Source organism: Pseudomonas sp. Root562, assembly GCF_001427125.1.
In the GTDB taxonomy this organism is placed as follows: Bacteria; Pseudomonadota; Gammaproteobacteria; order Pseudomonadales; family Pseudomonadaceae; genus Aquipseudomonas.
The window spans coordinates 1-56,744 of record NZ_LMGK01000023.1 but is presented as its reverse complement, the minus strand read 5'-3'; the positions used below and the strand labels follow the sequence as shown (position 1 = coordinate 56,744).

Below are 56,744 nucleotides of genomic sequence, written 5' to 3'. Positions count from 1 at the left end.
GGTGCATCCGGCTGCCGGTCACGCCGACGGCACCTTGCTCAACGCCCTGCTGCACCATGTACCGGACATCATCAATGTGCCCCGCGCCGGTATCGTGCATCGCCTGGACAAGGACACCACCGGTCTGATGGTGGTGGCCAAGACCATTCAGGCGCAGACGCAGCTGGTTACACAGTTGCAGAGCCGCAGCGTCAGCCGCATCTATGAATGCATCGTGATCGGTGTGGTAACGGCTGGCGGCAAGATCAACGCGCCAATCGGTCGCCACGGCCAGCAGCGCCAGCGCATGGCGGTAATGGAGGGGGGCAAGCAGGCCGTCAGCCACTACCGCGTGCTTGAGCGTTTCCGCTCCCACACTCACGTGCGGGTGAAGCTGGAGACCGGTCGTACGCACCAGATTCGCGTACACATGGCCCACATCAACTTCCCGTTGGTCGGAGATCCTGCCTACGGCGGTCGTTTCCGGATTCCGCCGGCAGCCAACCCGACCATGGTCGAGTCGCTGAAAAACTTCCCGCGTCAGGCACTGCATGCACGGTTCCTGGAGCTGGATCACCCGACGACCGGTGAGCGCATGAGTTGGGAGTCGCCGCTGCCGGAAGATTTCGTCTGGTTGCTGACCCTGCTCAAGCAAGACCGCGAGGCGTTCATCGGATGAGTGACTGGCTGATTCCTGACTGGCCCGCGCCGGCCGGGGTCAAAGCCTGTGTGACCACCCGTGCGGGCGGCGTCAGTCTGGCGCCGTTCGACAGCCTCAACCTCGGCGATCACGTCGGCGACAGCCCTGAGGCCGTCGCCGAAAATCGCCGTCGTCTTACCGATCATTTCTCTATTCAACCGGCCTGGCTGCAGCAGGTCCACGGCATTGTCGTGGCCCATGCCGATCCGGGCCGGGTGGACACGGCTGACGCCAGCTGGACCTCAACGCCGGGCGTCGCCTGCGCGGCGATGACCGCCGATTGCCTGCCTGCGCTGTTTTGCGATCGTGCCGGTACCCGCGTTGCTGCAGCCCATGCCGGTTGGCGCGGGTTGGCGGCTGGCGTGCTGGAAGCCACCCTCGACAGTCTGGCGGTGCCACCTGCCGAAGTATTGGTCTGGCTCGGTCCAGCCATTGGCCCGCAAGCCTTTGAAGTCGGCCCGGAAGTGCGCGAAACCTTCGTGCAGCAATTGCCGCAGGCGGCTGAAGCCTTCGTGCCGAGTCAAAACCCCGGCAAGTTCATGGCCGACATCTATAGGCTTGCGCGTCTGCGCCTGGCTGCTCGCGGCGTCACCGCTGTCTACGGTGGCGGTTTCTGTACCGTGACCGACCCGCGTTTCTATTCTTACCGCCGGGCCCCTCGCACCGGTCGGTTCGCCTCCTTGATCTGGCTCGCCCGCTAAGCTTCTCTGATCTGCATCAATGTATTGATGCTTGAAACTCCCAGAATCGACCGCATCTATAACGGTATCTGGCAGGTTTCTTCATTCAGGATGTTTTATAGGTCCGGCCTGCTCAAAAGGAAGGTGACCCATGCGTATAGACCGTTTAACCAGCAAATTGCAGTTGGCGTTGTCCGATGCCCAATCCCTGGCCGTCGGCCTCGATCATCCGGCCATCGAGCCGGCGCACTTGATGCAGGCCTTGCTCGAACAGCAGGGCGGCTCGATCAAGCCCCTGCTGATGCAGGTGGGCTTCGACGTCAACAGCCTGCGTAAAGAGCTGACCAAAGAGCTCGACCAACTGCCGAAAATCCAGAACCCGACCGGCGACGTCAATATGTCGCAGGATCTGGCGCGTCTGCTCAACCAGGCTGACCGTCTGGCTCAGCAGAAGGGCGACCAGTTCATCTCCAGCGAGCTGGTCCTGCTCGCCGCCATGGACGAAAACAGCAAGCTCGGCAAGCTGTTGCTCGGTCAGGGCGTGAGCAAAAAGGCTTTGGAAAACGCGATCAACAACCTGCGCGGTGGCGAGGCCGTCAACGACCCGAACCACGAGGAGGCGCGTCAGGCGCTGGACAAATACACCGTCGACCTGACCAAGCGTGCTGAAGAGGGCAAGCTTGATCCGGTGATCGGCCGCGACGACGAAATCCGCCGTACGATTCAGGTGCTGCAACGCCGCACCAAAAACAACCCGGTGCTGATTGGTGAACCTGGCGTGGGTAAAACCGCGATCGCCGAAGGCCTGGCCCAGCGCATCATCAATGGTGAAGTGCCGGATGGCCTCAAGGGCAAACGCCTGTTGTCCCTGGACATGGGGGCGTTGATTGCCGGTGCCAAATATCGCGGTGAGTTCGAAGAGCGGCTCAAGGCATTGCTCAACGAACTGTCGAAGCAGGAAGGACAGATCATTCTGTTCATCGACGAGCTGCATACCATGGTTGGCGCCGGTAAGGGCGAAGGCTCGATGGATGCAGGCAACATGCTCAAGCCGGCCCTGGCGCGCGGTGAATTGCATTGCGTCGGCGCTACCACGCTCAATGAGTACCGCCAATATATAGAGAAGGATGCCGCTCTCGAACGGCGCTTCCAGAAAGTGTTGGTGGACGAACCGAGCGAAGAGGACACCATTGCCATCCTGCGTGGCCTGAAAGAGCGCTACGAGGTTCACCACAAGGTGGCGATCACCGACGGTGCGATCATCGCGGCGGCCAAGCTCAGTCATCGCTACATCACTGACCGGCAATTGCCGGACAAGGCCATCGACCTGATCGACGAGGCTGCCAGCCGCATCCGCATGGAGATCGATTCCAAGCCCGAAGTGCTGGACCGACTCGAGCGTCGCCTGATTCAACTGAAGGTGGAATCCCAGGCGCTGAAGAAAGAAAGCGACGACGCAGCGAAGAAACGTCTGGAAAAACTCCAGGAAGAAATCGCTCGGCATGAGCGCGAGTACTCGGACCTCGAAGAAATCTGGAATTCGGAAAAAGCCGAGGTGCAGGGTTCTGCGCAGATCCAGCAAAAGATCGAACAGTCCCGCCAGGAACTGGAAACCGCTCGCCGCAAGGGCGACCTGAACCGCATGGCGGAATTGCAGTACGGGGTGATCCCGGACCTGGAACGCAGCCTGCAAATGGTCGACCAGCATGGCAAAGCGGAAAACCAGTTGCTGCGCAGCAAGGTGACTGAAGAAGAGATCGCCGAAGTTGTTTCGAAGTGGACCGGTATTCCCGTGTCGAAGATGCTCGAAGGCGAGCGCGAAAAACTGATGAAGATGGAAAGCCTGTTGCACCAGCGTGTGATTGGCCAGGACGAAGCGGTGGTCGCGGTTTCCAACGCGGTACGGCGTTCCCGCGCCGGGTTGTCCGACCCGAACCGGCCGAGCGGCTCGTTCATGTTCCTCGGCCCTACCGGTGTCGGTAAAACCGAGCTGTGCAAGGCGCTGGCCGAGTTCCTCTTTGACACTGAAGAGGCGATGGTGCGGATCGACATGTCCGAATTCATGGAGAAACATTCCGTGGCTCGCTTGATCGGGGCGCCACCAGGCTATGTCGGCTACGAAGAAGGCGGGTATCTGACCGAGGCGGTGCGTCGCAAGCCTTACTCGGTGATCCTCATGGACGAAGTCGAGAAGGCGCACCCGGATGTGTTCAACGTCTTGCTGCAAGTGCTTGAAGACGGTCGCCTGACGGATAGCCATGGCCGCACGGTGGACTTCAAGAACACTGTGATCGTCATGACTTCCAACCTGGGGTCGGTGCAGATCCAGGAACTGGTCGGTGATCGTGAAGCACAGCGTGCGGCGGTAATGGATGCGATTTCCACGCACTTCCGGCCTGAGTTCATCAACCGGGTCGACGAAGTGGTGATCTTCGAACCGTTGGCGCGGGATCAGATCGCCGGCATTACCGAGATCCAGTTGGGTCGTCTGCGTAGTCGTCTGACTGAACGTGAGCTCAAACTCGAGCTCAGCCCTGAGGCGATGGATAAGCTCATCGCGGTGGGTTACGACCCGGTGTATGGCGCTCGGCCGCTCAAGCGAGCGATTCAGCGCTGGATCGAGAACCCGCTGGCACAGCTGATTCTGTCGGGCCGATTCATGCCAGGCGACACAGCCCACGGTGTGGTGGAAAACGACGAAATCGTCTTCGTCTGATCCTCGGCGGCAGCAAAAATGAAAAGGCCTCGCATTGCGAGGCCTTTTTTTCGTTAGGCTGTTGAACTCAAAGGAAAAGGCTTGTAAAGTGCGCCCCGCAGTCAGTCACCCGCCAGGGTTTTTGCTCCCCAAGCAGGAATCCAAAATAAGTTGCAAATCATTAACTTGAAAGCAATTTAGGGGGTTGACAGAGGTGCTGAAGATTGTAGAATAGCGCGCCTCAGACACACGAACGCAGCGATGCGAACGAGTCGAAGAGAACGCAGTAAAGCTTCAATGTTGTAAATTGAAATATGTAGTTCCGTGATAGCTCAGTCGGTAGAGCAAATGACTGTTAATCATTGGGTCCCAGGTTCGAGTCCTGGTCACGGAGCCAATTTCAAACCGGGGTATAGCGCAGTCCGGTAGCGCGCCTGCTTTGGGAGCAGGATGTCAGGAGTTCGAATCCCCTTACCCCGACCATTTTTGGGTCGTTAGCTCAGTTGGTAGAGCAGTTGGCTTTTAACCAATTGGTCGTAGGTTCGAATCCCACACGACCCACCATTTTTGAAACCAGTTAGCGCTGGGATCGAATCTTAAGATCAGACGCCAAAAGCTCTGTTCGCAGAAGGCGCCTTTCGAAGGTGCCTTTTTTTTACCGGGGTATAGCGCAGTCCGGTAGCGCGCCTGCTTTGGGAGCAGGATGTCAGGAGTTCGAATCCCCTTACCCCGACCATATTAAAAATCCTCGTATCGAAAGATACGGGGATTTTTTTTGTCTTCGAAAAACGCTCTCGAACACCATAAAAACTTGTGGGAGCTGGCTTGCCAGCGATTGCGGTGGGTCATTCAGCGAAGATGTCGACTGAGACACCGCAATCGCGGGCAAGCCCGCTCCCTCAGGGATTGGCGTGTTTTAGTGCAGCTTGAGCCGTGGCTCAGTCCCACGTCCGATCTTGCTGCCCAGCATCAGCATTGCCGTACGGAACGGCCCGTACAGCGCCATCTGGTGCATACGATACAGCGAAACGTAAAACATCCGCGCCAACCAGCCTTCAAGCATTACGCTGCCGGTGAGGTTGCCCATCAAATTACCGACTGCCGAAAAACGCGACAGCGAGATCAGCGAGCCGTAGTCGGTGTACTTGTATTCCGGCAGCGCCTTGCCTTCGATCCGTAGCTTCAGCGATTTGGCCAGCAGTGACGCTTGTTGGTGCGCAGCCTGGGCTCGCGGCGGTACGTTGCGGTCGCTGCCCGGCTGCGGGCAGGCGGCGCAGTCGCCGAAGGCGAAGATGTTCTCGTCGCGGGTGGTTTGCAGGGTCGGCAGTACTTGCAGCTGATTGATGCGGTTGGTTTCCAGGCCGTCGATGTCCTTGAGGAAACCCGGTGCGCGAATCCCCGCCGCCCAGACCTTCAGGCTGGCCTTGATCACGTTGCCGTCGGCGGTGATCAGGCTGTCGGCCGTCACTTCGCTGACCGCTGCGTTGGTCATCACGTTGACCCCGAGTTTCTCCAGGGTTTTATGCACAGGCCCGCCGATGCGTTCCGGCAGCGCTGGCAGTACCCGTGGCCCGGCTTCGATCAGGGTGATGTGCATGTTTTCCGGTTTGATCCGGTCCAGGCCATAGGCTGCCAGCTCATGTGCCGCGTTGTGCAGTTCGGCGGCCAGTTCGACCCCGGTGGCACCGGCGCCGACGATGGCCACGCTGATCTGCTCGACTTTGTCGGTCTGCCCGGCATGGGCGCGCAGGTAGTGGTTGAGCAATTGCTGGTGGAAGCGTTCGGCTTGTTTGCGGGTATCGAGGAACAGGCAGTGCTGGGCCGCGCCCAAGGTGCCGAAGTCGTTGGTGGTGCTGCCGACGGAGATCACCAGCGAGTCGTAAGGTACTTCGCGGGCGGGCACCAGTTCCAGCCCGGCTTCGTCATAGGTGGCAGCCAGCTGGATTTTCTTGTTCGCACGATCGAGCCCGCTCATGCGCCCCAACTGAAACTCGAAGTGGTTCCATTTGGCCTGGGCAACATAGTTGAGTTCATCTTCGGAGGAGTTCAGCGACCCGGCCGCCACTTCGTGCAACAACGGTTTCCAGATGTGGGTCAGGTTCGCGTCGACCAGCATCACGCTGGCCGTACCGCGCTTGCCCAGAGTCTTACCCAGACGGGTAGCCAACTCCAGACCGCCGGCGCCGCCGCCGACAATGACAATACGATGGGACATGGGGATAACTCGCAAGGCTAAAGGAAATCGGTGCAATTACCCGTGCGAGCGCGAGGCAGCTCATAGCGTCAGGTAACTGATAAGTCGGCTCAACAGGCCCAAACCAATGGTCACTGCCAGCACCAGCACAAGGAGCATCCACGGCCGGAAAGGTCGGCGCTCGACTTGGTGCTGGGACAGTTGCAGGTACTCTTCGACATGCTTTTGGTCGTCGGGGTTCAGGCGGCTGGTCATAAAGGCCTCGTCAGGTAGACGTTGCTGAGTGTGTAGAAGCTACAGGCTGATTCAACGAACGTTGAACGGAGCATAGCCGGTGTCCGGAACAGGCTCGACGCTCAGCGTATCGTCCAGACGGATGATGCCACTTTGTAACACTCGGGCAGTGATCCCGCCATGTCCGCGTACGGCCTGAAATGTCCCTGGGCCGAGGTTGTTTTGCAGGCGAGCGCACGGTTGGCACCAGCCGGTGGTTTCGAAAATCGCCTGGCCGATGCGAAAGCGCCGGCCCTTGAGACTGAACAGGTTGATCCCGCTGATAACGAGATTGCGCCGCAGATCCTCAGGCTTGACCGGTCGATCATCCGGGCGGCCCATCAATGAGCTGATCACAGCCAGATGCTCCCACTGAATCAGCGTCACCTGCCGCGCATTGCGCACACCGGGACGTGCGCGATCACCGGTCAACCCGGCCTCGAGCCGGGCTTCCACGGCATCCAGCTCGATCATTGGCACGTGCGGTGCCGGGCGCACGCCGATCCAGCGAACGCGGCCGGTTTGCGGGACTTGGGCAATCAGTTCCTGCAATGGACTCACAGGCTGATCCCTACATCGAACACGATGCTGCGTCCCAGGTTGCTGCGCAGAAAGTCCGGTGCATCGGGATGGGCGAACAGCACACGGGCGAATGTAGGCCCCACCAGCGACAGCGAGCGCCAACCCTGGCGCAGGTACTCGGTGGGCGGCGGGAAATGGCTGTTGAGGTCCAGCACCTCGCGCTTGAGGCTGGCGAAGGCAATGATGTCCAGTTCGCCCAGGTCCATGCCGCGTTCTTTGTAGTTATGCGCCTTTTTGCGCAAGGTCGGCGCCAGCCGCAGCAGGAACTCGTTGGCCGGGATGCGTCGTGGCTTGGCCTCGCGACGCACCAGTTGGCTCAGGGAAAACGCACTGCGTCGACGTTGCAGTTCATCGCGCCACTCATCATTGAGGCGCCGGCCCTCATCGAGCACGAAGAACACTTCGAAACTGGCATCGCGAAACAACACATCCGGCGGTTCCCCGGCCGGGGCGAATTCGTCGGCGCGATAGGGAATGTTCAGCCCTTGCAGCAGGCGTTGGCAGACCCAACGCTCACGCTCCCATTTGCGGGCATTGGACAGGAACGCGTTGGCTTGCTCGGCCGCGATGGTCAGCAGGCGTAAGTAATCTGAGTCATCCATAGGCCCAAGCTTAGCGTCCAAATGTGTTCGCAAAGAAGACAATTTGTCGCGGAGGGCCGATTCCTCACGTTCCCATGCCCGTTTCAGGGCGCTGCACAAAACGGATAGTGATCTGCGCGCACTGGATATTGCCGCGTATCCGCTGGCTCTACCCTCGGCTGTACGGACGTAAGCCGTGTTACCGACGCTCTAAAAAAACAACAACAAGAGATATATGCCATGCGCAAGATCGACGTACATGAGGTTATCGACAACGCTCGTTTCAACCGCTTTCACTGGATGGTGCTGTTCTGGTGTGCGCTGATCATCATCTTCGACGGCTACGATTTGGTGATCTACGGCGTGGTCTTGCCAATGCTGATGAAAGAGTGGGGGCTCAGTCCCCTGCAGGCCGGTGCTCTGGGCAGCTATGCCCTGTTCGGCATGATGTTCGGCGCACTGTTCTTCGGCCCGTTGTCTGACCGGATCGGCCGCAAGAAAGCCATCACTCTCTGCGTAATACTCTTCAGTGGCTTCACCGTGATCAACGGTTTTGCACGAAACCCCACCGAGTTCGGCATTTGCCGCTTCATTGCCGGCCTCGGCATTGGTGGCGTGATGCCCAATGTCGTGGCCCTGATGAACGAGTACGCACCGAAAAAAATCCGCAGCACACTGGTAGCGATCATGTTCAGTGGTTACTCGGTGGGCGGCATGTTGTCCGCTGGGCTGGGCATTGTGCTGATCCCGAGTTTCGGCTGGCAGTCGGTGTTTTACGTAGCGATCCTGCCGTTGCTGTTGTTGCCGCTGATCATGTATTTCCTGCCGGAGTCGGTGGGCTTCATGTTGCGTCAGGGGCGAAATGAAGAGGCGCGCAACGTTCTGCAACGCATTGATCCCGCTTACGTCGCGCAAACGTCTGATCAATTGCACATGGCTGAAGTGAAGGGCACGGGCACTCCGGTGTTGCAGCTGTTCCGCGAGGGCCGTGCGTTGCGTACGCTGATGCTGTGGCTGGCGTTCTTCTGCTGCCTGTTGATGGTCTACGCGTTGAGTTCCTGGTTGCCGAAGCTGATGGCGAATGCCGGTTACAGTCTGGGTTCGAGTTTGTCGTTCCTGCTGGTATTGAATTTCGGGGCGATTTTCGGCGCTGTGGGCGGCGGGGTATTGGGCGACAAACTCAATCTGCCGAAAGTGCTGGCGGGGTTTTTTGCCATGGCGGCGGTGTCGATCACCCTGTTGGGCTTTAACAGCCCGATGCCGGTGTTGTACCTGCTGATCGCCATTGCCGGCGCCACTACCATCGGTTCGCAAATTCTGTTGTACGCCTGCGCCGCGCAGTTTTACTCCATGACCATTCGATCCACCGGCCTGGGCTGGGCTTCGGGCATCGGACGCAACGGCGCCATTGTCGGTCCGCTGCTGGGCGGTGCCTTGCTCGGGATCAGCCTGCCCCTGCAACTGAACTTCATGGCGTTTGCCGTGCCCGGTGCGGTGGCGGCCCTGGCCATGACCGTGTTCGCCATCAGCAGCCGTCGCAGCGCCTTGAGCGTCAGCCCGGCGCTGCCAGCGACCGGTGCCTGAGTCATGAAACGGTTTTTCCAGGACTTCTCGCTATCAGCGGCCGTGGCTGGATTCATCGCCACGGTGATTTCCTACGCCGGGCCGCTGGTGATCATCTTTCAGGCGGCTGAAGCGGCAGATCTTTCTCGGCAAGTGTTGTCGTCCTGGATCTGGGCGATCTCCATCGGCAGCGCTGTGCTCGGAATCGGTTTGAGCCTGCGCTACCGCGTCCCGGTGATCATCGCCTGGTCGGCGCCGGGCTCGGCGTTGCTGGTGGCGCTGTTGCCGGAAATTTCCATGGCGCAGGCGGTCGGCGCTTATCTGGTGAGCAGCCTGATCATTTTCCTGGTCGGCATTTCCGGAGCTTTTGACCGGATCATCAGCAAGCTTCCCGCCGCCATTGCCGCGGCGATGCTGGCGGGGATCCTGTTCAGTTTCGGTACCGGGTTGTTTGTGTCGATGCAGCACAAGCCGTTGCTGGTGCTGACCATGTTTGCCAGCTACCTGGTGTGCAAGCGGGTGATGCCGCGTTATGCGGTGATGATGGTGTTGCTGGTGGGCTGTTCGATTGCCGCATTCACTGGCGATTTGCATCGTGAAGCGTTGGTGATCGGCCTGGCCACGCCGGTGTGGATCACGCCCGAGTTCAGCCTGGGTGCAATCCTGAACATCGCCTTGCCGCTGGTGATGGTGGCGCTGACCGGTCAGTTCGTGCCCGGTATGGCGGTGCTGCGCGCCAGCGGTTATCCGACGCCGGCCAGCCCGATCATCGCCAGCAGTGCGCTGGGCACGGCGCTGCTGGCGCCGTTCGGTTGCCATGGGCTGAATCTGGCGGCGATCACCGCCGCGATCTGCACCGGTCGCGAAGCCCACGAAGACCCACGCAAACGCTATGTAGCCGGGGTTGTGGGCGGCCTCTGCTACCTGCTGCTCGGGATCTTCGGTGCCACGCTGGTTTCGCTGTTTTCGGCGTTCCCCAAAGAGTTGATCGCGGCGCTGGCCGGGTTGGCGTTGTTCGCCGCCATTGCCTCGGCGTTAACGGGCGCGATGGCTGTGCCGAGCGATCGTGAAGCCGCGCTGGTGACCTTTCTGATCACGGCCTCGGGCATGTCTTTGTATGGCTTGTCCGCGGCGTTTTGGGGATTGATTTTCGGCATGGTCACCCATGCGCTGTTGAACGTCCGTCGCGAATCCGATGCAACTGAAGCTCTTCAACCTGTCGATCAAAAACAATAAGAGAAAGGCAATGAAACAGAGTCTCCCAACAACCGGTTCAGCGTTGTCCCTGGCTTTCGTCTCGGGTTTTTCCACGGACGCAATGGCCGCAGAAAAAGGCTTTATCGAAGACACCACAGCGACGTTGCAGGCGCGCAACTATTACTTCAGCCGTGACTATTCCGACATCGTCGGCGCCAACCGGCAATCGAAGGCCGAGGAGTGGGCGCAAGGCTTCATTCTCAATGTGAAATCCGGTTACACCCAGGGTACCGTCGGCTTCGGTGTGGACGTCATTGGCCTGCTCGGCCTCAAGCTCGACAGTGCCCCTGACCGGACCAATACCGGTTTGTTGCCGGTGCAGGACGACGGCCGTGCGGCGGACAACTACAGCCGTCTGGAGGGCGCATTGAAAATGCGCTACTCCAGAACCGAGCTGAAAGTCGGTGAGCTGCAACCCAATCTGCCGGTATTGGTGTTCAGCGATATTCGCCTTCTGCCTCCGAGTTACCAGGGCGCAAGCATTACTTCCAACGAGATCAATGGCCTGACCCTGCAAGGTGGTCATTTGCGTTCAACCAGCCTGCGCAACGAGGCTGGCGATGAGAAGATGCAAGCCATGCTTGGCCACGTTCCGCAGCGTCAGGCCAGCAGTGACGGGTTCAATTTTGCCGGTGCTGATTACGCCTTCAACGAAAAGCGCACCTCGGTCAGCGCCTGGTACGGTCAGCTGGAAGACATCTACAACCAGCGCTTCCTCGGTCTGAAGCACAGTGAGCCTTTGGGCGACTGGATTCTCGGCGCCAATCTCGGTTACTTCGATTCGCGCGAGGACGGCAAAAAGTTACTGGGCAACATCGACAACCAGGCGCTCTTCTCGTTGCTGTCGGCCAAGCGTGGTGGCCATACGTTTTACGTCGGCTATCAGGGCATGTTTGGCGACAGCGCGTTCCCACGGGTGTTTGCCAACATCTCACCGCTGGGCAACGAAGTGCCGACCTACGAGTTCGCCTACACCGATGAACGTTCCTGGCAGGCGCGCTATGACTATGATTTCGCGGCGCTCGGAGTTCCGGGGCTGACCAGTACCGTGCGCTACATCAGTGGCAACAATGTCGATACCGGGCAAGGCTTCGAAGGCAAGGACCGCGAGCGAGACCTGGACATCGGCTATGTGCTGCAGAGCGGCAGTCTCAAGGGTTTGGGCATACGCGTGCGCAATGCCATGGCGCGATCCAACTACCGCAGCGATATCGATGAGAACCGCTTGATCTTCAGTTACACCTGGACCTTGTTATGAAGCGCTGATCACAGGTTGCTGGTGCAATCACCCATGACGTCGTAGGTCACGCGATGGGTCTGGCCCTGATGATCGATGTACACCATAGTCGCCGGTACAACCCCGCAGGCGGTCGCTGTGTCGGACACCGAAACCACCTTGGCGATGTCCAGTGGCTGCGCCGGGTTGTACATCACCGCGGCAGGTTGGTTGTCGGCAGCCATGGCCGAGGTGGCGATGACGGTCAGCAACAGGCTGATCAACGTTTTCATGCTGGCGTGCTCCGGTTCGGTTTCATGGGTAAATTTTAGTCTTCGCCAGCGTCCGATAAAGGGGCGAATGCCGGATGCAGTCTTGCGTAAAACGTAACAATCACGGCCTGCTCTGTGCAGCGTTGGCGAAATTGTTCGCCAGGTATGAGGCGGTCATCGACGATCTGCAGCATTGGGCATGAGATCGAAAGGGGCGGTGTAGACTGGAGGCCTGTCCGCCTACGGCAAGAAAAGGGAGTGCGCCCCGTCATGATCGGTGCCGAGTTACTGTCTTGCGCAACCCTCACCGTGGGTTGGTTGATCTACGTACCGGTTTTGATTTGGGCCGCTGCGCGTGCGCCTTGGGTCGAACTGTTCACCGACAGTCGTCGCCAGCATTTGCTGTTCGGCACGGTGTTCGCGTTGTTTCTGTTGTGGTTGGTACGGCGCGATTTCGATACCGGCGTGTCTTACCACTTCATCGGCATGACGGCGGTGACCCTGCTGCTGGACTGGCCGCTGGCACTCGTCGGCGGGTTGGTGGCGCAGATGGGGCTGGTGCTGCTGGGGCGTCAGGACCTGGCCGCTGTCGGGGTCAACGGCGCCTTGTTGATCGCCTTGCCGGTGCTGGTGACCGAATGCTGCGCAATCCTTGTGGAGCGCGCGCAGCCGCGTAACCCCTTCGTGTACATCTTCGTTTCCGGATTTTTTGCGGCGGCTCTGTCGGCGTTACTGTGCCTGCTGCTTGCGCTTTGGTTGCTGTGGTTCGACGAACGTTTTGCCATGCCGTACTGGCTGGAAGATTTCGTCGGTTACCTGTGGCTGATCATTTTTCCGGAGGCGTTCATCAACGGCATGGTGGTCAGCGCGTTGGTGGTGTTCTGTCCCGAGTGGCTGGAGACCTTCAACCGCACGCGCTATCTGTCGGCGCCGTGGAAGGACGACGATCCCAAGTCTTGATGAGCCCGGGATCGTCGTTGCGACGGCTCAGTGGCGCGGATCGAAATCGCCGCTGAACAGTTCGTCCTCGGCATCGGGGGCGACCGGAATTTTATGCTCTTCCGACGCCCAGGCGCCGAGGTCGATGAGTTTGCAACGGTCCGAGCAGAACGGCCGGAATTTACTCTCTGCACTCCATTCCACAGGGGCGCCGCAGGTCGGGCATTCGACGGTTGGGGTTTGGCTCATGACTGGCCTCCACGCAAAGTTAGGTAAAAGTGATGCAGGCGTTCGACCTCGCTGTGCAGCCAGGCGAGGTCGCGGTCATTGACCACCACATCGTCGGCATGGCTGATGCGATCCTGACGGCTGGACTGCGCCTTGAGAATCGCCTGGACCTGCTGTTCGCTGGTCTTGTCGCGCTGCAAGGTGCGTTCGATCTGTAGCTGTTCAGGGGCATCGATGACCAGCACCCTTTGGGTCATCGCGTATTGGCCGGACTCGATCAGCAGTGGTGATACCAGGATCGCGTAAGGTGATTTTGCCAGTGCCAGGTGATGGGCGATTTCTTCACCGATCAGCGGATGCAGCAAGGCTTCCAGCCAGCGACGTTCATCCGGGACTTCGAAGATCAGATTGCGCAACGCGGCGCGATCCAGTTGGCCATCGGCCTGCAATACGCCGGGGCCGAAGTGTTCGGCGATTTTCGCCAGCGCTGGCCGGCCCGGTTCCACCACCCAGCGTGCGGCGTGATCGGCATCGACCGCGTGCACACCCAGGTCGATGAAATGCTGGGCAGCCGCGCTTTTGCCGCTGCCAATGCCGCCGGTCAGGCCGAGAATCCAGGGTTTTTCCACAGGGGTATTCATTTCAAACCGACAAACTGCCAATAGAAGTCGGTTATTTGACCACCCCAGAGCAAGGCAATCCAGCCGGCAATTGCCAGATAGGGGCCAAAGGGGATCGGCGTCGACGTTCTGGCGTTGCGCACACGCAGGTAAATCACGCCAACAACAGCGCCCACCAGGGACGACAACAGGATCGTCAGCGGCAGAATCTGCCAGCCGCCCCAGGCGCCAAACATCGCCAGCAGCTTGAAATCTCCATGACCCATGCCGTCCTTGCCAGTGAGCAGCTTGAACAGCCAGAACACCGACCAGAGCGCCATGTAACCGGCAATCGCGCCCCACAACGCATCAGGCAACGGCACGAACAGAGCGAAACTGTTGACGATCAACCCCAGCCACAGCAAGGGCAGTACCAGCACATCCGGCAACAGTTGGTGCTCGGCGTCGATCAGGCTCATGGCCAACAGGCCCCAGCTGAGAGCTAATGCCATGCACGCTTGCCAGCCGAAACCGAAATGCCAGGCAATGAATGCCGACCCGAGGCCGCAGGCCAGTTCGATCAGCGGATAACGCTTGCTGATCGGTGCTGCACAGCCAGAGCAGCGCCCGCGCAGGAACAGGAAACTGAGCAGTGGAATGTTTTCCCACGGGCGAATCCGGTGGCCGCACTGTGGGCAATGGGAATGCGGCAGCATCAGGTTGAACGTCGGCAGCGGCGATTCGCCGGGCAGGCCGAGGATTTCATGGGCCTGCACGCGCCATTCGCGCTCGAGCATTTTCGGCAGGCGCCACACCAGTACGTTGAGAAAGCTGCCGACCAGCAGGCCGATCACCCCGGCGATCACTACGAACGCCAGCGGGTGTTGAATCAATATTTCGCTCAAGGGCATGTCAGATCGCTGAACCGAGTTGGAAGATGGGCAGGTACATGGCAACCACCAATCCCCCGACGATAACACCCAGCACCACCATGATGAACGGTTCCATCAGGCTGGTGAGGTTATCGACCATGTTGTCGACCTCGTCTTCGTAGAACCCGGCGACTTTGTCGAGCATGTCATCCAGTGCACCGGACTCCTCGCCGATGGCGGTCATCTGCACCGCCATGTTTGGAAAAATGCCGGATGTACGCATGGAGAAATTCAGCTGCATGCCCGTCGACACGTCTTGCTTGATGCGCAGTACCGCACGCTTGAACACGATGTTGCCGGTGGCCCCGGCCACCGACTCCAGGGCTTCCACCAACGGTACGCCGGCGGCGAAAGTGGTCGACAGCGTGCGGGCAAAACGGGCCACGGCGGACTTGTACATCAACGTGCCCACCAGCGGCAGCTTCAGCAGCCAGGCGTCCGTGCGATCGCGAAAGCCCTGTGACGTCCTGAAGGCGTGGCGCACTCCAAAAATCGCCGCAATCAGCGCGCCGAGCATGACCCACCACCAGTCCTGCATGAACCGTGAAAGGCCGATGACCATAACGGTGAACGCTGGCAGTTCGGCACCGAAGCCTTCGAACACCGACTGGAACTGTGGCACCACCTTGACCAGCAAAATGCCGGTCACGATGATCGCGACGAACACCACCACCAGCGGGTAGGTCATGGCTTTCTTGATCTTGGCCTTGAGACTTTCGCTCTTTTCCTTGTAGGTCGCTACCCGTTCCAGCAGCGTATCCAGCGCGCCGGCCTGCTCACCGGCGTCCACCAGGTTGCAGTACAGCTCATCGAAGTATTGCGGTTTTTTGCGCAAGGCGGCGGCGAAGCTGTTACCCGCCGCGACTTCCTGTTTCACCTCGTCCACCAGCTTGCGCATCATCGGGTTGTCGAAGCCTTCGCCGATGATGTCGAACGATTGCAGAAGCGGTACACCGGCTTTCATCATGGTCGCCATTTGCCGGGTGAAGAGGGCAATGTCGTGGGCCTTGATGCGTTTGCCCATGTCGAAAATCGACGTGGTTTTCTTGCGTACCTTGCCGGGGTTGATGCCTTGCTTGCGCAGTTGGGCCTTGACCAGCGCCGGGTTCTGCCCACTCAGCTCACCGCTGATTTTAGTGCCTTTGCGGTCTGTGCCTTCCCAGGCATACACGCTGATTTTCGCTGCCTTGACCGCCATGTTCAGTCCTTGGTGACCCGGTTGATTTCTTCCAGGCTGGTGATGCCCTGCATGGCCTTGAGCAGCCCTGAGGTGCGCAGGTCGTTGAAACCATCCTTGCGCATCTGGTCATCGATTTGCAGTGCGTTGCCTTCGGCCATGATCAGCCGTTGCAGGTCCGGCGTGTTCTTCACCACTTCATAAATCCCCACTCGCCCTTTGTAACCGCCATTGCAGTGATCGCAACCGACCGGTCCATAGATCGTGAAGGTGCCGATGCGTTCCTCAGGAAAGCCTTCCTTGATTAACGCTTCGCGGGGAATTTCCAGCGGAACGCGGCAATGGCTGCACAACTTGCGCGCCAGGCGCTGGGCAATGATCAGGCTGACGGAGGTGGCGATATTGAAACCCTGGATGCCCATGTTGTGCAGACGGGTCAGGGTTTGCGCGGCGCTGTTGGTGTGCAGGGTCGACAGCACCAGGTGCCCGGTCTGCGCAGCCTTGATGGCGATTTCGGCGGTTTCGAGGTCGCGAATTTCGCCGACCATGATCACGTCCGGGTCCTGCCGCAGGAATGAACGCAGCGCCTGGGCGAAATCCATGCCCTGTTTCGGGTTGACGTTGACCTGGTTGATGCCTTCCATGTTGATTTCGACCGGGTCTTCGGCGGTTGAAATATTGATATCCACGGTATTGAGAATGTTCAGCCCTGTGTAGAGCGAAACCGTTTTGCCCGAACCCGTGGGGCCGGTCACCAGAATCATTCCCTGCGGCTGTTTCAGCGCAGCCATGTACAGGTCTTTCTGGTCCGGCTCGTAACCGAGGGCGTCGATGCCCATTTGCGCGCTGGTGGGGTCGAGAATCCGGATGACCACTTTCTCGCCCCACAGTGTCGGCAGGGTATTGACCCGGAAGTCGATGGATTTGCTTTTGGACAGACGCATCTTGATCCGGCCGTCCTGGGGTCTGCGGCGTTCGGAGATGTCGAGGCTGGCCATGACCTTCAATCGTGCGGCGATGCGGTTGGCCAATTGGAACGGCGGCCGGGCGACTTCATGCAACACGCCATCGGTGCGCATCCGCACGCGGTAGTTCTTTTCGTAGGGCTCGAAGTGCAGGTCTGAAGAACCGCTCCTGATCGCATCGAGCAGCATTTTATGGACGAAACGCACCACCGGTGCGTCATCGGCCTCCTGACCGCCGATAGCGTCCTGGCGTTTGTCGTCGGTGGTCTCGATGTCGAGGCCATCGAGGTCTACATCGGCGATGTCTTCCAGGCCAGAGCCATGGCTGTCGAAGAACTTCTCGATGGCATCGCTGAGTTTGTCGTCTTCGACCAGGATCGCTTCGGTCGTGAGCCCGGTGCTGAACTGGATGTCATTGATGGCTTGATGGTTGGTCGGGTCGGAAACGCCGACGAACAACTTGTTGCCACGGCGCCAGAGGGGCAGGGCGTGATGCTGGCGGACCAGTTTCTCGCTGACCAGGCCTTTGGGCTGAATGTCCTTGTCCAGGGTATGCAGGTCGAGCAGGGCCATGCCGAAATGTTCCGAGGCGATCTCGGCAACCTGGCGGCTTTTAACCAGCTTGTTCTGGACCAGGTAGGTCACCAGGGAAATCCGGTTGCGTTGGGCTTGTTGATACGCCTGTTGCGCGCTTTTGTCAGTGAGCAGCTCGGCCAGGACCAATTGCTTGGCCAGACCGCTGAGGGCGATGTCATTCATTGGGATACCGGACGCAGACATTTAATGACTTATAGCCTAGTCAAGCAACGGAACCAAACCAGCAGCGCCGAGGTGACAAAAAGTGTCAGATAGTGCGGATCCTGGGAGTAGGAAAGGCCTTCAAGGCTGGCGAGTACCCCGCCAACAGGGCGTGCAGGGCTTGGCATGGGCTGTGCTGCGACAGGTTCAGATCATGAGATTTCGACTCATGCACGGAGGCTGTCTATGAACACTCAAAAAGGTTTTACCCTGATCGAGTTGCTGATCGTGGTGGCGATCATCGGGATTCTCGCGACGTTTGCGATACCGGCGTATTCCAAGTATCAGGCGCGGGCCAAGGTCACGGCGGGGCTGGCGGAGATTTCGGCGTTGAAAGTGCCTTTTGAGGACGTTATCAATCAAGGGACCGACCCTGATCTAACCAAGGTAGGCGGAACTGCGACTACGGCTAATTGCACTACGACCGCGTCGGGCAAGGCTGTTGATGGAACTGGCACGATCGCTTGCACGATTCTAAATGCGCCAGGGCCGGTACTAAACAAGACCATCACTCTTACGCGTGCTCTGACCGGGTGGACCTGTACGACCACTGTGGATCAGGAATATGCACCTAAAGGCTGCACCAAAGTCTGACCTTTTTTGGTATATCCACCCCTGCTTATGCAGGGGTTTTTTTTTCGCGTCAGGCAGTTGGATTGAGTATTGATAAAAATTGCCGAAATTTCATGGCCTTAGGCCGGCGAGAAAACCCGCAACTTGCATGCAGATAAAGTTCAACTCATGCATTTTGCACGAATGCGGAAAATTGCGTTTTTCATAACGTATTGATTTTTAAGGATTAATTGTCTGTCTCAAACTTGGCACAGCGTTCGCAATATCTCTGGTAACCCTGCTGACATGAAACCAGCAGACTTTCCAGAAAAACAGGAGTTACTCGTATGAAGAAGTTCGCTATCTCTGCCGCTGCTGCTACCGCGCTGACCCTGACCATGGCCAACGTTGCATTTGCCCAGACTCAGGCCACTCAAGCACCGATGATGCTGGCCGCCGGTGAAGTCACCGAAGCGAAAGAGGATGTTTCCGATACCTGGATCACTACCAAAGTCAAATCAGACCTGATTACCGAAAAAGGCATTCCGGGTACCGATATCAAAGTGGAAACCAACAAAGGCGTGGTGTCCCTGTCGTCCACCGTTGCGGTGACCGATGCTCAGAAATCCACTGCTGTGGCGATCACCAAGAAAATCAAAGGCGTCAAAGCGGTCTCCGCTGACGGCCTGAAAGCCGAGTAAGGCTAGGCTTCTCGCCTGGACCGGGAGAAGACGCGATAGACGGGCCGAGTCATACGTCTATCGCTTCTTGAGTGTTCATGCGAACGGCCACAAGGACGTGGCCATTACAGGCCCCGGCATTCGTGTCGGGGCCTGTTCTATTGTGGGTAACGCAAAAACTCCTAATTCCCGCGCTTGCTGGTGATCTGCACCAGCCGATTTCCTTCAAAGCGCAAGTACTGGTACATCCCGCCATTCGGACCGTAAGTCCATTCCTCGACTTGGAACTCTTCCCGTCGATTGGCACTGCGCTTGTAACCGAGCAAATCGCGACCGACCGGTTCGCCGCATTTTTGCAGTACTTCGCTCGACCGGTCACCGACGCTGATCAGTTGGCTGCCACAGCGCAAAGTATCCGCCGCCCAGGCCTGGCTCGCCGCTGCCGTCAACGCCAGTGCTAGCAGGCGATGCTTGTACATCACTCGGCGTCCAGATGCATTGGCGTGACGACCTTGCCGTCTTTTTCGGCTTCGCCCAACTGTGCGTCGATGAAGTACACACGGTCATCGGCGAGCTGACCTTTGTCGACCAGATAATCCTTGATGCTGCTGGCCCGGTCCTGGCCCAACTGACGCAGCAGCACATCGCTGGAGCTCCAGAACTGAATGACGCCTTCGCGCATCTTCGCTGTGCGTTCTTCCTTGCCCAGGTCTTTCCATTCGGCCGGTGGCTGGGTTTTCAGGCGTGTGCGGTAGATGCCTTCAAGCAACGGCCCTTTTTCGCTGTCCGGAACATCCAGCAACGACGCTTGGGCCGGAACTTTATCGCCTCGACGCTGGAGCATTTTGTAGTAGTTGTATTGGTATTCCCGCTCCAGACGCTGCTCGGCGATCAGCGGACCATCGCTGCTTTTCGCCGCCGTACCTTCGATTTCCAGGCGCAGGGCCGGACGTTCCTTGAGCGCCTTCGACAGTTTGTCCAGGGCACCTTCGGCATCCTTGCTCAGATCGCTGGAACCGGGCGCGAACGACACGCTGCCAAGATCTTCCGAACCTCCCCCCGAGACCAGACCGCCAATCAGTTTGAACGGCGCGGCAGCGGCCTTGACGATCAGGTTGCGCAGGGTCTGCCAGACAATCGGCATGACGCTGAACTGCGGGTTGTTGAGATCGCCGGTGACTGGCAGTTCGATGGAAATCTTGCCGTCGACATCCTTGAGCAGAGCAATTGCGAGTTTCAGCGGCAGGCTGACGGCGTCGGGGCTGTCGACTTTTTCACCCAGTTGCAACTGTTCGACCACCACTTTGTTTTCGGCTTTCAGCTGGCCCTTGGTGATTTGGTAATGCAGGTCGAGGTTCAGCCGGCCCTTGCGGATGCGATAGCCGGCAAACTTGCCGGAGTAAGGCGTCAGCGTGGTCAGTTCCACTCGTTTGAAACTGGTAGCGATATCGAGGCTGGCCATCGGATCGAACGGGTTGACCGCACCTTTGATGGTCACCGGTGCATAGCGGTCGACCTTGCCTTTGACGTCGACACTGGCCGGCTTCGCCTGGCGGCTGTCAATGGTGCCGATCTGGCCGTTGAGCTGCTGGATGGCGGTGGCGAAGTTCGGCGTCAGGCTGAAGTCGGCGAAGTTGGCCGAGCCGTCATTGATGGCAATGCCGCCAATGTGAATACCCAGCGGTTTGTCTTTGCTGGCGGCGGGTTTGGCGACGGCAGGTTTGGCGGCGGTGTCGGGGGGTTGCGGGATCAACAAGTCATCGATGTTGGTGGTGCGGTCATCGTTGATCATGAAGCGTACATAGGGTTGCAGCAGGTTGATCTTGTCGATCGACAGGCTGTCGCCATGCTGATAATTCAGGCCTTCGACCATCACCTGCTGCCACTTGAGGAAGTCGCGGGTTTTCAGGGTGTCGAGGGTATGCAGTTGATCGACCTGGGCGCGTCCGGTGACGCTGAAAGCCAGCGGCTCGGTGCTTTTCAGGTTGACGGCCAGATCGCTGCCGAGCATGCCGCTGCGCAACTCCAGGCGAATGAACGGGCTGATGTAGGACTGGGCGACGCGCAGGTCGATGTCCTTGGTCTGCACATTCAGCCTGGCGCTGATCGGCGCCAGGTTGACCTCGCCATCGGCCATCAGCTTGCCTTGCTTGCCGACACCGGTGTCGAGCTTGAGCAGGAAGGGTGAACCATTGAGGCTGTCGAATTTCTGCAGGTCGAGATTCAGCGGCCCCAGTTCCAGCGCCACGGCGGGCTGAGCCTTGCGATCAGCCAGGTGCACTTGATAGTTGCGCAGTTGCACGTCATTGAGCAGCACTTGCCAGGGCTTGCTCGGGACGGGGTCCGCTTTCGGCGAGTCAGCGGCAGCGGGCGTGTTGGTCGGTTCGGCGTTCGCTTTGGCGGCGGGTTTGGAAGGCTGGCTGGCGAACAGTTTCTGCCAGTCGAGCTGGCCATCGGCTTCCAGCGCGGCCCAGGTTTCCAGTTTGTGGCTGCGAATCTTGCCGACCACCACTTGTTGCTTGGCCAGGTCGACGGTGGTTTCGCTGACGTCCAGACGCTCAAGCCTGACCAGCGGCCGACCGTCCGGCGCCTTGATCGCGAAGGGGGCGATGGTGGCCGAGACGTTGCTCAGCAGCAGTTCGGTTTCCTTGGACAGATTGAGCTTGTAGTCGGTGCTGATGCTCATGACACCGCTTTCGAGGTCCAGCGGGACAGCATCGCGCACATAGGGCCAGAAGGCTTTCATCTTGCCATCGGTGATTTTCAGCTTACCTTCGGAGGCAATCGGGATCAGGCTGAAGTTACCGGTCCAGTCGATTTGCCCGCCGTTGGGGCCGACGGCCACCAGGGTCATATCGGCGCTGTCTTCGGGCAGGGTGCTGAGGTTTTTCAGCTCGAAATCGAGTGAGTCGTAGATGAATTCGATGGGCTCGCTGGGCCGGGCATCCTCAAAGTGCACGGCACCGCCAGCCAGCTTGATCCGTTCGATGCGCAACGGAAACGGCTTGGCATCCGGGTCGGCGGGTGTCGGTTCGCTGGCCGGAATCTTGAAGAGCCCGAGCAGGTTGAGTTTGCCGTCCTTGCTGAAGAGGATTTCGGTCTTGGACTTGTCCAGTTCGATATCCGACAGATGCAGCGCCTTGGTCCACAGGCTGTCGAGTTGCAGATTGGCGTATAGACGTTCGAAGCCGATTTGCTCTTTGCCGGGCTCGCCAATGCTCAGACCCCAGAGCGTGACTTCGAGGCTGAACGGGTTGAGTTCGATCCGCTGGAGCGTGGCGGGCATCGTGGAATAATTGGCCAATTGCTGGTTGGCGATGCGCAGGGCAATGCCCGGCAAAATCAAGAAGCCCAGCAAACTGTAGAGGGCCAGAGCAGTCAACAAGGCGCCGACGGCGCGAATCAATCCTTTGTACATGCGTGGCTTCATCTGTGTGAATCGGAGTGCCTTGGAGTATGGCACGCGATTCCGGTTCCGAAGCAATCAGCCTGTTCAGCTTTTTTCAGATTTATCTGACACGGATCAAAGCTGCAGGATCAGGGTTTTCAGCGGTGGTTGTTGGTCCATGGACGGGAAATCGGCACCCGGTTTCATGACCGTCCACTCGCGCACCGGCCGTCCTGCTTTCTCGGCGCAACGCAAAACCTGTTCACGCCAATCGTCCATGCTGACTTTCGCCAGGTTGTTGCAGCAGATCAGCACGCCGTCGTCGGCGGTGGTCAGCAGCGCGGGTTTGAGCAGGCTCTGATAATCGCGCAGCAGGTCGACGGTGCCGAACGCGCTCTTGGCCCAGGCGGGTGGGTCGAGCAGTACCAGGTCGTACTGGCGCTGTTCCAGGCGCGGATAGCTCGGCAGCTTCTGCCCGCGACGCTGGCTGATCGGCAGGCCGGCGAGTTGGCGAATGGCCGGGAAATAATCGGACTGGATGAACGCCATGGTCGGCAACTGCGGGTTGAGCATGCCGTTTTCGCGACCGACCGCCAGGTTGCCTTCGGCGAAGTCCAGGTTGCACACCTCGCGGGCGCCACCGGCTGCTGCGCTGAGGCCAACGCCGCAGGTGTAGGCAAACAGGTTCAGTACACTTTTGTTCTTGCTGTGATCCTTGACCCAGCCACGGGTATTGCGCAGGTCGAGGAACAGCAGCGGATCCTGCCCGGCGTGACGGCCGCGAACGCGGTAATTGAGGCCCCACTCGTGACCGACCAGATCTTGCAGCGCTGCTTCCTCCGCGCGGTAGACGCTGTCTTCGCGGTCGATGCGCGAGTTGCCGCGGGAGCGGTCGTTGTAGACCAGCAGGGTTTCAAGGCCCAGATGGTTGTTGATCGTTTCGTGCAGGTTCAGCAGGTCTTCGCGTTCCAGCGATTGATGAAAGCTCTGCACCATCAGCTGCGGACCATAACGATCGATGGTCAGGCCACCGGCGCCTTCCTGGCTGCCATGGAACAGGCGATAGCAATCGGTGCCCTGGCTGTGCAGCTCGGCCAACAGGTCCTGGCGATGATCGAGGGCGGCGCGCAGCGCCTGGTTCAAGGAAGACATGCTGGGCGCCTTGCAGGAGGTGATTTGGCGCGGGAGTTTAACACTGTGGAGTTTGGATGAGGGGCTTGCCTGTGGCGAGGGAGCTTGCTCCCGCTCGAGTGCGCAGCGCTCGCAAAAAATCGAAATGTCCCTGGGTTTTGGGGCCGCTTCGCAGCCCTGCGGGAGCAAGCTCCCTCGCCACAGAGTCCGGGGTCAAGTCAGCAGGCCCATCCGTCGCTTGGCCCGCTGTACCGAGCCATTGCGTACCGCCCAGCGCAACATCGGCGCACTGCGATTGACGCTGGCGCGGATCAGTTTGCGTTGCAGTGGGTTTTGGCTGACGCCCAGCATGTCACTGGCCCAGTCCGGCAACAGGTCAATGCCGGCCTGCATCATCAATCCGCCGAAAGGCCTGGCGAGGCGGCTGGGGGATGGCGCATTCAACAACAGCCGCAACACTTCCCGACTGCGCTCATCGCACAGCAATTGCGGGCGAATGCGCTCAAGGTATGCGGAAATTTCCTGCCGTGAGCACGGCACATTCCGGGCACCCAAGCGTTCTGCCACCCGCGCTATTTCAGCGTAATAGCGGTCCTGATCTTCCGGCGACAGATGTGGATTGCGATAGCGCAAATGTGCGGCGAGGAAGTTGCTGACCTCGGCTACATGCACCCAGGTCAAGAGCTCGGGATCGCTGGCGGCGTAGGGGCGGCCGTCAGGCGCAGTGCCGGTTATTTGCAGGTGAATGGTGCGGACTTTTTCGATCAGCCAGTCGGCATCCTGTCGCGAGCCGAACGTGGTGCCGGAAATGAACTGCCCGGTGCGGCGTAATCGGCCGAGCATGTCCTCGCGGAAATTCGAATGGTCCCAGACGCCGGCGAGGGCCAGCGGATGCAAAGCTTGAAGCATCAGCGCGCTGATGCCACCGATGAGCATGCTGCTGAAGTCACCATGAACTTGCCAGCTCACGGAGTCAGGCCCGAACAGCCCGGGATCGCCCTTGGGGTTCTCCAGATCGAGCTTGCCCAAGGATAGACCGGTCAGGCTCATGATCTGGGTTTCAATGCGGGTGCGGATGAATTCCATGGTGTCCCGGTGATTTCCTGTTTTTCTGTGGGCGCATGGCTTGCCCGCGATGAACGATCACGCCATCTACTGTTGAACCGCGTTATCGTTCATCGCGAGCAAGCTTTGCTCCTACCGACAGCAGTGCGTTATTGGTTCAGGCGTTTATCGATCAGGCCTTGCACCACGCTTGGGTCGGCCAGGGTCGAGGTGTCGCCCAGACTGTCGAGTTCGTTGCAGGCGATCTTGCGCAGAATGCGCCGCATGATCTTGCCCGAACGGGTTTTTGGCAACGCGGGTGCCCACTGGATCAGATCCGGTTTGGCGAAACTGCCGATTTCCTTGCTGACCAGCGCCAGCAATTCTTTCTTCAGTTCGTCGCCGGGTTCGACGCCGTTCATGGGGGTGACGAAGGCGTAGATGCCCTGGCCCTTGACGTCGTGAGGGTAACCCACCACGGCGGCCTCGGCGATGCTGTCGTGCAGCACCAGGGCACTTTCCACTTCGGCGGTGCCGATGCGATGCCCGGACACGTTGATCACATCGTCGATGCGCCCGGTGATCCAGTAATCGCCATCTTCGTCACGACGGGCGCCGTCACCGGTGAAGTAATAGCCGGGGTAGGGCTTGAAGTAGGTGTCGACCATCCGTTGCGGATCGCCATAGACGCTGCGGATCTGCGCCGGCCAGCTTGATTTTATGGCGAGCACGCCGCTACCGGCGCCCTTGATTTCCTTGCCTTGTTCGTCGAGCAATACCGGTTGCACACCAAACATCGGTTGTGTGGCGCAGCCGGGTTTGATCCGTTGCGCGCTCACCAGCGGGCTGAGCATGATGCCGCCGGTCTCGGTCTGCCACCAGGTATCGACAATCGGGCAGCGCTCTTCGCCGACTGCATGAAAGTACCACTCCCACGCCTCCGGGTTGATCGGCTCACCGACCGTGCCGAGCAATCTGACGCTGGCCCGGGAGGTTTCCTTCAACGGTTGCGGACCTTCACGCATCAGTGCGCGCAAAGCGGTGGGTGCTGTGTAGAAGATGTTCACTTTGTGCTTGTCGATCACCTGCCAGAAGCGCGAAGTGCTCGGGTAGCTCGGCACGCCCTCGAAGATCAACGTGGTCGCACCATTGGCCAACGGCCCGTAGACAATGTAGCTGTGGCCCGTCACCCAGCCGACATCGGCGGTGCACCAGAACACTTCGCCATCACGGTAGTCCAGCACGTACTTGAAGGTCATCGCCGCTTGCAGCAGGTAACCGCCGGTGGTGTGCAGCACGCCTTTGGGTTTGCCGGTGCTGCCGGAGGTGTACAGGATGAACAACGGATCTTCGGCGTCCATCGGCTCGGGCGGGCAGTCGTCGCCGACATCGCGCAATGCCTGGTGATACCAGATGTCCCGGCCTTCGACCCAATTCACCTGATTCTGTGTGCGCTCGACCACCACTACGGTGCTCACGTCCGGGCAGCTTTGCAGGGCTTTGTCGACATTCTGTTTCAACGGCACGAATTTGCCACCGCGCACGCCTTCATCGGCGGTGATCACGGTGCGACAGTCGGCATCGAGAATCCGGTCGCGCAGCGAATCCGGGGAGAAACCGCCGAACACCACCGAGTGCACCGCACCGATACGCGTGCAGGCGAGCATGGCGTAGGCCGCTTCAGGAATCATCGGCATGTAGATGCACACACGGTCGCCTTTCTTCACGCCACGGCTTTTAAGCACGTTGGCCAGGCGGCAGACATTGTGATGGAGTTTTCTATAGGTGATCTGGGTGGATTCGGCCGGATCGTCGCCTTCCCAGATGATCGCGATCTGATCACCGCGTTTTTCCAGGTGACGGTCGATGCAGTTGTAGCTGACGTTGAGTTTCGCGCCGGCAAACCAATTGGCCTCACCGGTTTTCAGGTCGTAGCGCTGGACGGTGTGCCAAGGCGTGCTCCAGTCGAGGAAGCGGGTGGCTTGCTCGGCCCAGAACGTACTGGGGTGTTCGATGGATTCGCGGTACAGGCGGTGGTAGTCGTCTTGACTCAGTTGTGCAGCCCGGCGGACGGCATCGGCCTTGGGGAACGTGCTGATATCGAACATGACGGTTCCTTATTCTTGTTGTGCGACAAGAGGGGAGCTGCGCGACCCTCGTAGGAGCCGGCTTGCTGGCGAAAGCGGCGTATCAGTCTACAAAAATGTTGAATGACACACCGCTTTCGCCAGCAAGCCGGCTCCTACAAGATTAGTACCCCCACAGGAACGGTGTCAGATCAACCGCGGTGACGCCCGCGGAAGTAGTTGATCAGGCCTTGGGTGGACGCGTCGTCAGCCGGGGTTTCCTCGCTGCCGACCAGGCGGTTGTAGACGCCTTTGCCCAGTTCCTTGCCCAGCTCCACGCCCCACTGGTCGAAGGCGTTGATGCCCCAGATCACGCTCTGCACGAAGACTTTGTGTTCGTACATTGCCACCAGTGCGCCGAGGCGACGCGGGCTGATGCGTTCGACCACCAGGGTGTTGCTCGGACGGTTGCCCGGAATCACCTTGTGCGGTGCGAGTTTCTGCACGTCGTCTTCACTCATGCCTTTCTCACGCAGCTCGGCTTGCGCCTCGGCCAGTGTCTTGCCCAGCATCAACGCCTGGCTTTGCGACAGGCAGTTGGCGTACAGCCACTGGTGGTGGTCGGACACCGGGTTGAAGCTGACGATCGGCACGATGAAGTCGGCCGGAATCAGCTGGGTGCCCTGGTGCAGCAACTGGTGATAAGCATGCTGGCCGTTGCAGCCGACGCCGCCCCAGATCACTGGCCCGGTATCCGTAGCAACCGGCGTACCGTCCTGGCGCACGCTCTTGCCGTTGGATTCCATGTCCAGCTGTTGCAAATGCTTGGTGATGTTCCGCAGGTAGTGGTCGTAAGGCAGGATTGCGTGGCTCTGCGCGCCCCAGAAATTGCCGTACCACACGCCGAGCAACGCCAGCAGCACCGGCATGTTCTGTTCGAACGGCGCGCTCTGGAAGTGCTGGTCCATGGTGTAGGCACCGGACAGCAATTCCTTGAAGTTCGACATGCCGATGGCCAGGGCAATCGGCAAACCGATGGCAGACCACAGCGAGTAACGCCCGCCAACCCAGTCCCACATCGGGAAAATGTTTTCCTCGCGGATACCGAAGGCCACGGCGGCGGCATTGTTGCTCGAAACCGCGATGAAGTGGCGATACAACTCGGCTTCCGAACCACCCTGGGCCAGGTACCAGGCGCGGGCGGCCTGGGCGTTCTTCAGGGTTTCAAGGGTGTTGAAGGATTTCGACGAGACGATGAACAGCGTGGTCTCGGCGCGCAGTTTCATTGTCAGCTCGTGGAACTCGCTGCCGTCGATGTTCGCCAGATAGTGGCAACGCACGCCTTTCTGCGCGTAGGACAGCAAGGCTTCGGACACCAGCTCTGGGCCGAGGAACGAGCCACCGATACCGATGTTCACCACGTCGGTGATCGGCTTCTCGGAGTAACCGCGCCACAGACCGTCATGGATGCGGCCCACCAGATCGGTGATCTGGTTCAGCACCTTGTGCACTTCGGGCATTACGTTGACACCGTTGACCGACAGCTTGTCGCCAACCGGACGGCGCAGCGCGGTGTGCAGGGCTGGGCGGCCTTCGGAGGCGTTGACGATTTCGCCGTCGAACAGCGACTTGATTGCGCCCTGGAGGTCGACCGCATTGGCCAGACCCACCAGCAGGTTGCGGGTCTCGGCGTTGATCAGGTTCTTCGAATAGTCGAGAAACAGGCCGCAACTGCTGAGGGTGAACTGGGTAAAACGCTGCGGGTCGGCATTGAAAGCCTCGCGCATGCTGAAATCCTGCATGGCTTGGCGGTGGTCATTCAACGCTTGCCAGGCGGGCAGAGCGGTCACGTCGTGAGGAGTGCGGTAATACGCCATCGCTGCGGGTTTCCTTTTTACTTGAACGGCCTTTTGAACACTAAAAATACCGGAGCGCCAGGGGTCGGCGGTCCGGTCAACTGCGTCGACACGAATTCATGGCGCAGGGCGACTACAGTAAACCCCGCGCAGTGATCTGTCTTGACTTTGTCTGACCCGTTTCCGGTACTTTTTTAACATCAAGGTTAGGAACGGTCCGACAAACGGAAGGGGAGAGGTCTGGAATCAGGCAATTTGGACTGGCGAAGATCGCCTTCGTGGCAGCCAGCCTGCTGGCGATGGCGGTGTGTCAGTCAAAAAACATGGGTGACTGAACATTCACGATCGCCAGCAGGTTGGCTCTCACAGAGGGTTTGTGCTGTTTAGATGGGGGTGTCGAGATTCAGGTGCAGGTTGTCGATCAACCGCGTCGTCCCGAGGAACGCCGCCACCAGAATCACCAGGTCGCGATCCTCGGCCGTTGCCGGGCGCAAGGTCAGGGCGTGGCGAATTTCCAGGTAGTCCGTGCGTAAGCCTGCAGCTTCAAGCTGTTGGATCTGCGCATTGATCAGCGCCGGGAAATCCCGCTCACCCTTCTTGATCGACTCGGCAATCTCGCGCAGCGTGCGATAAACCACTGGCGCCACGGCCCGTTGTTCTTCGCTGAGGAAACCATTGCGCGACGACAGCGCCAACCCATCGGCCGCACGGACGGTCGGCTCGCCGATGATCTGGATCGGCATGTTCAGGTCATGAACCAGCGCGCGAATCACCGCCAGTTGCTGGAAGTCTTTCTCGCCGAAAATCGCCAGGTCCGGCTGGACCATGTTGAACAGTTTGCTGACCACCGTCGCCACGCCTTCGAAGTGTCCCGGACGGCTGGCGCCGCACAGGCCTTCGGACAGCTGCGGGACGCTGACACGGGTCTGGCCGGTCATGCCCTCGGGGTACATCTCTTCAACGGTGGGTGCGAACAACAGATCGCAACCAGCTTCGAGCAGTTTTTCCTGATCCGCCGCGAGAGTGCGCGGGTACTTGTCGAGGTCTTCGCCGGCGCCGAACTGCAGCGGGTTGACGAAAATGCTCGCGACCACGAAATCCACCCGCTGGGTGGCCTTGGTGATCAGCGCAACGTGACCGCTGTGGAGGTTGCCCATGGTCGGCACGAAGCCGATGCGCTTACCTTCGCTGCGGGCGCGGGCCACGGCGGCCCGCAGTTCGCGTACGGTTTTTACGGTGTTCATGCAGAGAATCCGTGTTCGATGCCTGGGAAGGTCGCTGCCTTGACTTCGCTGACGTAGGCGCTCAAGGCCGCGTGAATGTTTTCCTGGCCAGCCATGAAGTTTTTCACGAACTTCGGTACGCGACCAGTGATCGACAGGCCGAGCATGTCGTGCAGGACCAGTACCTGGCCGTCAGTGCGGTTGCCTGCGCCAATGCCAATCACGGGAATCTTGACGGCCTGAGTGATTTCTTCGGCCAATTCGCTTGGCACACATTCGAGCAACAGCATGGCTGCGCCGGCCTGTTCCAGCGAAATTGCGTCGGCGCGCATCTGCCGTGCCTGGTTTTCGTTGCGGCCCTGGACTTTGTAGCCGCCAAGGATATTCACCGATTGCGGGGTCAGGCCCATATGCGCGCAAACCGGGATACCGCGTTCGGCGAGCAGGCGAATGGAATCTGCCAGCCACAATGCACCTTCGACCTTGACCATGTGCGCACCCGCTTGCATCAACAGGGCGCTGTTGGTCATGGCTTGTTCGGTGGTGGCATAGGCCATGAAAGGCAGGTCGGCGAGAATCAACGCATCGCTGTTACCGCGTTTGACGGCGGCGACGTGGTAAGCCATTTCGGCAGTGGTGACCGGCAAGGTGCTGTCGTGACCCTGCAAAACCATGCCGAGTGAGTCGCCCACCAGCAGTACTTCGACGCCAGCCTGATTGCAGGCGTGGGCGAAGGTCGCGTCATAGCAGGTCAGCATGGTGATTTTCTCACCTTTCTGCTTGAGGCTCTGGAGCGTGGTCAGGGTGATGGCTGGCATGTCAAAAAATCCTCGTTCAGGCGCTATGGAAACTACTGCGAGTAACGCGCGTGATTCGTCATGTACTCAGGCGCACGGTCTTTTGTCGTGCTTATAAGGCCTGGATTGCGCCCTTGTGTGCCGCATTGGCGGCAGCGGGACGCCTATAGTCGTGATGAGAACTCGGGAAGTCAATCCGGTGTGTTACCGCATTGTTACGGGTGGGGTGTTACCGAAGTAACTGATGCGTTTCAGCAGACTGCCGGACGCAAAGTAACCCAATTAAGGAGCAAGCCTGCTCGCGATAGCGGCGTGTCAGTCAACAATCCTGGTGATTGTTCAATCGCCATCGCGAGCAGGCTCGCTCCTACAGGGGGCTGCGTCAATCTTGGGACAGGCGTTCAAGTCCGACGAACGGGCAGGCGGCCAGCAGTTCGCGGAGGGTGCGGCCATCGGCCAGGTGCAGATCCGCGGGCGCCAGTTCGGCCAGCGGGTATAGAACGAAAGCCCGCTCCTGCATGTGATAGTGCGGCACCTTGAGGCGCGCCTCATCGATCACCTGATCACCGAACAGCAGGATATCGAGGTCCAGCGTACGCGGGCCCCATCGCTCCAGTCGCTCGCGGCCCTGGCCGTTTTCGATGGCTTGCAAGGCATCCAGCAGGTCCAGTGGCGCCAGCGTGCTGTCGAGAGCGGCCACCGCATTGGTGTAACGCGGTTGGCCAGGGAGCAGCGAGTCGCTTTGATAAAACGCGGACACCCCGACCAGTTTCGATTGCGGCAGCTGCGCCAGCGCTTCAACAGCGCTGCGCAATTGTTCAGCCGGGTCAGCCAGGTTGCTGCCCATGCCGATGTAGATGCGTTCCATCGATTACTCGCCCGTGGTACTCGAAGCGCCCGCTGCGCGTTTGCGCTTGGAGCCGCCGCTGCGACGACGCTTGCGCGGCGCGCCGCCAGCTTCGTCCTTGCCGCTGAGGTCGCGAATCATGTCGCGACGTTCGCTTTCATTGGCATCCTGATAATCGGTCCACCATTCGCCCAGGCCATCGGTCTGCTCGCCGGCGCTTTCGCGCAGCAAGAGGAAGTCGTAACCGGCACGGAAGCGTGGGTTGTCCAGCAGCAGATCGGCGCGCTTGCCGCTGCGGCGGGGCAGGCGTTCCTGCATGTCCCAGATCTCGCGGATCGGCATGGTGAAGCGTTTCGGGATCGCGATGCGCTGGCATTGCTCGGCAATCAGTTCGTGGGCTGCTTCCTGCATCGCCGGAATCGGCGGCATTCCACGCTCCTGCAAGCGCAGGACGCGAGCCGGCAAGGCTGGCCAGAGCAGCGCCGCAAACAGGAAGGCCGGAGTCACCGGTTTGTTCTGCTTGATCCGCAGGTCGGTGTTGATCAGCGCTTCGCTGATCAACGTATGGGTGTAAGTCGGGTTGTACTCCAGGGCCTCGGCACTGGCCGGGAACAGAGGATCGAACAGTTGCAGGTCGACCAGCATCTCGAAGGTGTCCGCGGCGTGGCCGGAAAGGAACAGCTTGAGTACTTCCTCGAACAGACGTGCCGATGGAATCTCGCGCAGCATCGGTGCCAGGTCGCGGATTGGCGTAGCGCTGTGTTTTTCGATGCCGAAATTCAGCTTGGCGGCAAAACGCACGGCTCGCAACATCCGCACCGGGTCTTCCTGGTAGCGCTGTTTCGGATCGCCGATCAGACGGATCAATTGATTGCGAATGTCGTGTACGCCGTTGGCGTAATCGAGAATCCGTTCGCTGACCGGATCGTAATACAGGGCGTTGATGGTGAAGTCGCGGCGTTGTGCGTCTTCTTCCAGGGTGCCATACACGTTATCGCGCAGGATGCGCCCGCTTTCGTTACGCGAGGATTGATTGTTGTCTTCCTCTTCATCGTTTTGCGGGTGATTGGCGCGGAAGGTCGCAACTTCGATGATTTCGCGACCAAAGTGGATATGCACCAGTTTGAACCGGCGACCGATGATTCGCGCATTGCGGAATTCGGCCCGAACCTGCTCAGGGGTGGCACTGGTGGCAACGTCAAAGTCTTTCGGCGTAATGCCGAGCAGCATGTCACGCACACAGCCGCCAACCAGATACGCCTGATAGCCAGCGCCCTGCAGGCGTTCGACGATGTTCACCGCGTAACGGCTGAATTGCCCCTTTTGCAGCGAGTGTTGGCCGCTGTTGAGCACTTCAGGCGTGCTGCGGATGTGTTGCGTACGACGCAGGGGAGTACGGAATGACTGGAACAGCTTCTTCAGCATGGGATGCACTGTTTGAAGGAATGTTCGGCCAAAACAGAAGAATGACCGCATGATGGGCGGGGATTCTAGCATTTAGTCGGGGGATGGTGTAGGAAGCTGCGCAAGAGCTTGAAGGGCTGTCTGCGGACGCAATAGGCATAGCGGCAGACTCTGGGAGCGCAGGGCGCCAAACGCCAGAAACTACAAGGGGAGCCGAAGCTCCCCAAGAAGTAGTTGCATGCTCTATTTTTGTTATTGGTTTCGGGCTTTTTGTTTTTGTTAAGTGCCCTCGCCATGAAGCTTTCCTTCATGACCCTCCCAATCGGGAGCCAAGAGCAAACGGATTGCTTTGGTCGCTGAATTGCAGTGATCTCTCGATCCAACCAGTACAGGCTCTGTCTTAAGACAGTTTTTGTTGTTCTCGGCCTGGTCGTGGGGCAAGCCCCAAATACAACGCCTCTCCAAAAGAATCAGTTAGCTGCGCCTCTCGCCGTCTTGTTTTTATTGTGCGTGAGTCGATTCGTCTTATTTTTATTGTCTTGTGCATTGCTTGTTATTGTTCTTGTACCAAACATATAGCAGGGTGCGTGCCAACTTTTGTGAAACCCAGTAAAACAAGGGGTTAGGCGTGCTGATGAGGTTTGCGCAGGCCAAAAAAAGCCGGGGCTTCGTTACCGTAAGCCCCGGCTTCTGTTACGTGAAAAAAACTGAGGTAACAGTTTTTTCACAAAGTCACCTGTTACCCGCACATGAGGTAGCTGCGGTTCAGCTCTCGCTGGCCACCCCGGTTTTGCGCCGTGGAATGCCCAGGCGCTGACGGCGTTCCCACAGGCACTTGCGGCTGACCCCGAGTTTGCGGGCCAGTTCGGTTTCGGTCATGTGGTCCTGGTGCTCGAGTACGAAATGCTGGAAATAATCCTCCAGGGACAAATCTTCGGTCGGCTCGTGATTGTTGTTACCGGTGCTGGCGCTGCCCTGTTGCGGGGGCAGGCCGATGAACTCGTCGTCTTCCAGATCACCGAGTTCGATATCGATGCCCAGCAGCTCGGCGGAGATTTCCGGGCTCTCGCAAAGAATGACCGCGCGCTCGACGGCGTTCTCCAGCTCACGCACGTTGCCTGGCCATGAGTAATGACGAATGGCTTGCTCCGCGTCCGGGGCGAATTTCAGGTCGGTACGATTGATCCGTGCGCTCTGCCGCGCCAGGAAGGCATTGGCGATTTCGTTGACGTCGGCACCTCGCTCGCGCAAGGCGGGCAATTTCAGCGCAATCACGTGCAGGCGGTAGTACAAGTCTTCACGGAACTGGCCGATCTTGGCCAGGCTCTTGAGGTCGCGGTGGGTCGCGGCAATCAAGCGCACATCGACTTTCTGCGACTGAACCGAGCCGACCCGGCGAATCTCGCCTTCCTGCAACACGCGCAGCAGTCGAGCCTGGGCTTCCAGTGGCAACTCGCCGATTTCATCGAGGAACAGCGTACCGCCATCAGCGGCTTCCACCAGGCCTGCACGCCCGGCGCTGGCGCCGGTGAACGCACCTTTTTCGTGGCCGAACAATTCGGACTCGATCAGGCTTTCCGGAATCGCCGCACAGTTCACCGAGATCATCGGTGCCTTGGCGCGCTTGGAGAGGTTGTGCAAGGCGCGCGCCACCAATTCTTTACCCGTGCCGGATTCGCCCTGGATCAGGACATTGGAATCGGTCGGTGCGACTTTGCGGATCTTGCCATACAGATCTTGCATCGGCGGGCACGAGCCAATGATGCCGATTTCACCGTTGCTGTTGTCCGGGCCGGATTTGGCTGCGCCATTACTGGTTTTGCCGACAACCGGTTCACCGCTGGTCTGCAACGATTGGCGGTCGCGCAGGATGCGCGCGACGGCCTGGAGCATTTCGTCGTGATCGAAAGGCTTGGCGATGTAATCCACCGCGCCCATTTTCATCGAATCCACCGCCGAGCGCAGGCTGGCGTAACTGGTCATGATCAGCACCGGAGTGCCCTGGCCGAGTTTGATCAGCTCGGTGCCCGGGGCGCCCGGAAGACGCAGGTCACTGACGATCAGGTCGAACGTGGGAATGGTGAAGCGTTCTTGTGCTTCCTGCACTGAACCGGCTTCGCTGACCTGATACTGGTTACGTTCCAGCAGGCGGCGCAAGGCGGAGCGGATAATTGTTTCGTCTTCGACGATCAAAATGTGCGGCATTGATTCGATACTCTCGACGGTCTCAGTTCACAGCGGACGTCGCTTCGACATGACGCGGCAATGTCACCCGTATACGGGTGCCGCGCTGGCTCTGAACATCAGCCGGGCTGTCGATGGTGATTTGTCCATAATGCTCTTCAACGATGGAATAGACCAGTGCAAGGCCCAGACCGGTACCTTCACCCGGGTCCTTGGTGGTGAAGAAGGGTTCGAACAATCGGTCCATGATGCTCGAGGGGATACCGCTGCCTTCGTCTTCCACGATCAGGTCGACCGTGTGTTCGCCGGCTTCGCTCTTGACCCGCACTGCGCTGCCGGGAGGCGAGGCATCGCGGGCGTTTGAAAGCAGATTGATCAATACCTGCGCCAGCCGCTGCGGGTCGCCTTCGACCCAGTGATCGGGGTCGCACAGGTTGTAGAACTGCACTTCGAAATTACGTCGGTTCAGCGCCAGCAAACCGATTGCGTCCTGGGCGACCTCCGCCAGACAAACGGGCTCGTCGCTGTGCTGGTGGCTGCCTGCATGGGCGAAACTCATCAGCGATTGCACGATGCGCGACACACGTTTGGTCTGTTCGAGGATCTGCCCGCTGATTTCTTTGAGCTCGCCATCCTCTTCGCGCTCCTCGCGCAGGTTTTGCGCCAGGCAAGCAATTCCGGTGATCGGGTTGCCGATTTCGTGGGCTACCCCGGCGGCCAGTCGACCGATGCTGGCCAGGCGTTCGGAGTGCACCAGTTTGTCTTCGAGCATCTGGGTTTCGGTCAGGTCTTCCACCAGCAGCACCAAGCCGCTGTTGCCTGGCGCGAGCGGCTCGTCGATCGCCGCTTTGTGCAGGTTGAGCCAGCGCGTCTGGCCGTCGAGGGCCAAGTGCTGCTTGTGCAAATGCTCGTCGGGGACGTTGATGAAGCCTTGCAGCAGTTCTTTCCATGGGGCGGCGATCGTACTCAGGCGCGAACCGACCACGCGCTGCGCGGCGATACCGGTCAGCTCCTCCATGGCTTTGTTCCACATGAGGATTTCCTGATCCTTGGCCAGCGAGCAGACGCCCATCGGCAACTCCTGCAGGGTCTGGCGGTGATAGCGGCGCAGGGCATCGAGTTCAGCCGCCAGGCCGGTCAGGCGCGAGTGGTAATCCTCGAGGCGGCTTTCGATGAAGTGAATGTCTTCGGTGACATAGTTTTCGCCACCCGCCTTGTAAGGCAGGAACGTCTCGACCATGTCCTGGGCCACGCTCGGCCCCATCAGACCGGAGAGGTTGGCCTCGATGCGGTCACGCAAGCGGCGCAAGGCGTAAGGTCGACGCTCGTCGAAGGGCAGATAGAGGTCGCGCAGGGCCTGTTCGACTTCCTTCTGTGCCGCTTTGGCGCCCAACGGTTTGGCCAGTTGCGTGGCGAACTCCTGTGGCGAGGCGGCATGCAGTTCGCGGCGTTGCGGGCGACGCACGTTGTCCACGGCGCAAGCTTCGGCGGCGCTGGCTTCTTCGGTGCTGGCGTTGGTGAACAGCGAGATCAGGGTGAACATCAACACGTTGGCGGCCAGCGAGGCGATTGCGGCCATGTGCCAACTGGTGTCGTCCAGTACGTAGATCATGTTCAACAGCGGAATGTAGAAGCCTTGCAGATTGCCGACCAACGGCAACAGCATGGTCACCAGCCACACCAGAATCCCCGCCAGCAAACCGGCGATGAAGCCGCGGCGGTTGGCGGTCGGCCAGTACAGGACCGAGAGTACGCCGGGCAGGAACTGCAAGGTGGCAACGAACGCGACGATGCCGAGATTGGCCAGATCCTGTTCGGCACCCAGCAGCAGATAGAAGCCGTAACCGGCCATGATGATCGCGACGATCAGGGCGCGGCGGGTCCACTTCAGCCAGCGGTAGATGTTGCCCTCGGCTGGCGGCTGATAGAGCGGCAGCACCAGATGGTTGAGCGCCATCCCCGACAACGCCAGCGTAGTGACAATGATCAGGCCGCTGGCGGCGGACAATCCGCCGATATAGGCCAGCAACGCCAACGCCTTGCTATTGGCGGCAATACCAATGCCCAGGGTGAAATATTCCGGGTTGGTGGTGGCGCCGAGTTTCAGGCCGGCCCAGAGAATCAACGGTACTGCCAGGCTCATCAACAGCAGGAACAGCGGCAAGCCCCAGCTTGCACTCACCAATGAGCGCGGGTTGAGGTTTTCGGTAAAGGTCATGTGATACATGTGCGGCATCACGATGGCGGAGGCGAAGAACACCAGCAGCAAGGTTCGCCACGGGCCTTCCTGCAGCGGCGTGTGAAGCGCGGCGAGAGCGGTCTGGTTTTGCAGCAGCCAAAGCTCGAGTTGCTGCGGGCCATCGAATACGCCGTACAGCGCATACAGGCCGACGCCACCGAGTGCAATCAGCTTGATCACCGATTCGAAGGCAATCGCAAACACCAGCCCTTCATGTTTCTCACGGGTGGCGATGTGTCGGGAGCCGAAGAAAATCGTGAACAGCGTGATCAGCGCACAGAAACTCAGGGCCACGCGATGCTGCACCGGCTCGCGGGTGAGGATGCCGATGGAGTCCGCCACCGCCTGAATCTGCAACGCCAGCAGCGGCAACACGCCGACCAGCATGAAAATCGTGGTGAGCGCACCAGCCCAGGTGCTGCGAAAGCGGAAGGCAAACAGGTCCGCCAGGGACGACAGCTGATAAGTACGGGTAATTTTCAGGATCGGATACAGCAACACCGGCGCCAGCAGAAATGCGCCGGAAACACCGAGATAGCTGGACAGGAAGCCGTAGCCGTATTGATAGGCCAGGCCGACCGTGCCGTAAAACGCCCAGGCACTGGCGTAGACGCCCAGCGACAGGGTGTAGGTGAGCGGATGGCGAATGATCGCCCGCGGGATCATGCCCCGTTCGCTGATCCAGGCTACGCCGAACAGCACCGCCAGGTACGCGGCGCTGATCAGGATCATCTGGGTCAGGCTAAAGCTCATCGGCATCTTTTTGGCTCTGCAGGATGAAGGTCACGACGATCAGGATCAGCCAAAGCAGATAAGGGCGATACCAGGCGCCCGTGGCGTCGATCCACCAATCCATGATGGCCGGGGAAAACAGATAAATCCCCACTACCAGGAGCAGGACCAAGCGATAGATGTACATCCCGGCCTCTCTTTTTTATCCGCGTGCCCGAAAACGTGCGGCGATGGTAACGGATGGGCGTGCCACTGCAAGCATGATCACTGTAGTTGTGCCTCGGGAAGGCTCAGTGTGCGCGGGATCAGCGAGGCGTCCCAGTGGGCGATGCCCCAGTCGAGCACTTCCCGTGGTGTGCCATGAACCAGTTCGGCGCCGGGGTTTTGCCCTAGTGCGCGCAAGGCTCGCAGCAACAAAGGTGTGGCCTGGTCTTCCGTCAGCGGTGGCGAACGGTAGGACTTGCCCAGTTTGTTGCCGTCGGGCTGGGTAATCAGCGGGATGTGCAAGTACCGCGGTTGGCGCAAGCCAAGCAGTTCCTGCAAGTAAAGCTGGCGCGGCGTGGAGTCGAGCAGGTCGGCGCCACGCACGATGTCGGTAATGCCTTGCCAGGCATCGTCCAGCACCACCGCCAATTGATAGGCGTAGAGTCCGTCGCGGCGGCGAATGACGAAATCACCGACGTCCCGGCCCAGGTGTTGGTGGAACTCGCCTTGTACGCGGTCGATGAAGTGGTAATCCAGTTCAGGGACGCGAATCCGGATGGCGGCATCTTCAGTGCCATGCCCGGCGTTGCGGCACAAACCCGGGTAAATGCCGTGATACGGCTCCAATTGTTTGCGCGAGCACGTACAGGCGTAGGCCAGACCGATGTTGAACAGGCGATTGAGCACTTCAGCGTAGGCGTCGTGACGCTCGCTCTGGCGAACCAGTTCGCCATCCCACTCGAAACCGTAACTTTCCAGCGCCCTGAGTATGGCGGCCTGGGCACCGGGCTCTTCTCGGGGCGGGTCCAGGTCTTCCATGCGCATCAGCCAACGGCCACCCACCGCACGCGCATCCAGGTAAGAAGCCAGTGCCGCGACCAGCGAACCAAAATGCAAATGGCCGCTTGGCGTGGGGGCGAAGCGCCCGATGTAGGTGGGGGAGGTGATGGTGGTCATAAAGCGATGTCGGGCTGTCCAATCGTTTTGAGCATGGCTCGAGCGGCCTTCGCGAGCAAGCTTCGCTCCTACAGGAGATATCGCCAGTCTCTGTAGGAGCGAAGCTTGCTCGCGAAGGCGATTCCGAAGGCGTAACAGGTATCGGCAAATATCGGAAACAAAAACGGAGCGTTCGCACGCTCCGTTTTTCATTCAAGTCGCCATTATTTGCCGACTTGCTTTTCCTTGATTTCCGCCAGGGTCTTGCAGTCAACGCACATGTCGGCCGTAGGGCGGGCTTCCAGGCGCTTGACGCCGATTTCAACGCCGCACGACTCGCACCAGCCATACTCTTCGTCTTCGATCAGTTGCAGCGTCTTGTCGATCTTTTTGATCAACTTGCGCTCACGATCGCGGGCTCGCAGTTCGAGGGCGAACTCTTCTTCCTGGCTGGCACGGTCTGCCGGGTCCGGGAAGTTGGCTGCTTCGTCCTTCATGTGATCAACCGTACGGTCGACTTCCTGCATCAAGTCCTGTTTCCACTTGTTCAGGACCTTGGTGAAATGAGCGCGCATGGGCTTGCCCATGTACTCCTCGCCCGGAACTTCTTTATAGGGTTCGAAGCCGCTGATCGACGGGACTGCCTGTTGCTTTGCTTGGGTGGACATGAAATAGACCGCCTCTACTCTTGTAATCCATCTGCGCAGGATTGCTCCATCACCGACACCTGCCGGCCCTGCGGCTGCAAGCGGGCGAACTTACCAGATCAAATCAGACCGCGCTACTCCCGGATGTCGAGCCCGCGGCCTGTGGCGCTTGCAAATGCTGGCAAAGCGCTGTCTGGTGGGTCTGGAGCGCTGCTCAAATATTGATTTTAGTCAAACCTTGGGCGCTCGCTTGAGTCGTTTTGGGTCTGGGCCATAACGCCTCTGACCGCTTTAGGTTCTCGCTCGTTCCTGCGCTTGGGTAGAATCGATTCTTTTCTTCGTTGAAGGAAGGCCAATGGCTCAGTCCTACAGTGCTCGCAGTCGCGCGATCGAACCTTTTCATGTCATGGCGTTGCTCGCACGGGCCAATGAATTGCAGGCCGCCGGCCACGATGTCATCCACCTGGAAATCGGCGAGCCGGACTTCACTACCGCCGAGCCGATCATTCGTGCGGGGCAAGCCGCGCTGGAGGCAGGCCGGACCCGTTACACCGCGGCCCGTGGCATTCCTGAACTGCGTGAGGCCATTTCGGGCTTTTATCAACAGCGTTACGGGTTGAACATCGACCCGCGCCGCATTCTCATAACGCCCGGGGGTTCCGGTGCCCTGTTGCTGGCCAGTGCCTTGCTGGTCGATCCGGGCAAGCATTGGCTGCTGGCAGACCCGGGATACCCGTGCAACCGACACTTTTTGCGATTGGTCGAAGGCGCGGCGCAATTGGTGCCGGTCGGCCCGGATGTGCGTTATCAATTGACGCCCGGCTTGATCGAGCGGCATTGGGATCATGACAGCGTCGGCGCGCTGGTTGCGTCACCGGCCAATCCGACCGGGACAATACTGACCCGCGATGAGCTGGCCGGGCTGTCTCGCGCGATCAAGGAGCGCCATGGTCACCTGGTGGTGGACGAGATCTACCATGGCCTGACCTATGGCACCGATGCCGCCAGTGTGCTGGAAGTCGACGACAGTGCCTTCGTGCTTAATAGTTTTTCGAAGTATTTCGGCATGACCGGCTGGCGCCTGGGTTGGCTGGTCGCGCCAGAAGCCGCGGTCGGCGAGTTGGAGAAGCTTGCGCAGAACCTGTACATCAGCGCCCCAAGCATGGCTCAACACGCCGCATTGGCCTGCTTCGAGCCGGCGACCATCAGCATTCTCGAAGAGCGTCGTGCCGAATTCGGGCGGCGTCGGGATTTCCTGTTGCCAGCGCTGCGTGAGTTAGGCTTCGGGATTGCCGTCGAGCCGGAAGGTGCCTTCTATTTGTACGCTGATATCAGCAAGTTCGGCGGTGATGCCTTCGCGTTCTGCCGCCATTTCCTCGAAACCGAACACGTAGCGTTTACCCCTGGGCTGGATTTCGGTCGCTATCAGGCGGGGCACCATGTGCGGTTTGCTTATACCCAAAGTCTGGATCGCCTGGAGGAAGCGGTGGATCGGATCGCTCGTGGTCTGCGGAGTTGGCAAGGCTGATGCGCTTTCATCCTCCTCTCGAAGAAGGTCGGCTGATACGTCGTTACAAGCGTTTTCTTGCCGATATCGAGACCGTTAGCGGCGAGTTGCTGACTATTCATTGCCCAAACACCGGCTCGATGCTCAATTGTCAGGTCGAAGGCGGGCAAGTCTGGTTCAGCCGCTCCAATGACCCCAAACGCAAATTGCCAGGTACCTGGGAAATTGGTGAGACGCCACATGGGAGGCATTTTTGCGTGAATACCGGTCGGGCCAATGGCTTGATCGAAGAAGCGCTGCGGGCGGGTGTCATCACGGAACTGAACGGTTTTACCGAGCTCAAGCGCGAAGTGGCCTATGGTCAGGAAAAGAGCCGGATCGATTTCCGTCTCGACTACCCCGAAGGGCCGGCCTATGTAGAGGTGAAAAGCGTCACCCTGGGTTTCGGCGGCATCGCCATTGCCGCGTTCCCTGATGCCGTGACCCAGCGTGGGGCCAAACACCTTCGGGAGCTTGCCCACTTGGCTCGAGACGGGATTCGTGCGGTGCAACTGTATTGTGTCAACCTGACCGGGATCGACGCCGTGCGCCCGGCACAAGAAATCGACCCGGTCTACGCGACGGCGTTACGTGAGGCTGTGGCTTGTGGTGTTGAAGTCCTGGCTTATGGCGTGAGCCTGACCCATGAAGAAATGGTGGTGGATCGACGGCTGGAGGTGCTGTTGGGCGATTAAAGGCTGACCCAGATCCCTTGGCTATCCTCACGGCAGGTAACGCGGGTCAGCGATTGGCCCGCGCAAGGGCCGGACACACATTCGCCATCCTCGATCAAGAACAGCGCGCCGTGGGTGGCGCACTGGATCAAGCTGTTGCTGGGGTCGAGAAACTGGTCAGGCGTCCACTCCAGGCCCACGCCCCGGTGCGGGCAGCGATTGATGTACACATAAACCTGGCCGCCCCGGCGCACGGCAAAGAGTTTCTGGCCATCGATCTCGAAGCCGCGGCTACTGGCATCGGCCAGCTCAACGCCGGCACACAGAAGTTTCATGTTGGTCCTCAGGTCCCGCAATGGTGATCGGATGTGTATCTTGACGTAAAAATGCGAGTGATTATCAAATGACTGACTAGCCGGCCTAGCGGCTGCCAGATGCGCAGGATACTTGGCTTGTCGATTCAGTGCCCGGGAAACCCTAAAAGGAAGCTCTTCATGCGTCTGACTACCCGTGTTGCTGCACTCTGCGTCGGATTCTTCGTTTGCTATCACGCGACTGCCGGCGAGTTACCGCAACGCTGGGTGAGTGCGGGGGGAGCGCTGTCCGAGTGGGTGATTGCATTGGGTGGCGAGGCGAAATTGGTGGGGGTCGATACCACCAGTCAACATCCTGAAACCCTCAAGGCACTGCCCAGTATCGGCTATCAACGCCAGCTTTCGGCGGAGGGCATCTTGAGTTTGCGCCCGCAGATATTGGTCGGCACAGAGGAAATGGGGCCGCCGCCGGTGCTGTCGCAGGTACGCAGTGCGGGTGTGCAGGTCGAATTATTCTCGGCGCAACCGGACCTCTCCACGCTGCAGAATAACCTCCAGCGTTTGGGCAAGTTACTCGGCGCGGAAGACCGGGCTAGTCAATTGCTGGCCACTTATCAACAGGCCCTTGAGCAACAGAAAGTCCGGGTGACCCGTGCACAGCTGACGAAACCATCGCCCGGTGTTCTGATGTTGCTCGGTCATGCAGGTGGCAAACCGCTGATTGCCGGCAAGGACACCGCTGCCGATTGGCTGCTGCAACGGGCCGGCGGCCACAATCTGGCGACCCATACCGGATACAAACCTTTTTCCAGCGAGTCGCTGGTGAGTCTGGATCCCGATGTCCTGGTGTTTGCCGACAGGGCATTGAGTGGCAATGCGGCGCGGGCCGCGTTGTTCAAGGAAAACCCGATTCTGGCATCCACTCGTGCCGCCAGGGATGGGCGGGTCATCGAGCTCGATCCAACCTTGCTCGTAGGTGGATTGGGGCCACGTTTACCTGAGGTCCTGAAAAAGCTCGCCGACGAGTTCTATCCCGAAACAGACATTCATTAAGTCGTGTGACTTTTCCAAGGCAAAAAAAGACCCGGCAAGAGCCGGGTCAAATAACCGTGATTAGCCTGATGAGGAGATAATCTGAGAGTCCGAACCAAGGGCTATTCAGAAAATCGACCAGTCTCGCGACCAGTTGTGATAATCATAGCGATTCTCATTAGCGAGTCAACATCTGATTACCCGTTTTCCAGCCTGTTGATGAGCTTTCGATGTAAGTCATTGAAATAGCGGGCTTTGGTCGATCGTTTTGATGAGTTAATTTTTCATTGGCTTGATTCCAAGGGAAGCGACAGCCGTCATTCAGCTCTTGTGGCGTGAAGAAATAGCCTCCAATTGTTTGTTCAGGGCTTCTTTGCGTTCGGCAGGAATGTCATTCCAGTGCACATCCATCAGGGCGCCTTCTATTGCATACAACAACACCTTGGAAGCCCTGAAGCCGCGCGTGCGCACGGCCCGATAAGCATCCACCGCCCCGAGGCGACGCAAGTCAGAGGCACTGTGGATGCCCACGGCATGCAGCCACTGCGCCGACGTCTTGCCAAGATTTTTCAGGTGTTGCAGTTCATCATTCATCAAGCCTCCTTGCGATGGCCGAATGGTGCGTGGGCAAGCTTCTGAGGAGTGTAGCCATCAGCAGGAAAAGCGTTATCGTTTGGTCGTTTTCGACGCAAAAGCTTCTAAGCGTCGTTGAAAAAGCACGCGGATAAAATCCGCGAAACGGGCAGGAAGCAGCGGGGAACAGCTGGAAATCAGAGGAAATACACCTGAAGTCCAGCGCAAGGCGGGGGCGCTGGACTTGTCAATTTACGCACGGGATTCAGCGTGTGCGATAACGCAATCGGGTACCGAAGTTCATCGACATCAGAATTTCGTCAGCGCTGAGTTCCGCTGGAAAGTAGGCGCCGGAAATCTGTGCATGGGCCAGGCTCGCGCCTTCAAGCGAAGCCTTGCGAAAATCGATGCCACGCAAATCGGCGGATCGAAAATAGGCATCGGTGAAGTCGATACCATCAGCATTGAGTTCGCGCAGGTCCAGGCCTCGGAAATCACCTCCGACCATGTCGATCGGTCCTTCCTTTGGTCGTTCGTTATTGAATCCTGTGATGTCGTCCTTGTGCAGCAAGGCATACAGCGGGGTGTCGAGAAGTTTCGGCTGGCTCATGTCGCATCACCTGTTGGTTTTATGACGCCAGTATAGTGCCACTATTTGACAGCCGTGAAGCCGCAGAGGGCTTCACGACCGAAATACTTTTTACAGCCCCGGAAGGCGTTGGCGAATCTGCTCTACCACGGTGTCAAGCGTCCCGCTTTCATTGGTCTGGACGCGTTTGCTGCAGAGAATTTCCGCTGGCGTGAGGGCTTCGCGACTGGCTTGTTGAGCCTCGATAACGGCCAATGTCGCGTCGGATGGATCCGATTTCTCGGCCTGACGTTGTTGCAGCCAGCTTTCGATGACAGCTTGAGGGGCATTGCAATCCAGAATCAGGAACGGTGCGCCAGTCGCTTCTGCCACCTTTGCTGCACTGTCACGTTGATCGTGCTTTAGGTAGGTCGCATCAACCACCACCGGGAAACCGGCGTGCAGAATCACCGCGGCAATTTCATGCAGGCGCTGGTACGTGGCGGTACTGGCTTCGCTACTGTAGATGCCTGCCTGCAGATCGTTCGCCATCGTCTGTTCACCAAACAGGCGTTTGCGTTCTACGTCGGAGCGCAGGCGAATGGCGCCCAGTGCTTCCACCAAACGCATGGCCACATGGCTTTTGCCTACTGCGGAGACGCCGTGGGTGATGGCCATGAAACGGGAAGGAATGGTGCTGTAGCTTTCCGCCAGGTTGGCGTAATTGCGGTACTGGCGCAGGCTGGTGGCACGTTGCACCGGCGTGGCATCGGCCGGCATGCTGAACAGTGCGACCTTGGCGCGCACCAGCGCACGGTAGGCTTTATAGAAGTTCAGCAGTTCCAGGCCCTGATAATCGCCAGTCAGTTCCAGGTACTGGCTGATGAAACGCCGTGCCAGGCATTTAAGGCCGCGGTCTTCCAGGTCCATCGCCAGGAAAGCGCTGTCGGCGTAAACATCGGTGAAGCGGAAGGGCTCGTTGAACTCGATGCAGTCGAAGATCACGACCTTGCCGTCGATCACCGTGGCGTTACCCAAATGGATGTCACCATGGCATTCGCGGATGAAGCCATCTGCCTTGCGTTGCACGAGCAGTGGCTTGAGGCGTTCGAAGCTGCTTTCGGCCCAGGCTTGCAGGGCGTCGAGTTGTTGAAGGTCAGCCTTGTCGCTGATGAACGGCAGGATTTGTTCGAAGTTCTGGCGCACGGGGGCCATCACGCTGTCGGGGGTGCCGGCTTCATGTTCCGCCGGGACTTTCGGTGCGTTGAGGTGGAAGCGAGCAATCTGGGCTGCCATCTCATCGATGTGTGCGGTAGTCAGTTCGCCGTTGGCTTGCAGGGTGCTGAGCAAGCCGGTCTGGGGGAACTGGCGCATTTTCAGCACGTATTCGATGGCCGGGCCATCCCCGCCCAATTGAGGTGCTTCGGCACTGCCGGTAATCGGCAATACTTCAAGATAAAGATCGTCAGTCAGGCGCTGGTTCAAGCGCAGCTCTTCGCCACAGAAATGCTTGCGGGCTTCGAGGGTCGTGAAGTCGAGGAAACCGAAATTCATCGGTTTCTTCACTTTATATGCAAAGTCGCCAGTCAGCAGTACCCAGGAAATGTGGGTTTCGATGAGCTGGAACCCGTCTACGGAGTGCGGGTAGAGGGCCGGGTTTTGCAGGGCGGCGATCAGGGACTGGCTCACAGGCGATCCTTCAGAGTCTGGAAAAATTTCAGGTCGCTATTATGGCGGCTAGCCAGCCTAACGCAAACTCGGAGGGCTCCTGTTGGGGACGAATAAAGTGCGTATAATCCGCCGCCATGACTCGTACCCGATCCCCCCGTACCCCTAAAAAACCACCTTCCCGAGGCTTGCGGCCTTGGCTGGGCTGGGCCCTTAAACTCAGTCTGGTCGGCCTGGTAGTGCTGGCCGGATTCGCGGTTTACCTCGATGCCGTCGTGCAGGAGAAGTTTTCCGGCAAGCGCTGGACCATTCCGGCGAAGGTATACGCGCGCCCGCTCGAGCTGTTCGTCGGACAAAAGCTGAGTCGCGACGACTTTCTTACCGAGCTCGATGCTTTGGGCTATCGCCGTGAAAGTGTGAGCAATGGCCCCGGCGCTGCGGCGGTCAACGGTAATACTGTTGATTTGAATACCCGTGGTTTCCAGTTTTATGAAGGCATGGAACAGGCGCAGCCGGTGCGTGTGCGTTTCTCCGGCGACTATGTGGCCGAACTCTCGGCGACGAACGGTTCGAAGCTTTCGGTAGTGCGCCTGGAGCCGCTGCTGATCGGCGGGATTTATCCGAAGAACCTCGAAGACCGCATTCTGATCAAAATCGATCAAGTCCCGCCCTATTTGCTGGAAACCCTGGTCGCGGTGGAAGATCGGGATTTCTATAGCCATTGGGGCGTGTCGCCCAAGTCGATTGCGCGAGCTGTCTACGTCAACACTTCTGGCGGCAAGATGACTCAGGGCGGCAGTACGCTCACGCAACAACTGGTCAAGAATTTCTACCTGACCAGCGAACGCAGCCTGAGTCGTAAACTCACCGAAGCCATGATGGCGATGTTGCTCGAGTTGCATTACGACAAACGGGAAATTCTTGAGGCCTACCTCAATGAAGTGTTCGTCGGTCAAGACGGTCAGCGCGCTGTGCACGGTTTCGGTCTGGCCAGCCAGTTTTTCTTCGGGCAGCCATTGTCCGAACTGAAGCTGCATCAAGTCGCGATGCTGGTAGGCATGGTCAAGGGGCCTTCCTATTACAACCCGCGTCGCAATCCTGAGCGGGCACTCGAGCGGCGCAATCTGGTGCTGGACGTGCTTGAACAACAAGGTGTTGCCAGTGCCGAGCAAGTCGCCGCCGCGAAAAAAATGCCGTTGGGCGTGACAACGCGAGGCAAGCTGGCGGACAGCTCGTTCCCTGGCTTCCTTGATCTGGTCAAGCGTCAACTGCGTGAAGACTATCGCGACGAAGACTTGACCGAAGAAGGCCTGCGCATCTTCACCAGTTTTGACCCGATCCTGCAGATGAAGGCCGAAGCGTCGGTCAACGACACCTTCAAGCGTCTTTCCGGGCGCAAAGGATCTGACGACGTCGAGGCGGCCATGGTCGTGACCAATCCGGAAACCGGTGAGGTCCAGGCCATGATTGGCAGTCGCCAGGCCAGTTTTGCCGGTTTCAACCGGGCACTGGATGCTGTGCGACCTATCGGCTCGTTGATCAAGCCAGCGGTGTATCTGACCGCGCTTGAGAAACCCAGCCAGTACACATTGACCAGTTGGTTGTCGGACGAATACTTTTCGGTCAAAGGGGCGGATGGCCAGGTCTGGAAGCCGCAAAACTATGATCGTCGTTCTCACGGCACGGTCTTCCTTTATCAAGGTCTGGCGCATTCCTACAATCTGTCGACTGCGCGTCTCGGTCTGGCGGTGGGTGTGCCCAATGTCCTCAAGACTTTGGGGCGTCTGGGCGTAAGCCGCGAATTTCCGGCCTTCCCTTCGATGTTGCTGGGCGCTGGCGGCATGACGCCGATTGAAGTCGCGACCATGTATCAGACACTCGCCAACGGTGGCTTCAATACGCCGATGCGCGGGATTCGCAGCGTGCTGACGGCGGAGGGGGAGCCGCTCAAGCGTTACCCTTTCCAGATTCAACAGCGTTTCGACCCGGCTTCGATTTATCTGATCCAGAGCGCCATGCAGCGGGTCATGCGGGAAGGCACCGGCAGTTCGGTTTACAACGTGTTACCGAAAACCTTGACCCTGGCGGGCAAGACGGGGACCAGTAACGACTCCCGAGACAGTTGGTTCGCTGGCTTCAGTCAGGACTTGCTGGCGGTGGTCTGGTTGGGGCGCGATGACAATGGCAAGACGCCATTCACCGGCGCTACTGGCGCATTGCAGGTCTGGACCAGCTTCATGCGTAAGGCAGACCCACTTCCCCTGGACATGCCGCAGCCGGACAATATCGTTCAGGCCTGGGTTGATTCGCGAACCGGACAAGGCTCCGATGCCGGTTGCCCAGGTGCCGTGCAGATGCCGTATATTCGCGGCAGCGAACCGCCTCCCGGTGCCGCTTGTGGGGGTGAAAACCCTGCAGAGACGGTGATGGATTGGGTCAAGGGCTGGATGAATTAAGCAAAGAGGGTTTCAAGTGAACAAGTGGTTGATTCCAGCGGTTACCGCCGTGGCTTTGCTCAGCGGTTGTTCTTCAGTGCAGCGTGGTTCGATTCCGGTTGTGGATTCCGGTACCGCGGTTTCCAACAGCGAGCGCGTTTCCGCGAACGGTGGTTATCGCCAGACGACGGTGAAGCGTCCCGTGCAATCGCAAACACAGGCGATTCCACAAGGCGATACCGGTGTGGTTGTGATGATCCCGGGCGGGGGCGCAACGACGTCGACACCGATCAGCACCACACCGATTACTCCTGGGCCGATCACGCCAGGGCCGATTGATACATCGCCGGTTCAATCTGCGCCGGTCAATCAGGGCAGCTACAGCATGCCGTCGACGCCGAGCGGAATTCCGTCGGCGAGTTCCGGTGGCCTGTCCGCCGACGAGCAATTGGACGGCCCGGTCCTTGCGCTGCTGACCACTGCTCAGCAACAACAGGCTGGCGGCGACCTGAACGGTGCGTCCTCGAGCCTGGAGCGCGCCCAACGAGTAGCCCCGCGTGAGCCTCAAGTGCTTTATCGACTGGCGCAAGTGCGCATGGCCCAAGGTGATGCCGCGCAAGCCGAGCAATTCGCCCGTCGTGGCCTGACCTTCGCCAATGGCCGTCCGGCTCTTCAAGCCAGCCTCTGGGAGCTGATCGCTCAGGCTCGCGAGAAACAGGGTGATTCCTCGGGTGCGGCACTGGCCCGTCAGAAAGCCAAGGTTACGTCGTAATGGACGCACGTTTTCTCCAGATCGCCGATCAGTTACTGCTGATCGAGCGAGAGCTGCGGATACAAGGGTGGTGGGACGACGCTCGGCCATCCGCCGAAGCGCTTTCCAGCGTGGAACCCTTTTCGGTCGATACGCTGGACTTCGAACAATGGCTGCAGTGGATTTTCCTGCCGCGCATGAAAGCGATCCTCGAGCAGGACCTGCCGTTGCCGAATGCTTCAGGGATTCAGGAAATGGCCGAAATGGTCTTCGCTGGACGCAATGTCCAGGGCCGGGATCGCCAGTTGCAAGTGCTGCTCAAAGAGTTTGATCAACTGATCACCGCGGCCCGCTGACCCCACCGCCCATTGCAGGAGCCGGACCAAACTCGGCTCCTGCAGGCGTTCACTGGCAGTTGTCCGCGATCTGTTTCTGCGTTTCGCCGATGCGCTCTTGCCGCTGTGCATCGTCCAGACGGCGCAACTGTCCTTCCACTTCCTCCCTGAGTCGCGGATTGTTCTGCAACTGCGCAAGATTCGTTCGCGCCTGCTCACAAAACACTTTCAACTGTTCCTGCTGCTCGGCAACCTGCTTCTTGACGCTGTTGTCGATGGCCTGTTGATTGCCGATGGCGCCGCCGTTGGCGGGGATGGGTGGTTTGCCCGGCGATGAAGCGGGGGTGACAATGGTCGTGGCTGGCAGGCCTGGGGGCGGCTGGCCATCGAAATGGGTAACGCCTTGGGTGTCGACCCATTTGTAAATCTGCGCGGCCATGGCCGCCGGGCTGAGGACGACCAACAGGCCGGCGATGAAGAAGTGCGTACGCATGCCAATTCCTAGTCAAAAGTTGCGCAATTGAAGCTAACACACATGGGATTTATAGGTTTTTTCTTGCGTTCTCATGCGGTTACTAGAATAAAGCACATAGACGGCTTGACTTGCGAAGGGCGAAACAGAAGAATCCAAAGTCCGCTGTACAGGGACTGCCAGAAGCAGACCCTCTCAGCAGATCATGAGGCGCACATCCGCGCCGACCTGTTACACCCGCAACGCGTTACCTCGCGCTGGGTGGGAGAAGCCCGCAACACTTGGGACGATCCCAATACTTGCTCAGTCAGTGCTGACGTAGTCGGCGACCACCGTCGCTCATGCTCTGCAGAGAAGTAAACCTATTAAGACCCGTCCCATTTTTCGTGGGCGGTATTCTGGCGTTTTAGAGGTGAGCAACGTGGAGCTTTTATCTGGCGGTGAGATGCTCGTCCGCTTCTTGCGTGACGAAGGCGTCAAATATATCTACGGGTACCCGGGTGGTGCTCTTCTTCATGTCTACGATGCCCTGTTCAAAGAACCGGAAGTGACCCACATCCTGGTTCGTCACGAGCAAGCGGCTACCCATATGGCTGACGGCTACGCCCGTGCCACCGGTAAAGCCGGTGTGGTACTGGTGACGTCCGGTCCTGGCGCTACAAACGCCATCACCGGTATTGCCACCGCCTACATGGACTCCATTCCGATGGTGGTTATTTCCGGCCAGGTGCCGAGCACCATGGTCGGTACCGACGCCTTCCAGGAAACCGACATGATCGGTATTTCCCGGCCGATCGTGAAGCACAGCTTCATGATCAAGCATGCGTCGGAAATCCCGGAAGTCATGAAGAAAGCTTTCTACCTGGCGCAATCCGGTCGTCCTGGTCCGGTCGTTGTCGATATCCCGAAAGACATGACCAACCCGGCCGAGAAGTTCGAATACGTCTTCCCGAAAAAAGCCAAGTTGCGCTCCTACAGCCCGGCCGTTCGCGGTCACTCCGGGCAAATCCGCAAGGCAGCAGAAATGCTCCTGGCGGCCAAGCGTCCTGTGTTGTACTCGGGCGGTGGCGTGATTCTCGGTGGTGGCTCCGCGCCGCTGACCGAGCTGGCGAAAATGCTTAACCTGCCAGTGACCAATACCCTGATGGGCCTGGGCGGTTTCCCCGGTACGGATCGTCAGTTCATCGGCATGCTGGGCATGCACGGCAGCTACACCGCCAACCTGGCGATGCACCACGCTGACGTCATCCTGGCTGTCGGCGCACGGTTTGACGACCGCGTGATCAACGGCGCCTCCAAGTTCTGCCCGAATGCCAAGATCATTCACATCGACATCGACCCGGCTTCGATTTCCAAGACCATCAAGGCCGATGTGCCAATCGTTGGCCCGGTCGAGAGCGTCCTGACCGAAATGGTCGCGATCCTCAAGGAAATCGGCGAGACCCCGAACAAGGAGTCCGTTGCCAGCTGGTGGAAGCAGATCGACGAGTGGCGCGGTGATCGTGGCCTGTTCCCTTATGACAAGGGTGACGGCAGCGTCATCAAGCCGCAGGCCGTGATCGAGACCCTTTGCGAAGTGACCAAGGGCAATGCCTTTGTTGCTTCTGACGTGGGTCAGCATCAGATGTTCGCGGCGCAGTACTACAAGTTCAACAAGCCGAACCGCTGGATCAACTCCGGCGGCCTGGGCACCATGGGCTTCGGTTTTCCGGCGGCCATGGGCATCAAGTTGAGCTTTCCGGATGATGACGTCGCCTGCGTAACGGGCGAGGGCAGCATCCAGATGAACATTCAGGAGTTGTCGACCTGCCTGCAATACGGTTTGCCGGTAAAGATCGTCATCCTGAACAACGGTGTACTGGGCATGGTTCGCCAGTGGCAGGACATGAGCTATGGCAGCCGCCACTCTCACTCCTACATGGAATCGCTGCCTGATTTCGTCAAGCTGGCAGAGGCTTATGGTCACATTGGCGTGCGCATCACCGATTCGAAAGATTTGAAGTCGAAGATGGAAGAAGCGTTTGCCATGAAGGATCGCCTGGTAGTGATCGATATTTCGGTCGACACCAGCGAGCACGTCTATCCGATGCAGATCAAAGACGGCTCCATGCGCGATATGTGGCTGAGCAAGACGGAGCGTACCTAATCATGCGGCACATTATTTCCTTGCTTCTGGAAAACGAACCGGGCGCTTTGTCTCGTGTGGTTGGTCTGTTCTCGCAGCGCAACTACAACATCGAAAGCCTGACCGTGGCACCAACCGAAGACCCGACCCTGTCGCGTCTGACGTTGACCACTGTCGGTCACGATGAGGTCATTGAGCAGATCACCAAGAACCTCAACAAACTGATCGAAGTAGTCAAACTGGTCGACCTGTCGGAAAGCGCGCACATCGAGCGTGAGCTGATGCTGGTCAAGGTCAAGGCTACCGGTGCCCAGCGCGCCGAGATCAAACGCACCACCGATATTTATCGTGGACAGATCGTCGATGTCAGTGCCAGCGTGTATACCGTTCAATTGACCGGTACCAGCGACAAGCTCGACAGCTTCATTCAGTCCATTGGCACCGCCTCGATTCTGGAGACCGTCCGCAGTGGCGTCACCGGTATTGCCCGCGGCGACAAAGTACTCAGCATCTAAACCAAATTAGCGAATGGCCTGAACGGCCTGATATAGGGGAAATTCATGAAAGTTTTCTACGATAAAGACTGCGACCTGTCGATCATCCAGGGCAAGAAAGTTGCCATCATCGGTTACGGTTCCCAAGGCCACGCTCAGGCGTGCAACCTGAAAGACTCCGGCGTTGACGTTACCGTTGGCCTGCGTAAAGGTTCGGCCACCGTTGCCAAGGCTGAAGCTCATGGCCTGAAAGTGACTGACGTTGCTTCCGCTGTTGCAGCTGCCGACCTGGTCATGATCCTGACCCCGGACGAGTTCCAGTCCTCCCTGTACAAGAACGAAATCGAACCGAACATCAAGAAGGGCGCTACCCTGGCCTTCTCCCACGGTTTCGCGATCCACTACAACCAGGTAGTGCCACGCGCTGACCTCGACGTGATCATGATCGCGCCGAAGGCTCCAGGTCACACCGTACGTTCCGAATTCGTGAAAGGCGGCGGTATCCCTGACCTGATCGCTATCTACCAGGATGCTTCGGGCAACGCCAAAAACGTTGCACTGTCCTACGCCGCTGGCGTTGGTGGCGGTCGTACCGGCATCATCGAAACCACCTTCAAGGACGAGACTGAAACCGACCTGTTCGGCGAGCAAGCCGTTCTGTGCGGCGGTACCGTTGAACTGGTTAAAGCCGGTTTCGAAACCCTGGTTGAAGCTGGCTACGCGCCGGAAATGGCCTACTTCGAATGCTTGCACGAACTGAAGCTGATCGTTGACCTCATGTACGAAGGCGGTATCGCCAACATGAACTACTCGATCTCCAACAACGCCGAATACGGCGAGTACGTGACTGGCCCGGAAGTCATCAACGCCGAATCCCGTCAGGCCATGCGCAATGCCCTGAAACGCATTCAGGACGGCGAATACGCCAAGATGTTCATCAGCGAAGGCGCTACCGGCTATCCTTCGATGACCGCCAAGCGTCGTAACAACGCCGCTCACGGTATCGAGATCATCGGCGAGCAACTGCGCTCCATGATGCCGTGGATCGGTGCCAACAAGATCGTCGACAAAGCCAAAAACTAAGTCTGACACTTGTACGAAAAACGCGGCTTAGGCCGCGTTTTTTCGTTTGGATCGCCGGTTCTGGTATAAAGCTGCATCGTTTGCGATGCGAACCGCTGTCGCAGACACCTGTCGAAACTTTCCACCCCGTTGCAAGGTATTGTCCATGAGCGAACGTCCCGAAGAGCCAAACCAGGCCTCTGACGCCGAAAGCCTGCTGCCCATCGATGAACATATCGAAGAAGGGCACGACGCTGAAGGCCGTAAAGTCCGGCATCGTGGTATCTATCTTTTGCCGAATCTGTTTACCACTGCGAACCTGTTCGCAGGTTTCTATTCCATCATCAACTCGATGAGCGCGCAGGCCGCCTTGAGCGCCGGCGACTCGGTCAGCGCAAGCAAGTACTTCGCTTTCGCTGCCATCGCGATCTTTGTCGCCATGGTGCTTGACGGCCTGGATGGTCGTGTTGCCCGCATGACCAACACCCAGAGTGCGTTCGGTGCCGAGTACGACTCGCTGTCGGACATGGTCGCTTTCGGTGTGGCGCCGGCATTGCTGGCATTTGGTTGGGCGCTGGGCGACATGGGCAAGGTTGGCTGGATGGTCGCCTTCATATATGTAGCGGGCGCTGCGTTGCGTCTGGCGCGCTTCAACACTCAGGTCGGCACCGCCGACAAGCGCTATTTCATCGGTCTGGCCAGCCCGGCTGCCGCCGGAGTCGTGGCGGGTATCGTTTGGGCGTTCAGCGATTACGGCATTCAGGGCTCCAAGATGTCCTTCCTGGTGGCGTTGATGGTGGCAGCGGCGGGCATGCTGATGGTCAGCAACATCAAGTACAACAGCTTCAAGGAGCTGGACCTGAAAGGACGCGTACCTTTCGTGGCTATCCTCGCTGTCGTGCTGGTGTTCGCAGTCGTGTTCAGTGATCCTCCGCGCATTCTGCTGCTGGTGTTCCTCGCCTATGCGGCTTCCGGACCGGTGCAGTACTTGTTACATCTTCGTCGGCGCAAAAGCGTCGAGTGATGTAATTTCCCTCATACTCCGCAGACTGTTGGTGCATCTGTTCTCCAATGCTGCGGAGTAGCCATGCTGATCAAAATCCCCAAAGCGTCCGATTGCCATGAATCGGACGTCACGCCTGAATCTATTTATCTTTCTCGACGCACTGTGTTGGGCGCTGCTGCTGCCGGATTGGCTGTGGGCGCTCTGCCTCAATGGGCAGTGGCTGATGAGGCGGCGCGTTATCCGGATGTGGAGCCTGGCAAGGCGCCTTCCTGGTTCAGCGAAAAGCTTCCTTCGACCAAGTGGGGGGCGGTCAATGTCAGGGATGAGGCAATAACCCCCTTCAAGGATGCGACCCATTACAACAACTTTTATGAGTTCGGTGCCGACAAGGGCGATCCGGCTGCCAATGCCGGCACGCTGAAAACTGAACCGTGGACGGTGGTCGTGGACGGGGAGGTGGGCAAGCCGGGACGGTATGCGCTGGAAGACTTCATGAAGCCTTATCAGTTGGAGGAGCGCATTTACCGACTTCGCTGCGTTGAGGCGTGGTCCATGGTGATTCCCTGGATAGGCTTCCCGATATCGGCTTTGCTCAGCCAGGTCGAGCCAACGTCAAAGGCCAGGTTCATTCGCTTTGAAACTCTGCAGGATCCCAAGAGCATGCCGGGGCAGCGCTCTGGTTTTGCCTTGATTGACTGGCCTTATGTGGAAGGACTTCGACTGGATGAGGCGATGAATCCTTTGGCGATACTGGCGGTGGGGATGTACGGGCGCGAATTGCCGAACCAGAACGGAGCGCCGCTGCGTTTGGTAGTGCCGTGGAAGTACGGGTTCAAAAGCATCAAGTCCATCGTGCGCATCAGTCTGGTGAGCGAGCAGCCCAAAACCACTTGGCAGAGTATTGCCTCGGACGAATATGGTTTCTATGCGAACGTGAATCCTGCGGTTGACCACCCACGCTGGACGCAGGCGCGTGAGCGACGCTTGCCAAGTGGTCTGTTCAAGCCGAATGTGCGGGACACGCAAATGTTCAACGGCTATGCGGACGAAGTTGCTTCTCTATATACAGGGCTCGATCTGCGGAAGAATTACTGATGCGATATCCGCTTTGGCGTATTGGCGTTTTCATTGCGGCGATGGTGTGGCCCCTGCTCTGGTTGTATCAGGCTTGGGAGGATGTGTTGGGGCCAGACCCTGGCAAAGTGCTGGTCGACCGGTTGGGATTGGGAACGCTTGTCCTCTTGCTTATTACATTAAGTATGATGCCACTGCAGAAACTCACAGGTTGGGCGGGGTGGATTGCTGTCCGGCGTCAGCTGGGGCTTTGGTGCTTCTGTTATGTCGTACTGCACTTGAGCGCCTATTTGGCATTTATTCTGGGGTTTGACTGGTCGCAATTGGGCGTCGAGTTGCACAAGCGTCCTTACATCATTGTTGGTGCGCTAGGTTTTCTGTGTTTGCTGGCACTGGCTGTGACGTCCAATCGATACAGTCAAAGAAGGTTGGGTGTTCGTTGGAAGAAGTTGCATCGTCTGGTGTATGTGATTCTGGGGCTTGGATTGCTGCATATGCTGTGGATCGTGCGTGCCGATCTGAAGGAGTGGGCGATCTATGCCGTTATAGGTGTGTTGCTGCTAGTGCTGCGCCTACCGCCGGTGGCACGCCGAATCCCACGATTAATGACAAAAAAGGCCTCTTCTGCCAAAAAGGCGTAAATAGTGGTTGACGGCAGATCTCAGGTGTCTATAATTCGCCCCACTTCCGGCGCAGTCGAAACGGAAAACTCCTTGGTAAACAATGAGTTACGCAGTTTTCGGCAGCAAGTTGCTTCAGGTCATCGAAGCCAGAAGGAAGTTGAAAAAGAGGTGTTGACAGCAGCGTGTAACGCTGTAGAATTCGCCTCCCGCTGAYGAGAGATCGACAGCGCAAGTGGTTGAAGTTGTTAAGGATTCCTTGAAGACTTCTGAAAATAACCACTTGACAGCAAATGAGGCTGCTGTAGAATGCGCGCCTCGGTTGAGACGAAAGCKCTTAACCAACCGCTCTTTAACAACTGAATCAAGCAATTCGTGTGGGTGCTTGTGGAGTCAGRCTGCTAGTCAACAGATTATCAGCATCACAAGTTACTC

Annotated in this window: 51 protein-coding genes and 4 tRNA genes (1 of these 55 running past the window's edge); 25 read left to right on the top strand and 30 right to left on the bottom strand. The window is 58.8% G+C overall.

What is annotated here, in order from left to right; all coding sequences use genetic code 11:
- The 7 genes from rluD to ASD60_RS19810 form a co-directional block, all read left to right on the top strand.
- Positions 1-658, top strand: partial view of a 23S rRNA pseudouridine(1911/1915/1917) synthase RluD gene (rluD, locus tag ASD60_RS19840; protein WP_056855649.1) — the 3' portion only. Its footprint begins 305 nt before the window's first position; the window shows 658 of its 963 coding nt (coding positions 306-963); its start codon lies beyond the left edge, outside the window; its stop codon occupies positions 656-658.
- Positions 655-1,380: a peptidoglycan editing factor PgeF gene (gene pgeF / locus ASD60_RS19835; RefSeq protein ID WP_056855648.1), complete on the top strand. Its 726-nt coding sequence runs from the start codon at positions 655-657 to the stop codon at positions 1,378-1,380. Before rluD ends, pgeF begins: the two co-directional genes overlap by 4 nt.
- Positions 1,381-1,510: 130 nt before the next feature.
- Positions 1,511-4,075, top strand: coding sequence for an ATP-dependent chaperone ClpB (gene clpB, locus ASD60_RS19830; protein WP_056855647.1), 2,565 nt, complete (start codon positions 1,511-1,513; stop codon positions 4,073-4,075).
- Between the two features lie 300 nt (positions 4,076-4,375).
- Positions 4,376-4,451, top strand: a tRNA-Asn gene (locus ASD60_RS19825).
- Between the two features lie 9 nt (positions 4,452-4,460).
- Positions 4,461-4,537: transfer RNA gene (locus ASD60_RS19820), tRNA-Pro, on the top strand.
- A gap of 5 nt (positions 4,538-4,542) precedes the next feature.
- Positions 4,543-4,618 (top strand) — tRNA-Lys (locus ASD60_RS19815).
- 95 nt (positions 4,619-4,713) lie between these two features.
- A tRNA-Pro gene (locus ASD60_RS19810) sits at positions 4,714-4,790 on the top strand.
- A gap of 180 nt (positions 4,791-4,970) precedes the next feature.
- On the opposite strand, the gene ASD60_RS19805 is transcribed toward ASD60_RS19810, so the two are convergent.
- Genes ASD60_RS19805 through ASD60_RS19790 form a run of 4 tightly spaced genes read right to left on the bottom strand, consistent with a single transcriptional unit; the run spans position 4,971 to position 7,705 of the window.
- Positions 4,971-6,269, bottom strand: a complete 1,299-nt coding sequence (locus ASD60_RS19805) for an NAD(P)/FAD-dependent oxidoreductase (protein WP_056855646.1) — start codon at positions 6,267-6,269, stop codon at positions 4,971-4,973.
- 60 nt (positions 6,270-6,329) lie between these two features.
- Positions 6,330-6,503 carry a DUF3094 domain-containing protein gene (locus tag ASD60_RS19800; protein WP_007970531.1) on the bottom strand — a complete coding sequence of 58 codons (174 nt, stop codon included), beginning with the start codon at positions 6,501-6,503 and terminating at the stop codon, positions 6,330-6,332.
- 51 nt (positions 6,504-6,554) lie between these two features.
- The gene (locus ASD60_RS19795) at positions 6,555-7,082 is read right to left on the bottom strand and encodes an MOSC domain-containing protein (protein WP_056855645.1); all 528 of its coding nucleotides are present in this window, start codon (positions 7,080-7,082) and stop codon (positions 6,555-6,557) included.
- Positions 7,079-7,705: a DUF1780 domain-containing protein gene (locus ASD60_RS19790; protein WP_007970534.1), complete on the bottom strand. Its 627-nt coding sequence runs from the start codon at positions 7,703-7,705 to the stop codon at positions 7,079-7,081. The genes ASD60_RS19795 and ASD60_RS19790 overlap by 4 nt, the downstream gene beginning before the upstream one ends.
- Positions 7,706-7,924: 219 nt before the next feature.
- On the opposite strand from ASD60_RS19790, the gene ASD60_RS19785 reads away from it, so the two are divergent.
- Genes ASD60_RS19785 through ASD60_RS19775 form a run of 3 tightly spaced genes read left to right on the top strand, consistent with a single transcriptional unit; the run spans position 7,925 to position 11,762 of the window.
- On the top strand, positions 7,925-9,268 hold the full coding sequence (locus ASD60_RS19785) for an aromatic acid/H+ symport family MFS transporter (protein WP_056855644.1): 1,344 nt from the start codon (positions 7,925-7,927) through the stop codon (positions 9,266-9,268).
- Positions 9,269-9,271: 3 nt separating this feature from the next.
- Positions 9,272-10,483: a benzoate/H(+) symporter BenE family transporter gene (locus ASD60_RS19780; protein WP_056855643.1), complete on the top strand. Its 1,212-nt coding sequence runs from the start codon at positions 9,272-9,274 to the stop codon at positions 10,481-10,483.
- 10 nt (positions 10,484-10,493) lie between these two features.
- Positions 10,494-11,762 carry an OprD family porin gene (locus ASD60_RS19775; RefSeq protein WP_056855642.1) on the top strand — a complete coding sequence of 423 codons (1,269 nt, stop codon included), beginning with the start codon at positions 10,494-10,496 and terminating at the stop codon, positions 11,760-11,762.
- A gap of 8 nt (positions 11,763-11,770) precedes the next feature.
- On the opposite strand, the gene ASD60_RS19770 is transcribed toward ASD60_RS19775, so the two are convergent.
- Positions 11,771-12,013, bottom strand: coding sequence for a DUF2790 domain-containing protein (locus tag ASD60_RS19770; protein WP_056855641.1), 243 nt, complete (start codon positions 12,011-12,013; stop codon positions 11,771-11,773).
- 249 nt (positions 12,014-12,262) lie between these two features.
- Here ASD60_RS19770 and ASD60_RS19765 point away from each other — a divergent pair, with 249 nt between their 5' ends.
- Complete coding sequence (locus tag ASD60_RS19765) at positions 12,263-12,952, top strand: energy-coupling factor ABC transporter permease (RefSeq protein ID WP_056855640.1); 690 nt, start codon at positions 12,263-12,265, stop codon at positions 12,950-12,952.
- 27 nt (positions 12,953-12,979) lie between these two features.
- On the opposite strand, the gene yacG is transcribed toward ASD60_RS19765, so the two are convergent.
- The 5 genes from yacG to pilB are packed head-to-tail and all read right to left on the bottom strand — an operon-like array spanning position 12,980 to position 17,591.
- Positions 12,980-13,180 carry a DNA gyrase inhibitor YacG gene (gene yacG, locus ASD60_RS19760; protein ID WP_056855639.1) on the bottom strand — a complete coding sequence of 67 codons (201 nt, stop codon included), beginning with the start codon at positions 13,178-13,180 and terminating at the stop codon, positions 12,980-12,982.
- A complete protein-coding gene (coaE, locus tag ASD60_RS19755; RefSeq protein WP_056855638.1) occupies positions 13,177-13,800 on the bottom strand; it encodes a dephospho-CoA kinase in 624 nt (207 codons plus the stop codon). Before coaE ends, yacG begins: the two co-directional genes overlap by 4 nt.
- On the bottom strand, positions 13,797-14,669 hold the full coding sequence (locus ASD60_RS19750) for a prepilin peptidase (protein ID WP_056855637.1): 873 nt from the start codon (positions 14,667-14,669) through the stop codon (positions 13,797-13,799). The genes coaE and ASD60_RS19750 overlap by 4 nt, the downstream gene beginning before the upstream one ends.
- 1 nt (position 14,670) lies before the next feature.
- A complete protein-coding gene (locus ASD60_RS19745; protein WP_056855636.1) occupies positions 14,671-15,888 on the bottom strand; it encodes a type II secretion system F family protein in 1,218 nt (405 codons plus the stop codon).
- Positions 15,889-15,890: 2 nt separating this feature from the next.
- Positions 15,891-17,591 (bottom strand): type IV-A pilus assembly ATPase PilB, encoded by a 1,701-nt coding sequence (gene pilB, locus ASD60_RS19740; protein WP_056855635.1) that lies wholly within the window; start codon positions 17,589-17,591, stop codon positions 15,891-15,893.
- Positions 17,592-17,816: 225 nt separating this feature from the next.
- On the opposite strand from pilB, the gene ASD60_RS19735 reads away from it, so the two are divergent.
- Entirely contained in the window at positions 17,817-18,224 is a 408-nt protein-coding gene (locus tag ASD60_RS19735; protein ID WP_056855634.1) for a pilin, read from the top strand.
- Positions 18,225-18,529: 305 nt separating this feature from the next.
- A complete protein-coding gene (locus ASD60_RS19730) occupies positions 18,530-18,883 on the top strand; it encodes a BON domain-containing protein (protein ID WP_056855633.1) in 354 nt (117 codons plus the stop codon).
- 161 nt (positions 18,884-19,044) lie between these two features.
- Here ASD60_RS19730 and ASD60_RS19725 read toward each other — a convergent pair whose 3' ends face one another.
- The 15 genes from ASD60_RS19725 to dksA all read right to left on the bottom strand — a co-directional run bounded on the left by ASD60_RS19725 (position 19,045) and on the right by dksA (position 39,581).
- Positions 19,045-19,341 (bottom strand): DUF2845 domain-containing protein, encoded by a 297-nt coding sequence (locus ASD60_RS19725; protein ID WP_056855632.1) that lies wholly within the window; start codon positions 19,339-19,341, stop codon positions 19,045-19,047.
- Entirely contained in the window at positions 19,341-22,292 is a 2,952-nt protein-coding gene (locus ASD60_RS19720) for a DUF748 domain-containing protein (protein ID WP_056855631.1), read from the bottom strand. Before ASD60_RS19720 ends, ASD60_RS19725 begins: the two co-directional genes overlap by 1 nt.
- 93 nt (positions 22,293-22,385) lie before the next feature.
- Entirely contained in the window at positions 22,386-23,402 is a 1,017-nt protein-coding gene (locus ASD60_RS19715; RefSeq protein WP_056855630.1) for a class I SAM-dependent rRNA methyltransferase, read from the bottom strand.
- 192 nt (positions 23,403-23,594) lie between these two features.
- Positions 23,595-24,467 carry an oxygenase MpaB family protein gene (locus ASD60_RS19710; RefSeq protein ID WP_056855629.1) on the bottom strand — a complete coding sequence of 291 codons (873 nt, stop codon included), beginning with the start codon at positions 24,465-24,467 and terminating at the stop codon, positions 23,595-23,597.
- Positions 24,468-24,595: 128 nt separating this feature from the next.
- A complete protein-coding gene (acs, locus tag ASD60_RS19705; RefSeq protein WP_056855628.1) occupies positions 24,596-26,533 on the bottom strand; it encodes an acetate--CoA ligase in 1,938 nt (645 codons plus the stop codon).
- Positions 26,534-26,703: 170 nt separating this feature from the next.
- A complete protein-coding gene (gene pgi, locus ASD60_RS19700) occupies positions 26,704-28,368 on the bottom strand; it encodes a glucose-6-phosphate isomerase (RefSeq protein ID WP_056855627.1) in 1,665 nt (554 codons plus the stop codon).
- A gap of 362 nt (positions 28,369-28,730) precedes the next feature.
- A complete protein-coding gene (gene panC / locus ASD60_RS19695) occupies positions 28,731-29,591 on the bottom strand; it encodes a pantoate--beta-alanine ligase (protein ID WP_056855626.1) in 861 nt (286 codons plus the stop codon).
- The gene (gene panB / locus ASD60_RS19690) at positions 29,588-30,388 is read right to left on the bottom strand and encodes a 3-methyl-2-oxobutanoate hydroxymethyltransferase (protein ID WP_056855625.1); all 801 of its coding nucleotides are present in this window, start codon (positions 30,386-30,388) and stop codon (positions 29,588-29,590) included. The genes panC and panB overlap by 4 nt, the downstream gene beginning before the upstream one ends.
- 361 nt (positions 30,389-30,749) lie before the next feature.
- Complete coding sequence (gene folK, locus ASD60_RS19685) at positions 30,750-31,235, bottom strand: 2-amino-4-hydroxy-6-hydroxymethyldihydropteridine diphosphokinase (protein ID WP_056855624.1); 486 nt, start codon at positions 31,233-31,235, stop codon at positions 30,750-30,752.
- A 3-nt stretch (positions 31,236-31,238) separates the two neighbouring features.
- A complete protein-coding gene (locus ASD60_RS19680; RefSeq protein ID WP_056855623.1) occupies positions 31,239-32,639 on the bottom strand; it encodes a polynucleotide adenylyltransferase PcnB in 1,401 nt (466 codons plus the stop codon).
- Between the two features lie 744 nt (positions 32,640-33,383).
- Positions 33,384-34,823 carry a sigma-54-dependent transcriptional regulator gene (locus ASD60_RS19675; RefSeq protein WP_056855622.1) on the bottom strand — a complete coding sequence of 480 codons (1,440 nt, stop codon included), beginning with the start codon at positions 34,821-34,823 and terminating at the stop codon, positions 33,384-33,386.
- A 22-nt stretch (positions 34,824-34,845) separates the two neighbouring features.
- Positions 34,846-37,800 (bottom strand): sensor histidine kinase, encoded by a 2,955-nt coding sequence (locus tag ASD60_RS19670; protein WP_162250581.1) that lies wholly within the window; start codon positions 37,798-37,800, stop codon positions 34,846-34,848.
- Positions 37,784-37,960, bottom strand: coding sequence for a hypothetical protein (locus ASD60_RS28930; protein ID WP_003176118.1), 177 nt, complete (start codon positions 37,958-37,960; stop codon positions 37,784-37,786). The genes ASD60_RS19670 and ASD60_RS28930 overlap by 17 nt, the downstream gene beginning before the upstream one ends.
- Before the next feature lie 77 nt (positions 37,961-38,037).
- Positions 38,038-38,934 carry a tRNA glutamyl-Q(34) synthetase GluQRS gene (gene gluQRS, locus ASD60_RS19660; RefSeq protein WP_056855620.1) on the bottom strand — a complete coding sequence of 299 codons (897 nt, stop codon included), beginning with the start codon at positions 38,932-38,934 and terminating at the stop codon, positions 38,038-38,040.
- Between the two features lie 203 nt (positions 38,935-39,137).
- A complete protein-coding gene (gene dksA, locus ASD60_RS19655; protein WP_056855619.1) occupies positions 39,138-39,581 on the bottom strand; it encodes an RNA polymerase-binding protein DksA in 444 nt (147 codons plus the stop codon).
- Positions 39,582-39,915: 334 nt separating this feature from the next.
- On the opposite strand from dksA, the gene ASD60_RS19650 reads away from it, so the two are divergent.
- Both ASD60_RS19650 and sfsA read left to right on the top strand, forming a co-directional pair.
- Positions 39,916-41,088: a pyridoxal phosphate-dependent aminotransferase gene (locus ASD60_RS19650; protein WP_056855618.1), complete on the top strand. Its 1,173-nt coding sequence runs from the start codon at positions 39,916-39,918 to the stop codon at positions 41,086-41,088.
- Positions 41,088-41,801: a DNA/RNA nuclease SfsA gene (gene sfsA, locus ASD60_RS19645; protein ID WP_056855617.1), complete on the top strand. Its 714-nt coding sequence runs from the start codon at positions 41,088-41,090 to the stop codon at positions 41,799-41,801. The genes ASD60_RS19650 and sfsA overlap by 1 nt, the downstream gene beginning before the upstream one ends.
- Here sfsA and ASD60_RS19640 read toward each other — a convergent pair.
- Positions 41,798-42,115 carry a Rieske (2Fe-2S) protein gene (locus ASD60_RS19640; RefSeq protein ID WP_056855616.1) on the bottom strand — a complete coding sequence of 106 codons (318 nt, stop codon included), beginning with the start codon at positions 42,113-42,115 and terminating at the stop codon, positions 41,798-41,800. The two genes, sfsA and ASD60_RS19640, sit on opposite strands and share 4 nt — an antisense overlap.
- A 159-nt stretch (positions 42,116-42,274) precedes the next feature.
- On the opposite strand from ASD60_RS19640, the gene ASD60_RS19635 reads away from it, so the two are divergent.
- A complete protein-coding gene (locus tag ASD60_RS19635) occupies positions 42,275-43,147 on the top strand; it encodes a heme/hemin ABC transporter substrate-binding protein (RefSeq protein WP_056855615.1) in 873 nt (290 codons plus the stop codon).
- Between the two features lie 300 nt (positions 43,148-43,447).
- Here ASD60_RS19635 and ASD60_RS19630 read toward each other — a convergent pair whose 3' ends face one another.
- The 3 genes from ASD60_RS19630 to ASD60_RS19620 form a co-directional block, all read right to left on the bottom strand.
- Positions 43,448-43,720, bottom strand: a complete 273-nt coding sequence (locus ASD60_RS19630; RefSeq protein ID WP_056855614.1) for a TfoX/Sxy family protein — start codon at positions 43,718-43,720, stop codon at positions 43,448-43,450.
- 244 nt (positions 43,721-43,964) lie between these two features.
- The gene (locus tag ASD60_RS19625) at positions 43,965-44,309 is read right to left on the bottom strand and encodes a pentapeptide repeat-containing protein (protein ID WP_056855613.1); all 345 of its coding nucleotides are present in this window, start codon (positions 44,307-44,309) and stop codon (positions 43,965-43,967) included.
- A gap of 90 nt (positions 44,310-44,399) precedes the next feature.
- A complete protein-coding gene (locus ASD60_RS19620; protein WP_056855612.1) occupies positions 44,400-45,956 on the bottom strand; it encodes a bifunctional aminoglycoside phosphotransferase/ATP-binding protein in 1,557 nt (518 codons plus the stop codon).
- Between the two features lie 116 nt (positions 45,957-46,072).
- On the opposite strand from ASD60_RS19620, the gene mrcB reads away from it, so the two are divergent.
- From mrcB to ASD60_RS19605, 3 genes are read left to right on the top strand one after another with little or no spacing between them, the layout of a single operon-like run.
- Positions 46,073-48,391, top strand: coding sequence for a penicillin-binding protein 1B (gene mrcB, locus ASD60_RS19615; RefSeq protein WP_056855611.1), 2,319 nt, complete (start codon positions 46,073-46,075; stop codon positions 48,389-48,391).
- 16 nt (positions 48,392-48,407) lie between these two features.
- Positions 48,408-49,142, top strand: coding sequence for a hypothetical protein (locus ASD60_RS19610; RefSeq protein WP_056855610.1), 735 nt, complete (start codon positions 48,408-48,410; stop codon positions 49,140-49,142).
- Complete coding sequence (locus ASD60_RS19605; protein ID WP_056855609.1) at positions 49,142-49,477, top strand: YqcC family protein; 336 nt, start codon at positions 49,142-49,144, stop codon at positions 49,475-49,477. The genes ASD60_RS19610 and ASD60_RS19605 overlap by 1 nt, the downstream gene beginning before the upstream one ends.
- A 49-nt stretch (positions 49,478-49,526) precedes the next feature.
- Here ASD60_RS19605 and ASD60_RS19600 read toward each other — a convergent pair whose 3' ends face one another.
- Entirely contained in the window at positions 49,527-49,949 is a 423-nt protein-coding gene (locus ASD60_RS19600) for a DUF4124 domain-containing protein (RefSeq protein ID WP_056855608.1), read from the bottom strand.
- Between the two features lie 400 nt (positions 49,950-50,349).
- On the opposite strand from ASD60_RS19600, the gene ASD60_RS19595 reads away from it, so the two are divergent.
- The 6 genes from ASD60_RS19595 (at position 50,350) to msrQ (ending at position 56,330) form a co-directional block, all read left to right on the top strand.
- Complete coding sequence (locus ASD60_RS19595; RefSeq protein WP_056855891.1) at positions 50,350-52,074, top strand: acetolactate synthase 3 large subunit; 1,725 nt, start codon at positions 50,350-50,352, stop codon at positions 52,072-52,074.
- A gap of 2 nt (positions 52,075-52,076) precedes the next feature.
- Complete coding sequence (ilvN, locus tag ASD60_RS19590; RefSeq protein WP_003176102.1) at positions 52,077-52,568, top strand: acetolactate synthase small subunit; 492 nt, start codon at positions 52,077-52,079, stop codon at positions 52,566-52,568.
- 45 nt (positions 52,569-52,613) lie between these two features.
- Positions 52,614-53,630 (top strand): ketol-acid reductoisomerase, encoded by a 1,017-nt coding sequence (ilvC, locus tag ASD60_RS19585; RefSeq protein WP_003228216.1) that lies wholly within the window; start codon positions 52,614-52,616, stop codon positions 53,628-53,630.
- A 145-nt stretch (positions 53,631-53,775) separates the two neighbouring features.
- Positions 53,776-54,633, top strand: a complete 858-nt coding sequence (gene pssA / locus ASD60_RS19580; RefSeq protein WP_056855607.1) for a CDP-diacylglycerol--serine O-phosphatidyltransferase — start codon at positions 53,776-53,778, stop codon at positions 54,631-54,633.
- Positions 54,634-54,696: 63 nt separating this feature from the next.
- Positions 54,697-55,710, top strand: coding sequence for a protein-methionine-sulfoxide reductase catalytic subunit MsrP (gene msrP / locus ASD60_RS19575; RefSeq protein WP_056855606.1), 1,014 nt, complete (start codon positions 54,697-54,699; stop codon positions 55,708-55,710).
- A complete protein-coding gene (gene msrQ / locus ASD60_RS19570) occupies positions 55,710-56,330 on the top strand; it encodes a protein-methionine-sulfoxide reductase heme-binding subunit MsrQ (protein WP_056855605.1) in 621 nt (206 codons plus the stop codon). The genes msrP and msrQ overlap by 1 nt, the downstream gene beginning before the upstream one ends.
- The last annotated feature ends 414 nt before the right edge of the window (positions 56,331-56,744 follow it).

Excerpts from the sequence above, each read along its gene's own strand:
- ASD60_RS19775 (WP_056855642.1), top strand. The coding sequence starts at position 10,494 with ATGAAACAGAGTCTCCCAACAACCGGTTCAGCGTTGTCCCTGGCTTTC.
- ASD60_RS19730 (WP_056855633.1), top strand. The coding sequence starts at position 18,530 with ATGAAGAAGTTCGCTATCTCTGCCGCTGCTGCTACCGCGCTGACCCTG.
- ASD60_RS19765 (WP_056855640.1), top strand. The coding sequence starts at position 12,263 with ATGATCGGTGCCGAGTTACTGTCTTGCGCAACCCTCACCGTGGGTTGG.
- pssA (WP_056855607.1), top strand. The coding sequence starts at position 53,776 with ATGAGCGAACGTCCCGAAGAGCCAAACCAGGCCTCTGACGCCGAAAGC.
- ASD60_RS19805 (WP_056855646.1), bottom strand. The coding sequence starts at position 6,269 with ATGTCCCATCGTATTGTCATTGTCGGCGGCGGCGCCGGCGGTCTGGAG.
- ASD60_RS19780 (WP_056855643.1), top strand. The coding sequence starts at position 9,272 with ATGAAACGGTTTTTCCAGGACTTCTCGCTATCAGCGGCCGTGGCTGGA.
- ASD60_RS28930 (WP_003176118.1), bottom strand. The coding sequence starts at position 37,960 with ATGTACATCTATCGCTTGGTCCTGCTCCTGGTAGTGGGGATTTATCTG.
- ilvC (WP_003228216.1), top strand. The coding sequence starts at position 52,614 with ATGAAAGTTTTCTACGATAAAGACTGCGACCTGTCGATCATCCAGGGC.
- ASD60_RS19605 (WP_056855609.1), top strand. The coding sequence starts at position 49,142 with ATGGACGCACGTTTTCTCCAGATCGCCGATCAGTTACTGCTGATCGAG.
- dksA (WP_056855619.1), bottom strand. The coding sequence starts at position 39,581 with ATGTCCACCCAAGCAAAGCAACAGGCAGTCCCGTCGATCAGCGGCTTC.
- ASD60_RS19625 (WP_056855613.1), bottom strand. The coding sequence starts at position 44,309 with ATGAGCCAGCCGAAACTTCTCGACACCCCGCTGTATGCCTTGCTGCAC.
- ASD60_RS19725 (WP_056855632.1), bottom strand. The coding sequence starts at position 19,341 with ATGTACAAGCATCGCCTGCTAGCACTGGCGTTGACGGCAGCGGCGAGC.
- pilB (WP_056855635.1), bottom strand. The coding sequence starts at position 17,591 with ATGAATGACATCGCCCTCAGCGGTCTGGCCAAGCAATTGGTCCTGGCC.
- msrP (WP_056855606.1), top strand. The coding sequence starts at position 54,697 with ATGCTGATCAAAATCCCCAAAGCGTCCGATTGCCATGAATCGGACGTC.
- ASD60_RS19670 (WP_162250581.1), bottom strand. The coding sequence starts at position 37,800 with ATGCCGATGAGCTTTAGCCTGACCCAGATGATCCTGATCAGCGCCGCG.
- sfsA (WP_056855617.1), top strand. The coding sequence starts at position 41,088 with ATGCGCTTTCATCCTCCTCTCGAAGAAGGTCGGCTGATACGTCGTTAC.
- ASD60_RS19635 (WP_056855615.1), top strand. The coding sequence starts at position 42,275 with ATGCGTCTGACTACCCGTGTTGCTGCACTCTGCGTCGGATTCTTCGTT.
- ASD60_RS19785 (WP_056855644.1), top strand. The coding sequence starts at position 7,925 with ATGCGCAAGATCGACGTACATGAGGTTATCGACAACGCTCGTTTCAAC.
- folK (WP_056855624.1), bottom strand. The coding sequence starts at position 31,235 with ATGGAACGCATCTACATCGGCATGGGCAGCAACCTGGCTGACCCGGCT.
- ASD60_RS19720 (WP_056855631.1), bottom strand. The coding sequence starts at position 22,292 with ATGAAGCCACGCATGTACAAAGGATTGATTCGCGCCGTCGGCGCCTTG.
- msrQ (WP_056855605.1), top strand. The coding sequence starts at position 55,710 with ATGCGATATCCGCTTTGGCGTATTGGCGTTTTCATTGCGGCGATGGTG.
- ASD60_RS19640 (WP_056855616.1), bottom strand. The coding sequence starts at position 42,115 with ATGAAACTTCTGTGTGCCGGCGTTGAGCTGGCCGATGCCAGTAGCCGC.
- ASD60_RS19750 (WP_056855637.1), bottom strand. The coding sequence starts at position 14,669 with ATGCCCTTGAGCGAAATATTGATTCAACACCCGCTGGCGTTCGTAGTG.
- ASD60_RS19675 (WP_056855622.1), bottom strand. The coding sequence starts at position 34,823 with ATGCCGCACATTTTGATCGTCGAAGACGAAACAATTATCCGCTCCGCC.
- ilvN (WP_003176102.1), top strand. The coding sequence starts at position 52,077 with ATGCGGCACATTATTTCCTTGCTTCTGGAAAACGAACCGGGCGCTTTG.
- ASD60_RS19800 (WP_007970531.1), bottom strand. The coding sequence starts at position 6,503 with ATGACCAGCCGCCTGAACCCCGACGACCAAAAGCATGTCGAAGAGTAC.
- ASD60_RS19650 (WP_056855618.1), top strand. The coding sequence starts at position 39,916 with ATGGCTCAGTCCTACAGTGCTCGCAGTCGCGCGATCGAACCTTTTCAT.
- yacG (WP_056855639.1), bottom strand. The coding sequence starts at position 13,180 with ATGAGCCAAACCCCAACCGTCGAATGCCCGACCTGCGGCGCCCCTGTG.
- pgeF (WP_056855648.1), top strand. The coding sequence starts at position 655 with ATGAGTGACTGGCTGATTCCTGACTGGCCCGCGCCGGCCGGGGTCAAA.
- ASD60_RS19630 (WP_056855614.1), bottom strand. The coding sequence starts at position 43,720 with ATGAATGATGAACTGCAACACCTGAAAAATCTTGGCAAGACGTCGGCG.
- pgi (WP_056855627.1), bottom strand. The coding sequence starts at position 28,368 with ATGGCGTATTACCGCACTCCTCACGACGTGACCGCTCTGCCCGCCTGG.
- mrcB (WP_056855611.1), top strand. The coding sequence starts at position 46,073 with ATGACTCGTACCCGATCCCCCCGTACCCCTAAAAAACCACCTTCCCGA.
- ASD60_RS19735 (WP_056855634.1), top strand. The coding sequence starts at position 17,817 with ATGAACACTCAAAAAGGTTTTACCCTGATCGAGTTGCTGATCGTGGTG.
- ASD60_RS19745 (WP_056855636.1), bottom strand. The coding sequence starts at position 15,888 with ATGGCGGTCAAGGCAGCGAAAATCAGCGTGTATGCCTGGGAAGGCACA.
- clpB (WP_056855647.1), top strand. The coding sequence starts at position 1,511 with ATGCGTATAGACCGTTTAACCAGCAAATTGCAGTTGGCGTTGTCCGAT.
- ASD60_RS19710 (WP_056855629.1), bottom strand. The coding sequence starts at position 24,467 with ATGGAATTCATCCGCACCCGCATTGAAACCCAGATCATGAGCCTGACC.
- ASD60_RS19715 (WP_056855630.1), bottom strand. The coding sequence starts at position 23,402 with ATGTCTTCCTTGAACCAGGCGCTGCGCGCCGCCCTCGATCATCGCCAG.
- ASD60_RS19770 (WP_056855641.1), bottom strand. The coding sequence starts at position 12,013 with ATGAAAACGTTGATCAGCCTGTTGCTGACCGTCATCGCCACCTCGGCC.
- panC (WP_056855626.1), bottom strand. The coding sequence starts at position 29,591 with ATGAACACCGTAAAAACCGTACGCGAACTGCGGGCCGCCGTGGCCCGC.
- ASD60_RS19680 (WP_056855623.1), bottom strand. The coding sequence starts at position 32,639 with ATGCTGAAGAAGCTGTTCCAGTCATTCCGTACTCCCCTGCGTCGTACG.
- ASD60_RS19600 (WP_056855608.1), bottom strand. The coding sequence starts at position 49,949 with ATGCGTACGCACTTCTTCATCGCCGGCCTGTTGGTCGTCCTCAGCCCG.
- coaE (WP_056855638.1), bottom strand. The coding sequence starts at position 13,800 with ATGAATACCCCTGTGGAAAAACCCTGGATTCTCGGCCTGACCGGCGGC.
- panB (WP_056855625.1), bottom strand. The coding sequence starts at position 30,388 with ATGCCAGCCATCACCCTGACCACGCTCCAGAGCCTCAAGCAGAAAGGT.
- gluQRS (WP_056855620.1), bottom strand. The coding sequence starts at position 38,934 with ATGACCACCATCACCTCCCCCACCTACATCGGGCGCTTCGCCCCCACG.
- acs (WP_056855628.1), bottom strand. The coding sequence starts at position 26,533 with ATGTTCGATATCAGCACGTTCCCCAAGGCCGATGCCGTCCGCCGGGCT.
- ASD60_RS19790 (WP_007970534.1), bottom strand. The coding sequence starts at position 7,705 with ATGGATGACTCAGATTACTTACGCCTGCTGACCATCGCGGCCGAGCAA.